The 56002-nt window shown below is 65.4% G+C and carries 55 protein-coding genes, 1 tRNA gene and 1 pseudogene (1 of these 57 only partly in view); 21 read left to right on the top strand and 36 right to left on the bottom strand.

Annotated elements, in window-relative coordinates; translation table 11 throughout:
- The 10 genes and pseudogenes from BM310_RS17305 to BM310_RS17350 form a co-directional block, all read right to left on the bottom strand.
- A pseudogene (locus BM310_RS17305) lies at positions 1–123 on the bottom strand (hypothetical protein); its annotated part reaches 255 nt to the left of the window's first position; the annotation flags it as partial.
- Entirely contained in the window at positions 120–560 is a 441-nt protein-coding gene (locus BM310_RS17310) for a phage tail protein (protein ID WP_089810110.1), read from the bottom strand. The pseudogene BM310_RS17305 and the gene BM310_RS17310, both read right to left, overlap by 4 nt.
- A gap of 12 nt (positions 561–572) precedes the next feature.
- A complete protein-coding gene (locus tag BM310_RS17315; protein WP_089810112.1) occupies positions 573–2108 on the bottom strand; it encodes a phage tail sheath family protein in 1536 nt (511 codons plus the stop codon).
- Positions 2109–2257: 149 nt separating this feature from the next.
- On the bottom strand, positions 2258–3091 hold the full coding sequence (locus BM310_RS17320; RefSeq protein WP_089810114.1) for a hypothetical protein: 834 nt from the start codon (positions 3089–3091) through the stop codon (positions 2258–2260).
- The gene (locus tag BM310_RS17325) at positions 3088–3708 is read right to left on the bottom strand and encodes a DUF4255 domain-containing protein (protein ID WP_089810117.1); all 621 of its coding nucleotides are present in this window, start codon (positions 3706–3708) and stop codon (positions 3088–3090) included. The genes BM310_RS17320 and BM310_RS17325 overlap by 4 nt, the downstream gene beginning before the upstream one ends.
- A gap of 893 nt (positions 3709–4601) precedes the next feature.
- A complete protein-coding gene (locus BM310_RS17330; protein WP_089810119.1) occupies positions 4602–5420 on the bottom strand; it encodes an IclR family transcriptional regulator in 819 nt (272 codons plus the stop codon).
- 360 nt (positions 5421–5780) lie between these two features.
- On the bottom strand, positions 5781–6944 hold the full coding sequence (locus tag BM310_RS17335; RefSeq protein WP_089810121.1) for an NAD(P)/FAD-dependent oxidoreductase: 1164 nt from the start codon (positions 6942–6944) through the stop codon (positions 5781–5783).
- A gap of 48 nt (positions 6945–6992) precedes the next feature.
- The gene (locus tag BM310_RS17340) at positions 6993–8177 is read right to left on the bottom strand and encodes an MFS transporter (RefSeq protein WP_089810123.1); all 1185 of its coding nucleotides are present in this window, start codon (positions 8175–8177) and stop codon (positions 6993–6995) included.
- A 69-nt stretch (positions 8178–8246) separates the two neighbouring features.
- The gene (locus tag BM310_RS17345) at positions 8247–9401 is read right to left on the bottom strand and encodes an NAD(P)/FAD-dependent oxidoreductase (RefSeq protein ID WP_089810125.1); all 1155 of its coding nucleotides are present in this window, start codon (positions 9399–9401) and stop codon (positions 8247–8249) included.
- Between the two features lie 144 nt (positions 9402–9545).
- A complete protein-coding gene (locus BM310_RS17350) occupies positions 9546–10715 on the bottom strand; it encodes an NAD(P)/FAD-dependent oxidoreductase (RefSeq protein ID WP_218156486.1) in 1170 nt (389 codons plus the stop codon).
- A gap of 392 nt (positions 10716–11107) precedes the next feature.
- On the opposite strand from BM310_RS17350, the gene BM310_RS17355 reads away from it, so the two are divergent.
- Positions 11108–12616: an ABC transporter substrate-binding protein gene (locus BM310_RS17355; protein WP_245778536.1), complete on the top strand. Its 1509-nt coding sequence runs from the start codon at positions 11108–11110 to the stop codon at positions 12614–12616.
- Between the two features lie 180 nt (positions 12617–12796).
- Here BM310_RS17355 and BM310_RS17360 read toward each other — a convergent pair whose 3' ends face one another.
- The 4 genes from BM310_RS17360 to solA form a co-directional block, all read right to left on the bottom strand.
- Positions 12797–14887: a dipeptide ABC transporter ATP-binding protein gene (locus BM310_RS17360; protein WP_089810440.1), complete on the bottom strand. Its 2091-nt coding sequence runs from the start codon at positions 14885–14887 to the stop codon at positions 12797–12799.
- 179 nt (positions 14888–15066) lie between these two features.
- Entirely contained in the window at positions 15067–15861 is a 795-nt protein-coding gene (locus tag BM310_RS17365; RefSeq protein WP_245778538.1) for an ABC transporter permease, read from the bottom strand.
- A 98-nt stretch (positions 15862–15959) separates the two neighbouring features.
- Positions 15960–16922 (bottom strand): ABC transporter permease, encoded by a 963-nt coding sequence (locus tag BM310_RS17370; protein ID WP_089810133.1) that lies wholly within the window; start codon positions 16920–16922, stop codon positions 15960–15962.
- Between the two features lie 136 nt (positions 16923–17058).
- Positions 17059–18192: an N-methyl-L-tryptophan oxidase gene (gene solA, locus BM310_RS17375; RefSeq protein ID WP_089810135.1), complete on the bottom strand. Its 1134-nt coding sequence runs from the start codon at positions 18190–18192 to the stop codon at positions 17059–17061.
- A 144-nt stretch (positions 18193–18336) separates the two neighbouring features.
- Here solA and BM310_RS17380 point away from each other — a divergent pair, with 144 nt between their 5' ends.
- The 5 genes from BM310_RS17380 (at position 18337) to BM310_RS17400 (ending at position 22885) form a co-directional block, all read left to right on the top strand.
- Positions 18337–19134, top strand: a complete 798-nt coding sequence (locus tag BM310_RS17380; RefSeq protein WP_089810138.1) for an SDR family NAD(P)-dependent oxidoreductase — start codon at positions 18337–18339, stop codon at positions 19132–19134.
- A gap of 541 nt (positions 19135–19675) precedes the next feature.
- The gene (locus BM310_RS17385) at positions 19676–20137 is read left to right on the top strand and encodes an ester cyclase (protein WP_089810140.1); all 462 of its coding nucleotides are present in this window, start codon (positions 19676–19678) and stop codon (positions 20135–20137) included.
- Between the two features lie 327 nt (positions 20138–20464).
- Positions 20465–20830: an aminoglycoside phosphotransferase gene (locus tag BM310_RS17390; RefSeq protein ID WP_089810142.1), complete on the top strand. Its 366-nt coding sequence runs from the start codon at positions 20465–20467 to the stop codon at positions 20828–20830.
- Between the two features lie 99 nt (positions 20831–20929).
- Positions 20930–22030, top strand: a complete 1101-nt coding sequence (locus BM310_RS17395) for a glycerol dehydrogenase (protein ID WP_089810144.1) — start codon at positions 20930–20932, stop codon at positions 22028–22030.
- A 342-nt stretch (positions 22031–22372) separates the two neighbouring features.
- A complete protein-coding gene (locus tag BM310_RS17400) occupies positions 22373–22885 on the top strand; it encodes a hypothetical protein (protein WP_245778539.1) in 513 nt (170 codons plus the stop codon).
- A gap of 109 nt (positions 22886–22994) precedes the next feature.
- On the opposite strand, the gene BM310_RS17405 is transcribed toward BM310_RS17400, so the two are convergent.
- Positions 22995–23309, bottom strand: coding sequence for a hypothetical protein (locus tag BM310_RS17405; protein ID WP_089810146.1), 315 nt, complete (start codon positions 23307–23309; stop codon positions 22995–22997).
- Positions 23310–23402: 93 nt separating this feature from the next.
- Entirely contained in the window at positions 23403–23645 is a 243-nt protein-coding gene (locus BM310_RS17410; RefSeq protein WP_143105186.1) for a hypothetical protein, read from the bottom strand.
- A 22-nt stretch (positions 23646–23667) separates the two neighbouring features.
- Between BM310_RS17410 and BM310_RS17415 the strand changes: the two genes are divergently transcribed.
- Entirely contained in the window at positions 23668–24678 is a 1011-nt protein-coding gene (locus BM310_RS17415; RefSeq protein ID WP_089810149.1) for a hypothetical protein, read from the top strand.
- Here the strand turns inward: BM310_RS17415 and BM310_RS17420 are convergent.
- Entirely contained in the window at positions 24648–25595 is a 948-nt protein-coding gene (locus BM310_RS17420; protein ID WP_089810151.1) for a hypothetical protein, read from the bottom strand. The two genes, BM310_RS17415 and BM310_RS17420, sit on opposite strands and share 31 nt — an antisense overlap.
- A gap of 347 nt (positions 25596–25942) precedes the next feature.
- Between BM310_RS17420 and BM310_RS17425 the strand changes: the two genes are divergently transcribed.
- The 3 genes from BM310_RS17425 (at position 25943) to BM310_RS17435 (ending at position 26764) form a co-directional block, all read left to right on the top strand.
- Positions 25943–26368, top strand: a complete 426-nt coding sequence (locus BM310_RS17425) for a DUF2267 domain-containing protein (RefSeq protein ID WP_089810153.1) — start codon at positions 25943–25945, stop codon at positions 26366–26368.
- Between the two features lie 52 nt (positions 26369–26420).
- A tRNA-Ser gene (locus BM310_RS17430) sits at positions 26421–26504 on the top strand.
- 53 nt (positions 26505–26557) lie between these two features.
- Positions 26558–26764 (top strand): HVO_2922 family protein, encoded by a 207-nt coding sequence (locus BM310_RS17435; RefSeq protein ID WP_089810155.1) that lies wholly within the window; start codon positions 26558–26560, stop codon positions 26762–26764.
- 110 nt (positions 26765–26874) lie between these two features.
- On the opposite strand, the gene BM310_RS21540 is transcribed toward BM310_RS17435, so the two are convergent.
- Positions 26875–27024, bottom strand: coding sequence for a DUF7557 family protein (locus tag BM310_RS21540; protein ID WP_177232688.1), 150 nt, complete (start codon positions 27022–27024; stop codon positions 26875–26877).
- A gap of 693 nt (positions 27025–27717) precedes the next feature.
- Between BM310_RS21540 and BM310_RS17440 the strand changes: the two genes are divergently transcribed.
- The 3 genes from BM310_RS17440 to BM310_RS17450 are packed head-to-tail and all read left to right on the top strand — an operon-like array spanning position 27718 to position 29776.
- Positions 27718–28281, top strand: coding sequence for a TlpA family protein disulfide reductase (locus tag BM310_RS17440; RefSeq protein WP_089810157.1), 564 nt, complete (start codon positions 27718–27720; stop codon positions 28279–28281).
- A 2-nt stretch (positions 28282–28283) separates the two neighbouring features.
- On the top strand, positions 28284–29048 hold the full coding sequence (locus BM310_RS17445; RefSeq protein ID WP_089810158.1) for a cytochrome c biogenesis CcdA family protein: 765 nt from the start codon (positions 28284–28286) through the stop codon (positions 29046–29048).
- Positions 29045–29776 (top strand): hypothetical protein, encoded by a 732-nt coding sequence (locus BM310_RS17450; protein WP_089810160.1) that lies wholly within the window; start codon positions 29045–29047, stop codon positions 29774–29776. The genes BM310_RS17445 and BM310_RS17450 overlap by 4 nt, the downstream gene beginning before the upstream one ends.
- A 123-nt stretch (positions 29777–29899) precedes the next feature.
- Here BM310_RS17450 and pdhA read toward each other — a convergent pair whose 3' ends face one another.
- On the bottom strand, positions 29900–31018 hold the full coding sequence (pdhA, locus tag BM310_RS17455; RefSeq protein WP_089810162.1) for a pyruvate dehydrogenase (acetyl-transferring) E1 component subunit alpha: 1119 nt from the start codon (positions 31016–31018) through the stop codon (positions 29900–29902).
- Positions 31019–31256: 238 nt separating this feature from the next.
- Positions 31257–32513: an MFS transporter gene (locus tag BM310_RS17460; RefSeq protein WP_177232689.1), complete on the bottom strand. Its 1257-nt coding sequence runs from the start codon at positions 32511–32513 to the stop codon at positions 31257–31259.
- A gap of 351 nt (positions 32514–32864) precedes the next feature.
- On the opposite strand from BM310_RS17460, the gene BM310_RS17465 reads away from it, so the two are divergent.
- On the top strand, positions 32865–34109 hold the full coding sequence (locus BM310_RS17465; protein WP_089810166.1) for an ABC transporter substrate-binding protein: 1245 nt from the start codon (positions 32865–32867) through the stop codon (positions 34107–34109).
- Positions 34106–36559, top strand: coding sequence for a methyl-accepting chemotaxis protein (locus BM310_RS17470; protein WP_089810168.1), 2454 nt, complete (start codon positions 34106–34108; stop codon positions 36557–36559). Before BM310_RS17465 ends, BM310_RS17470 begins: the two co-directional genes overlap by 4 nt.
- Before the next feature lie 113 nt (positions 36560–36672).
- Here the strand turns inward: BM310_RS17470 and BM310_RS17475 are convergent, their stop codons facing one another.
- The 11 genes from BM310_RS17475 to BM310_RS17525 all read right to left on the bottom strand — a co-directional run bounded on the left by BM310_RS17475 (position 36673) and on the right by BM310_RS17525 (position 48504).
- The gene (locus tag BM310_RS17475) at positions 36673–38091 is read right to left on the bottom strand and encodes a P-loop NTPase (RefSeq protein ID WP_089810170.1); all 1419 of its coding nucleotides are present in this window, start codon (positions 38089–38091) and stop codon (positions 36673–36675) included.
- Between the two features lie 2 nt (positions 38092–38093).
- The gene (locus tag BM310_RS17480; protein WP_089810172.1) at positions 38094–38927 is read right to left on the bottom strand and encodes a HEAT repeat domain-containing protein; all 834 of its coding nucleotides are present in this window, start codon (positions 38925–38927) and stop codon (positions 38094–38096) included.
- A complete protein-coding gene (locus BM310_RS17485; protein ID WP_089810174.1) occupies positions 38924–39826 on the bottom strand; it encodes a hypothetical protein in 903 nt (300 codons plus the stop codon). Before BM310_RS17485 ends, BM310_RS17480 begins: the two co-directional genes overlap by 4 nt.
- Positions 39823–40614, bottom strand: a complete 792-nt coding sequence (locus tag BM310_RS17490; RefSeq protein WP_089810176.1) for a molecular chaperone TorD family protein — start codon at positions 40612–40614, stop codon at positions 39823–39825. The genes BM310_RS17485 and BM310_RS17490 overlap by 4 nt, the downstream gene beginning before the upstream one ends.
- 1 nt (position 40615) lies before the next feature.
- Positions 40616–41461, bottom strand: a complete 846-nt coding sequence (locus BM310_RS17495) for an ethylbenzene dehydrogenase-related protein (RefSeq protein WP_089810178.1) — start codon at positions 41459–41461, stop codon at positions 40616–40618.
- Positions 41451–42527, bottom strand: a complete 1077-nt coding sequence (gene narH, locus BM310_RS17500) for a nitrate reductase subunit beta (protein WP_089810180.1) — start codon at positions 42525–42527, stop codon at positions 41451–41453. Before narH ends, BM310_RS17495 begins: the two co-directional genes overlap by 11 nt.
- Entirely contained in the window at positions 42524–45427 is a 2904-nt protein-coding gene (locus BM310_RS17505) for a nitrate reductase subunit alpha (RefSeq protein ID WP_177232696.1), read from the bottom strand. The genes narH and BM310_RS17505 overlap by 4 nt, the downstream gene beginning before the upstream one ends.
- Before the next feature lie 173 nt (positions 45428–45600).
- On the bottom strand, positions 45601–45810 hold the full coding sequence (locus tag BM310_RS17510) for a hypothetical protein (protein WP_089810184.1): 210 nt from the start codon (positions 45808–45810) through the stop codon (positions 45601–45603).
- A complete protein-coding gene (locus BM310_RS17515) occupies positions 45807–47273 on the bottom strand; it encodes a cytochrome b (RefSeq protein ID WP_089810186.1) in 1467 nt (488 codons plus the stop codon). The genes BM310_RS17510 and BM310_RS17515 overlap by 4 nt, the downstream gene beginning before the upstream one ends.
- Positions 47273–47929, bottom strand: a complete 657-nt coding sequence (locus BM310_RS17520; protein WP_089810188.1) for a QcrA and Rieske domain-containing protein — start codon at positions 47927–47929, stop codon at positions 47273–47275. The genes BM310_RS17515 and BM310_RS17520 overlap by 1 nt, the downstream gene beginning before the upstream one ends.
- Entirely contained in the window at positions 47926–48504 is a 579-nt protein-coding gene (locus BM310_RS17525) for a hypothetical protein (protein ID WP_089810190.1), read from the bottom strand. The genes BM310_RS17520 and BM310_RS17525 overlap by 4 nt, the downstream gene beginning before the upstream one ends.
- Positions 48505–48791: 287 nt before the next feature.
- On the opposite strand from BM310_RS17525, the gene BM310_RS17530 reads away from it, so the two are divergent.
- Together BM310_RS17530 and BM310_RS21545 are read left to right on the top strand one after the other, a co-directional pair.
- Positions 48792–49433 carry a helix-turn-helix domain-containing protein gene (locus BM310_RS17530; protein WP_089810192.1) on the top strand — a complete coding sequence of 214 codons (642 nt, stop codon included), beginning with the start codon at positions 48792–48794 and terminating at the stop codon, positions 49431–49433.
- Positions 49434–49547: 114 nt separating this feature from the next.
- Positions 49548–49703 carry a DUF7560 family zinc ribbon protein gene (locus BM310_RS21545; protein WP_177232690.1) on the top strand — a complete coding sequence of 52 codons (156 nt, stop codon included), beginning with the start codon at positions 49548–49550 and terminating at the stop codon, positions 49701–49703.
- Between the two features lie 24 nt (positions 49704–49727).
- On the opposite strand, the gene BM310_RS17535 is transcribed toward BM310_RS21545, so the two are convergent.
- From BM310_RS17535 to BM310_RS17545, 3 genes are all read right to left on the bottom strand, one after another.
- Positions 49728–50933 (bottom strand): TIGR04347 family pseudo-SAM/SPASM protein, encoded by a 1206-nt coding sequence (locus BM310_RS17535; protein ID WP_089810194.1) that lies wholly within the window; start codon positions 50931–50933, stop codon positions 49728–49730.
- Entirely contained in the window at positions 50930–51238 is a 309-nt protein-coding gene (locus BM310_RS17540) for an Htur_1727 family rSAM-partnered candidate RiPP (protein ID WP_089810197.1), read from the bottom strand. The genes BM310_RS17535 and BM310_RS17540 overlap by 4 nt, the downstream gene beginning before the upstream one ends.
- A 131-nt stretch (positions 51239–51369) precedes the next feature.
- Positions 51370–51675 (bottom strand): cupin domain-containing protein, encoded by a 306-nt coding sequence (locus tag BM310_RS17545; RefSeq protein ID WP_089810199.1) that lies wholly within the window; start codon positions 51673–51675, stop codon positions 51370–51372.
- Positions 51676–51789: 114 nt separating this feature from the next.
- Between BM310_RS17545 and BM310_RS17550 the strand changes: the two genes are divergently transcribed.
- Positions 51790–52266: a molybdopterin-dependent oxidoreductase gene (locus BM310_RS17550; protein ID WP_089810201.1), complete on the top strand. Its 477-nt coding sequence runs from the start codon at positions 51790–51792 to the stop codon at positions 52264–52266.
- A 177-nt stretch (positions 52267–52443) separates the two neighbouring features.
- Here the strand turns inward: BM310_RS17550 and BM310_RS17555 are convergent, their stop codons facing one another.
- Positions 52444–53058, bottom strand: coding sequence for a hypothetical protein (locus tag BM310_RS17555; RefSeq protein WP_089810203.1), 615 nt, complete (start codon positions 53056–53058; stop codon positions 52444–52446).
- Positions 53059–53371: 313 nt separating this feature from the next.
- Between BM310_RS17555 and BM310_RS17560 the strand changes: the two genes are divergently transcribed.
- From BM310_RS17560 to BM310_RS17570, 3 genes are all read left to right on the top strand, one after another.
- Entirely contained in the window at positions 53372–54253 is an 882-nt protein-coding gene (locus BM310_RS17560) for a GAF domain-containing protein (RefSeq protein WP_089810205.1), read from the top strand.
- Positions 54253–54909 carry a DUF7504 family protein gene (locus BM310_RS17565; RefSeq protein ID WP_089810207.1) on the top strand — a complete coding sequence of 219 codons (657 nt, stop codon included), beginning with the start codon at positions 54253–54255 and terminating at the stop codon, positions 54907–54909. The genes BM310_RS17560 and BM310_RS17565 overlap by 1 nt, the downstream gene beginning before the upstream one ends.
- An 82-nt stretch (positions 54910–54991) precedes the next feature.
- The gene (locus BM310_RS17570) at positions 54992–55504 is read left to right on the top strand and encodes a halocyanin domain-containing protein (protein ID WP_089810208.1); all 513 of its coding nucleotides are present in this window, start codon (positions 54992–54994) and stop codon (positions 55502–55504) included.
- Between the two features lie 127 nt (positions 55505–55631).
- Here BM310_RS17570 and BM310_RS17575 read toward each other — a convergent pair whose 3' ends face one another.
- Entirely contained in the window at positions 55632–55838 is a 207-nt protein-coding gene (locus BM310_RS17575; protein ID WP_089810210.1) for an HVO_2142 family zinc finger protein, read from the bottom strand.
- Between the last annotated feature and the right edge of the window lie 164 nt (positions 55839–56002).

Consider the following 56002-nt stretch of genomic DNA (forward strand, 5'->3'; position numbering starts at 1 on the left):
CAGAATCTCGTCGGCCGCCGTCGCCAACCGCATCACGCCGTCGCGGTGGAGCGTCCCCTCGTCGTCCACGTAGCCGTTCGGGAGCGTGAACTCGAACTCGGTCTGTAAGGCACCTCCGCTCATGACCGGCGGACCATCCCTTCGTGGACGATTTCGATGGACTCGATGGCCACCTGCGAGTCGGTGGCGTTCAGATCAGGCGCGTCGTAGTTGATGGGCCACGCCTTGACGAACTCCCAGCGCGGCCCCTGTTCGCCCTCCTCGTCCAAGACGATGACCGCGATGTCGCGGCGCGCCTTGTCCACCTTGCCCTGTTCGACCATCTGTCGCCACTCGAAGATGGCGATGGAGTCGTCGGTCGTCCCCCACTGGAGCGTGAGGTTCTCGAACTGGTTCAGACTCCACAGCTTTCGAACCGTGGGCGCTTCGTTGCCCTCTCTGTACTCCGTCGCTTCGGTCGTGTTGCTCGGAATCGTCGCTTCACTGAACCCCGCTTGGATGGTGTCGTCGATTTCGAGCAGGTATCGCGAATTTCGGTATGGACCGTATCTGTCTGGCATCTGTCTCTCTCCTCAGGCTCCTTCCGCACCGGCTGTCCACTGGGTGATTCTGAAGATGACGAACTCCGCCGGCTTGACCGGGGCGACGCCGACTTCGATGATGAGTCGTCCCTTGTCGATGTCGTCCTGCGTCATCGTCGTTCGGTCGCACTTGACGTAGAACGCCTCCTCGGGCGTCGTCCCTTGAAGCGCGCCGTCCCGCCAGACGCCGGTCAGGAAGTCCGTAACGGACTGTCGAACCCGCGCCCACAGCGGTTCGTCGTTCGGTTCGAACACCGCCCACTGCGTCCCCTCGTCCAACGACTCTTCGAGGAACAAGAACAGTCGGCGGACGTTGACGTATCGCCAAATCGTCTTCGGCGAGGTGGTTCGCGCCCCCCAGATACGGATGCCGCGGCCGCGGAACGCGCGGATGCAGTTGATTCCCTTCGGATTCAGTCCGTTCTGGTCGACCCTCCGAATCTCGTGTTCTAACCCCTGTACGCCCTGCAACTGTTCGTTCGCCGGCGCCTTGTGGACGCCTCGGTTGGTGTCCGTCCGGGCGTAAACCCCGGCGACGTGACCCCCCGGCGGTACCAGCGTCTCCACGTTCGTGAACGGGTCCAGCACCTTCACCCACGGGTAGTACAGGGCCGCGAGACCACGTTCGGAGACGGCGTCGTTCGGCAGGCCGTCGGTGCTGAGCGTGTCCGGATTCACCCCCTGGTCGGTCTGCAGGATGGCGAAGCGGTCCTCCGTCTCTCGGCAGTGGCCGCGGAGGAGTCCGCGGAGTCCCGAAAGTTTCGCCTCGTCGGGGATGCAGACGATGGCTATCTCGTCGACCTGAGTGAACCCCTTCAGCCCCGTTCGGCGTATTCGCTCGCCGCCGGAGGGTGTGGGAACCACGTCGTCCTCGACGCCCTCGAAGTCGTCGACGCCGAGCTCGCCGTCCGCGCCCGCTTCGAGAGCCGTGGTCCCGACGGGAAGCGCCCCCGGGGCGTTCTCGTCGATTTCGACCAGCGACGAGGCGTTGTTGACGCTCTTCGCGTAGTAGTCGGGCGTTCCTTCCGTCGCGTCCAGGTCGTCGTACCGTTCCTCGACGGTCGGCTCCACCGAATCGTCGTCGGGAATCCCGTCGCGCCAGTACCTGACGAACACCGTGAATCGGCCTTCGATGTCGGATTCGGCGACCTCAACTTGGACGTTGGTACCCCACGTGCCCGGGCCGTTCGCGCGGACCGTCACGTCGCCGATGGTCGCTGTCGCAGTCTCCGCCTCGCCCGCGGTCACGCGGCCGACGAAGACCCGCGACCCGCCGTTGCGGAAGAAGCCGTCCACGGCGTACGCGAGGTACGACTTTCGCGGGGTATCACTCCCTTGAAACGAAGCCGTCGTTACGCCGCCGAACGTGCGCTGGTAGTCAGCGAAACTCGTGACGAGTTGGGGTTCGACCGGCCCTCGTTCCGTCGGGCCGACGAACCCTGCTGTGCTGGTTCCGACGCCTTCTATCGGCATCGCCCCTGTCTCTATCTCCTCGATGTACACGCCTGGCGAAAGATATTCTGGCATCTCTGTCACTCACCTATGTCCTGGGGTGTACGTCACCTGACAAAAGTATATAGCTACCTATCGGAAACTGATAGCTATCGCCACCCGGACGTTCCGGTTTGCGGTCGGGTCCGCCGCTCACGTCCGAACGACGCCTCGCCGGTGACGCCTCAGGACGGCGGTTCCTGCCACACCGAGTCTCCGCACTGACGGAACCGAACCTCGTTCTCGCCGACGAACACGAGGTGGTAGCACGTCGCCTCGCCGGCGGAGAGAGCGACGGGGACCGTACCGGACCCCCAGTCGCCGTGCGTGACGACGACTTCGGGTGCCTCGCGGCCCGGGGTGACCGACCCGTCCGTCGTGATATCGGCGGCGGCGAGGTCGACCACCGGGACGACGAACTCACCGCCGCGCGTCGTCTGCGCCGACGGTTCGAGGCCGTCGACGCGGACGGCGACTCCGCTCTCGCCGTCCGTCGCCGGCGAGAGTTCCTCCGGGAGGTCACCGTCGGTGTGGACGAAGACGTGACCGCGGAGCAGGGTCGCACCGGGTGGGAACCGATAGGCCGGACGCGGCCGCAGGTCGACGGTCACGACGGGTGCTCGGGGGTCGAGCGTCTCCATATCGACCGGCACCTCGTCGTCGGCGTACCGCTCTCCACCGTGGACGACGAGGACCGCCTCACCCTCGCGGGGCAGGTCCTCCTCGAAGTAGAGCAGGTAACCGCTCGGGTTGACGACGGGTTCGGCGTCGCGTCCTCGAATCCGAACGACGGGTCCACCGCTCGAACGGTGACCGTTCGAGTCGTCCTCGGTCCACCGACCTCGGTTGGACCGCGAGGCGCGTCGTCGGAACGAGTCCGCGGCGAGTGGTTCGGCCGCGTCCGTCTGGAGGGTGCGCGCAGGGAGCGGGTTCCCGGTGAAGGCGTCGCGGAGGTGGACCGCGAGCGAGAGTCGTCTGCTGTGCGTCGCTATCGGGTCTCGGCCGCCGTCTGTGCTCACGAGTTCCTCCGTGGTGCCTCGCCGACTCCGCCGTGGTAGCGGTCCTCTTTCTCGACCACGCGGCTCACGGACCGGTCCGGAGTCTCGATTCGGACGGGGCTGACGAGGTAAGAGACGGACGGTTGAAACGGTTGGTCCGGGAACGTCCCCCACAGGCTCACCATCGTCTCCAGCGACGGCGGGTCGGTTGCCTCCACGGTGAGTCGGACCTCTTCGTCGTGGTCCGCCAGCGTCCCCGCCAAGTCCGTCCCCCGAACGACTCGGTTCTCGTGGAGCACTTGCATCGCCCGTCCGAGGACGGTGTGCTGTTCTTCGGAGCGTTCCGTCTCGTCGGCACCGCCGGCAGACGGGTGGGCCGTGAGGAGGTAGTAGAGGTCCAGTGCCAACGGCGGGGGCCGTACCGTCGTCTCGTCTACCACGCGCGGACGGACGTTCTTGAGGTCTGCCGTCTCGGTGAGTCGATACAGGTACAGCGTCAATCTGGCGTCGGTCCCGTTCTCGACTGTCGAGGGCGCGGCGAGAGCTATCTCGTCCCGTCCGACGAGGTCGCTCATCTCGGTTCGGAGCAACTCGACCAACGTCTGCCCCACGTCGGCGATTGCCGACCGTCCGGCCACGACTCATCCCCTCCCACTAGGTCGTCGGCGCTCAGACGACCGGAGTGTCGGGACGCTTACTTCCGACTCGCCGGGGCAGCAGCGCCGCCGTCCGACTCGAACTCTCTGTGCTGACATGTCACGTGATACTGCGCTCGGGGTCCTGAAAACCTTTTCTGCGACGGACACGGATGTCGCTCGAGCCCCGAGGGTTGGATTTGCACGCTCGAGGGAACTCCTCCACATTCTTCACGATTAATCTCGACTGTCACAATCATTATATAAGTAATATCACAATTACAATCGTACTTTTGTAAGGAAAAGCGAACAGTGACCCAACGAGAGAGTGTGCCCGGTGCAGACTGCGAGTATTGCTATCGTTGAGTGTTCGTGTATCTTGGGAATATGTTTACAAATACTACTTTTTCATAATCAAATTTCGGACTTGTATATTTTATTTGAGATATATGATGATTGAATGCTACTATCGTATCTATATAGTAGATTTATGTTTCTAACTGGCGAAGATGATACCCAAAACAGAATATGTGCTCTCAGGTATGATTAGCCTCGGAACGTCCGTCCGAACGAAGAGAATCGCGTCGGACCATCGGCAACCGAGCGCCAACCATCGCATAGGGGCCGAGTTAAACGAACAGTATTAGTTCTGTAATGCTTCCGGAGTATTCGGGAGTCGCTCGTAGACGGGCGACGGTGGCCTGACCGCTCTCCGACTACTCGATTCCCGTGCCGCCAGTCGAGGGTGAGACGGTGCTAGTAGGTGCGATATTCAGTCGGTTTGCTGTTTGTCTCTCGCAAACGCGGGTCGAGCGAACCGGGACACCATCGTCGGTCAAAGCCCCATCCGAAGGGAAAGTCGTGCGACCGGAATATCGGCGTACGGCCCGCGTATTTCAGGGAGTGAGATTCGTGTGAAAATCGCCAGCAGCATCGCCGTTGAGTGTCGTCTGGAGGTCGATCTCGATGAGGTTAGCCGTTCGTTGCACACGCTCCGGCAGTTCGTCTTCCATCGTCTCTCCCCGAATTCGAGTGAGCGGCCCACAGACGCTGATCGCGCCGTACACGTGTGACTGACGGTCGGTAATCGCCGTCCCCACCGCACGGATTCCCATCACTTCCTCCTCGTCGTAGATCGCGTATCCCCGCTCTCGCGTCCGCTGGAGTTCTTCGTACAACGCTTCTCGCGAGGTAATCGTATTCTCGGTTGCCTTCGGGAGGCCGTGTTCGTCGATAATCTCGTCGACTCGTTCTCTGGGTAGCTCCGCCAATATCGCTTTGCCGGGAGAGCCGTAGTGGAGATAGTCCGGATCTTCGCTCTTCTTCTCGTGGTACTCTTCGGCGATCGCGTTTTCGCCTTTCGACCGATACAGGTAGTATCCCAGTCCTCCCTGTTCGACCATCAAGTGGGCGTACTCACCGGTTTCTGCTGCCAACGCATCGAGGTGTTGCTTACCGACCGCGTAGAGGAGCGACCGGTTCTGGACGAACTTCCCGATGTTCATGAATCGGTAGCCGAGCATGTACTCGTCACCAGATTTCACCACGTATCCGGCGTTACGAAGTGTGGCGAGGTGGTTGTAGGTCGCTCCCTTGGACATCTCGAGGTGGTTGGCGAGTTCTGTCACCCCCGCTCTCTCGAGGTCCTTGAGGGCATCAATCACCTCGAACGTGGTTTCCACCGTTTTCAGCGTGCGGCTCTCGGATTCGTTCATACACTTCGTCTCAATCTACGGACCCATATTTGTTTGCATGTGACAAACATGCCCGGTGAGAGAACGGGTCGTCAGGGGTGTAAAACGACTGTGAGAGCGCAGCCGAAATATTGCCTGCCGGCGTTCGTCTTTATTCAAATCACCGACGGCGGAAAGGTTACGCTTCGGAGATTTTCGTGCCGAACCAGACACTATTTCGTGCGATTGCTACGTCTGGAGACGACACTGCGTTTGTCACTCACAAACGTGGTGTGGTAAAACATGACGAGGCAGGAAGTCGAATCAAAGCGGAATCCGAACACCGTACGGCACCTCCGAGTCGAACGCTCTATTCGCCCGTCGCGGCGGATGGTCCATCAACTACGATCGACTGCCGTCGCCGTAGCCACCGGAGAACGCGTCGCCCGTCTCGAACCGGGTCGGTCGATACCGATCGAGACTGATCGTCGGTTTACGTCCGAGTATCGTCTCGGCGATAGACTCTGCAAATCCGGGCGCTTCTTTGAACCCGTGACCGCTGCCGCCCGCAACGATGTAGAAGTTATCGACGGTTGGCGGAGTACCGATTATCTGATGCCAATCCGGCGGCGCAGTAATCACTTCACTCCAGGAGTCGACGACGTCCGCGTCGGCGTATCGGGGGAGACGATCGTCCAGCATCTGGCCGACCATCTCGAGGTCGTCGTTAGTGACCCCACCCAACGATCTGCGATCGTCGACGCTCCTGTGACCGCCCTCTCGTTCCATGCCGCCGGAGAGAAAGTCACCGTTCAATTCGGGCTTTGCATACAGACCCGAGTCGACATCGGAGACCGTGGGGTAGTCGGTGAGGTCGTTGCCGGACGATAGACAGACGACCTTCGCCTCGTACATCGTCAACGGAAGGTCGACGCCCGCCATCTCGGCTACGTCGTCAGCCCACGGACCTGCAGCGTTCACTACGACGTCGACGTCGTACCGATCCGAAGCCGTTTCGACCGTCTCGACGCTCCCGTCAGCGAGTTCGAGATCGGTAACCGGTTCGTTGGTTCGGATCTCGGCACCGAGCGTGCGAGCCTGATTTGCGAATCCGGTTGCGACTAAGTACGGGTCGGCAAATCCTGCTTCGTGCTCTAAGGCGGCCACAGCCACACCATCGGAGTCGAGGCCCGGGACGATCGAATCCAATTCGTCCGGGTCTACGAACTCGACGTCGAGTCCGACGTCTTTCTGCATCCGAACGTTCTTCCGGAACTGATCCTCGTTCGATTCACCTGCTAAGATGAGGTAGCCGTTCTGGTAGAACCCGCCGTCGGAGCCCACTAACTCGGGAAGCCGTTCGAGGAGTTCTCTGCCTCGCTTGGCGAATCGAATCTGAATTTCATCTGAGTAGTGATGACGAACGATTCCGGCCGATTTGCCGGTCGATACTCCGGAGATCGAGTCTTTCTCGAAGAGGAGGACCTCGTGTGAACTGTCCATCTGTTCGAGGAAGTAGGCGATTGCGGTACCGTAGATACCGCCCCCTATGATAGCAATTCGCATGGTTGTTCCAAGGATGGAGGTAGTATAATAGTTACCCACAGCGGAGAACTATCCGTGAGCCGCGAGCCACGTCAAGAGGAAGACGCCACCGAGGAGGCAACAGGCGAGCCCGACGTATGCGGCCGTGTAGGTGAAATAGCTGGCCACCAAGCCGACGTAGGCGGGGCCGAGGCTCCCCACACCACTATACACGGTTTTGAACGCTCCAAAGTCGCCGCCGACCGATTTCGACTCGAACGAGTCCGTTAGATACGCCTGCATGACCGGAGGATACGACATCATTCCAGCGGCGAAGAGGCCGAGCGCCGAGTAGATGAGCGTCTCGGAGTGCACCAACAGGAGAGAAGTGAACCCGAGACAGCAGACGAAGAGCGCCCCTGCGGCGACCCACAGCCGATTTAGTCGATCACTCACTGCGCCAGACAACGGCATGACAACGACGCCAACCGCAAAGACGCCGGCGTAAGCCAGACTCGCCTTTGCAGGGGTCAGCGACTTCGAGACCTGTAGATACGTCGGCAGAAACCCCGCCATTCCCTGCCACGCGAAGACGAATAGCGAGTAAACGAGGAGCAAAACCCGGGTTTCCTCAGCCTCGAATACGCGTCTGAACGTCGAGGTCAGCGCCAGTTCGGTCTCCAAGAGCGAATACGACTCGGTACTCCAGCGATGCACCGCGAAGAGTGCGACGCAACTCAAGAGAACGGCGGGGACGAGAGTCAGTTCCCAGACAGCGAGGGAGAGTATCACGGCGGCGAGCCCACCCGCCGAGACGCTTCCGAAGTTTCCCGCCGCGGACTGGACACCGAACGCCTGTCCCCGGTGGTCTGCAAAGAGGTCTGCGAGGTTTGCACGCATGGCGATGAAGTACAACCCGGAGCCGATGCCGACCAGGGAGAGCGCAGTGAGGAACGACAGGTATCCCCGAGCGACCGACAACAGCAGAAATCCGCCGACGAGGATTACGAGTCCGAGGATCAGAATGGGCTTTCTGGAATTGGTGTCGGACAATCGTCCTCCCGGGTAATGACAGAGCGCGTAGAACGCCCACATGAGTGTGAGCCCGACGCCGCCAGCGAACGGTGAGATGGAAAACTCGGCGAGCATCGCCGGGAGTAACGGTGGGAGTGCGTTCCGACCGATCTGAATCGCGAGCCATCCGAGGGAGAGCGCGATCAGTAGTCTCCCGGAATACCCCTCGAACACGGTCGTTCGATACTGCGTACTGTCCACCGTGGTTACCTCCGGCTATTCGCAAGTGTGGGAGGTCGACACACGGTCCACCGCACTGTCGAGCAGAGCTCAATCATTCTTCTTCCGGCGCATCTCCGTGTCTCCGAGCTGATCACCGTCTCTGAACCGTTCGAGTCGATACGGGGTCAAGTCGACCGCAGCCGTGCTATCGAGGATGTCGTGAGCGATCGATTCGGCGAACCCCGGCGCTTCCTTGAAGCCGTGGCCGCTTCCGCCGACGACGTTGTAGAAGTTCTTTAGCCCCTCTGGGACGCCGACAATCTGGTACCAGTCGGGTGATGCGGTTATGATCCCGGACCAGGTTTCGACGACGTCGGCGTCGGCGTACTGCGGAAGTCGCTTTTCGAGCGCGTTCTGAACCGTCTGCAGGTACTCTATCGTAACACCCTCCAGTCCAAGCGTGCGGTCGACTCTCGGTCGGTCGATGCCCCCGACGAGGAAATCACCACCAGGTTCGGGTTTGGCGTACAGACGTTGGGTCGCGTCTGAGAGCGTCGGAGTTTCGAGATCGTATCCCGAATCTGCACTGAGGACGACAACCTTCGATTCGTACCACGTGAGCGGAATCTCGACGTCGACCATCTCCCCGATTTCCGCACCCCAGGGGCCCGCTGCGTTCACCACGTAGTCGACGGATTCTCTTCCCGAGTCGGTCTCGATAGCAGTCACGGTTTCGCCCTCTCGCCGAATCCCGATAATCTCGGTGTTCGGTTCCATCTCGACTCCGTTCTCTTCGGCGGCCCTGGCGAACGCTTGCGCGACGAGGTACGGGTCTGCAAAGCCTGCGTCTCGCTCGAGCGCTGCCGCTGCGACACCCGAAGTATCGATCGTGTCGAAATATCGCGCGAGGTCGGCAGGAGCGACGAACTCCACGTCAAGTCCGATCTCCTGCTGTTTTCGAACGGTCTGTCGGAACGTCGACTCGTCGTCGGTCCCGGTAAGCGCCAGATATCCGTTCCGATGGAAGCCACCCGGGTGTCCCGTGAAGCGCTCCAACTGTTGGATGATCTCACGTCCGCGTTTGGCTAATCTGATGTGGTCACTTCGGCCGTAATGATGACGCACGATGCCCGCAGACCGACTCGTCGACACGCCGCCGATGGAGTCCTTCTCGAACAGTACGACGTCGTCGGCACCCAGTCTGTCGAGAAAGTACGCAACGGCGGTTCCGTAGATACCGCCCCCTATGATAGCGATTCGCATGTTGTCGACGACACCACGCCTCGGATTAACTGTTCCGCCGACGGTACGGACCCCGTCATGAAAGAGTCCGGCTCAGTTCGTCCAGTCGTCGTCAAAACGGAGTCTCTTCCGAGAGGTCCCGAAGACCGTTCTCGTTCGTCGAAGTCACTCGGGGCGCCGCAGTCGTTCGAGAGAGAACGGCGAGAGTCGACTGGGACGAGTGCCGTCAATCGCCCACCTCGAAAGCAGACGGTTGATAGCGAGGGAAATCGCGAACCCGTGTCCGCTCCAGCCAGTTCCGACGATCATGTTGTCGGCACCCGGTAACGTATCGATGATCGGAACGTGGTCGACCGTCACGCTCTCTCGACGACTCGCGTCCGAACGCTCGACTTCGATGCCGGTTAGGTCCGGAAACACGGCACGTGCATCGGCCGCGTTTCCGTCGACGCGTTCTTCGAGCGCGATTCCCTGTTGGGCGTCTTCGTCCCATTCTCCGCGCCAACCGCCGGAGATCATCACTCGACTCTCAGAGATCTCTTTGAGTGCCAACCGTCGGCTATCGTGTCCGATGAGGTGGTTCACCGGTACCTCGTCCATCGGCTCGGTCGCACTCACCTGCGGGTACATGTTCCACACGGGGAGTGAGATATCAAGCTCGTCTTCGACCAACTGCGGAACGTGTGTATTCGAGAGCAGAAACACCGTCTGGTCGACGGCGAAGCGTTCGTCTGCGGTGCGGACAGCAGTCACTCGTGACCCGTCGCGCTCTAGTCCCCGAACCGGCGCGTTTTCTCGAACAGTTGCGCCATGCGCCTCCGCCGCACGTGCGAGCGAACGAGTGATCGTCGCATGATCGGCGATGCCGTCGTTTGGACAGTGTAGTGCGCCGATGACGTCCTCACTGACGCCGGGCTCCATCTCACGGACTTCGTCTCCGTCCAGCACCTCCGTCTCGACTCCGAACTCGTTCTGGACGTTGGCTCGCGCCCGAGCACTCTCGAACCCACCTTGGAGCCCGCCGGTTTCGTTCTCGTACAGCAGCAGATGTCCAGTCCGTTCGTAGGCATCCTCTGCATCGATCTCGCGGGAAACCTGTGGCCAGAGGTCGTACGCAACCTCCATCAGCGGAAGCTCTCGAGGATCGCGACCGTTCGCTCTCACACCACGCTTTCCAAGACCACCAGAGGCACCCGCAGCGACCTCGGTTGCTTCGAGGAGCGTGACGTCTTCGCCTCGAGTCGCTAACTCCCAGGCGGTGCCAGCCCCGTACACTCCACCACCGACGACGAGATATTCACTCGACATCTCAGTTTGCGAGTCGATAGAGAGCACCTTATAGATTCGGCACGGTCGCTCGGTTCGGACGGCAGCAAAGCTGGCGGACCGACGGACGTTCTCTTCTCCGAGGCGAGAGAGAGGCGTGTGGAGATGCCGAGGTGGCTGCTCTCGCACTCTGTGCTCTTCGAGCGTTCATATCACTTCAAGTATATGAACAGCAAAATACATATGTTGCTGTCACAATCTAAGAGTGAGCCATGTCAACTAAAGACATACGGCGACGTCGATATCTCCAGCTCGTCGGCTCGGGTTCGGTAGTCGGCTTAGCAGGATGCTCGGGCGGGAGTGACCCGGGAGGGACGAGTGGAGATTCGGGAGCTACTGGTGGCGAAGGTGGCAGTGCGACCAGCGATACGGAGGGAGAGGGCGGGTCGGGAGCTGGGAGCATGGGTGGCCACCTCCGCGTTGGGCAAAACAGAACGGTATCCACCATCAGCCCGATAATGATGGGTTCGAAGTTCACCGAACGGTGGGCGGTGAAGCTGTTCTACTCGACGCTGACGAGACTCGACCATCAACTCCAACTGTACGGAGATCTCGCGACGGACTGGTCCGCGAACGAAAGTGCAGACGTCTGGACGTTCACGATCAGAGACGATGCAACCTTCCACCACAACGGTGAGACCGTGACTGCGTCCGACGTTGCTGCGACGTTCAACACGGTGTACGACAGCGAAGTCGGGAGTCCCGGTTCCGGGACGATGGGCGATATCGGAACTGTGGAGGCCAAAGACGAGACGACGGTCGAATTCCAACTCGACGGTGCAAACTCGGACTTCCCCAAACTGGTCGCAAAAGGGTGGGGAGCGGTCGTCCCAGAAGAGATTGCGACTGACTCGTCACGCCGTCAGGAACTGGGGTCGAAGGAGTTCGGAAGTGGGCCGTTCGAACTCGAGAGCTTCGAGGCCGGGAATCAGGTGACTGGCGTCGCGTACGACGATTACTACGGTACCGACGGCGAGGGGACCAGTCGTCCCTACGTCGACCGCGTCACCGCACGGACGATTCCGGAGGGAAGCTCGCTCGTGAACGCCCTGAAGAATGGAGACATAGACATCATCTGGGAGCCTCCAGTGGACCAGTGGGGTCCCTTGCAGGAGGCGAGCGGTGTCACAACTGGGCGCGTCCCCGCTGGCAACATCGTCAATTTCATCATGGACGTCTCCGTCGAGCCGTGGAGTGACGAACGCGTCCGAGAAGCTGTCAAGCTCGCAATCGATCGCCAAGCGATCATCGAGGGCGTCCTAAGTGGCCTCGGAGAAGAAGCCCAGGACGCCCCCCTCTCGCCCTCGTACGAGTACTTCGCCGAGGTCGAAGGCCGGCCCCCCGAGCGGGATTTGGAGAAAGCACGGCAACTGCTCGCGGATGCAGGATATCCGGACGGGTTCGATCTGGAAGACGACTTCGACATCACGTTCTTCAGTGCTGCGGACCCGCCCGAACGACTTCGTTCGGCGGTGTTGATAAAAGATCAGCTCAGTGAAATCGGAATCACGTTCGAGATCGAGCAGATCAGCTACGACCGCTACATCAACGACGTCTGGACCAAAGCCCCCTGTTACATGGGAATGTACGGGATGCGTATCAGTGGGGCGAACTTCATGAAACTGCTCCTCCACTCGGAGGGCGGTTGGAATGGAGAGTCTCACTTCTCCAACGAAGAGTTCGACGAGGCTATCACGACCGCCGTCCAGAGCACCTCGAGCGAAGAGACCTCACAGGCGATGGCGACCGCACAAGAGGTGGTCGCCAAACAGGGCCCATACGCGATCCCGTACTACGACGACCAGATAGGCGCGATGCGAGAGTACGTCCAGAGATACAACGTCTCGCCACTATCGTATCTCTTCTACGCGGACGAAATCGCGCTCGGCAGTGGAGCGCCGACTCGATAGACCGCATCTCTTTTCGGTATCGGGAGCCGGTCGCCTTCTTCTGGTGGGCTATGATCTACCCAACACCAGTCTCGTTCGGGTCACGGATTCGCCGGATTCGAACGAACTGTCGAAGTGAAAACGCAAGAGACCCACCAGAGACGAGAACGAAGTGAACCAGTCCGCTCCGGACTCCCGCGGCTAATTCCCCCGGTGGTCTACACCGCCAACCATGCTGCTTTCGTCCAAGTGGCAGGATATCCGATGCGTCTCCTCCCCGCCGGTCGATTCGAGACACGGGACCTCGTCTTCGCAGACGGCTCCGATCTTTTGCGGACATCTGGTGTGGAACGGACATCCGCTCGGAGGGTCTCGCGGACTGGGGACGTCCCCCTCCAGTCGGATCCGTTCGCCATCGTCGTTCGGGTCCGGAGATGGAATGCTGGAGAGTAACGCGCGCGTGTACGGGTGGTGAGGGGGGTCAAATATCGAAGCGGTGGGTCCCACTTCGACTATCTTTCCGAGATACATGACTGCGACGCGGTCGCTGATGTAGTTCACCACGCTGAGGTCGTGGCTGATGAACAGATACGATGAACCGTACTCTTCCTGCAGTTCCGCCAAGAGGTTCAGGATGCTCGCTTGGACGCTGACGTCTAAGGCCGAAACTGGTTCGTCGAGGACGACGAACGAGGGATCTGCCGCGAAGGCACGGGCAATCGCGACGCGTTGTTTCTCACCGCCGGAGAGTTCCTTGGGATACCTGCTGATGTACTGTTCGCTCAGACCGACCTGCTCCAGCAGTTCGACGATCCGCGCTTCTCGCTCGTTCTTCGAGCGATCGGTGAATTTCTTCAACGGCCGTTCGAGCGTTCTCCCGACCGTCTTTTTCGGGTTCAGGCTCGAGTGAGGGTTCTGGAAGACTATCTGGCACTCGGAACGGAATTCCCTCATCTCCCTGTCGCTCATCTGCCCGAGGTCCGTCCCTCGGTAACTGATCTTTCCGTCCGTGGTATCGAGCAACTTCAAGAGCGTGGACCCGAGCGTGCTCTTCCCACAGCCACTTTCGCCAACGATGCCGACCGATTCACCTTCTCGAATGTCGATGTCGACACCGTCGACCGCTTTGACCGGGGGTTCACTACCGAAGATACTGTCGAGGAACGACTCCTCGCCGAAATATTTCCGAACGTTCTCTGCGCTCAGGAGCGTCTCGCCAGCCGACGCCTCCCGAGAGCGACCCGAACGATGGTCGGCTTCGTCGTCGGCCTGTAGTGGGTTGGATCGAGCGTGCTCCCAGCGACGACACCGTGTGAGGTGGTCGGCGTCGTCGTCAACCGGTCGTTCAGAGATGCTACCGGTTCGACAGTCCTCCTCCGCGAATTCGCACCGATCAGCGAAGATACAGCCGTCCGGAATCTCCGTGAGCGAGGGAATCTGTCCGTCGACTGGCTTCAGCTTACGGTCTGCGTGTTCGTCCGGAAGCGCGGCCAAGAGACCCTGTGTGTACGGGTTGGAGGGCTCTCTGAAGACGGATGCGATGGGGCCGCGTTCCATGATCTCTCCAGCGTACATGATACAGACGCGGTCTGCAATCTCTGCGATGACGCCGAGGTTGTGGGTTATCAGCAGTACGCTCGTATCCAGAGACCGTTTGAGGTCTTCGATTAGGTCCAGAATCTTCGCTTGCGTCGTGACGTCGAGACCGGTCGTCGGTTCGTCTAAGATCAAGAGTTCGGGCTCACACACGAGGGCGATCGCGAGCAAGGCTCGCTGTTGCATTCCTCCGGAAAGCTCGTGAGGGTACTTCTGGGCGTTGAACTCGGGATCAGGGAGATTGACTCGACGAAGTACCTCGTACGTCTGTTCCCTCGCTTCACGTTTCGAGACGTCACGGTGGATGCGGACGGTTTCGGAGATCTGCTCTCCGACTGTGATGCTCGGGTTGAGCGAGGTTTTCGGGTCCTGTGGGACGTGCGCGATCCGATTCCCCCGTAGATGCCGAAGCTCTTCGGCCGATCGGTCCATCAGGGATTGACCGGCGAAGACGACTTCGCCGCTCGTGATCGTCCCATTCTTCCCGAGGTACTGCATGACGGCGAGAGCGAGAGTGCTCTTTCCGCTCCCGCTCTCCCCGGCCACGCCGACAGTCTCTCCCTCTCCGATACGGAGAGAGACGTCTCGAACCGCTTTTACTGGAGATTCTTCGGTCTCGTACTGCACGTTGAGACTGTCAACATCGAGTACAGGCGAATAGTTGCTGTTCCGGTCAGTAGTCTCCGTGGTTTGCATATGCATGGCACAATTAGCTACAGCTATTTATTCATATCCCTCGTTTCAACTCGCCAACGTAATACAGATTCGAGTAGGTAGCTCTTCGCCCCGCAGACGTAGATCCGGGAGGCCGCGAATGGACCTCACGGCGGACTACAGAAGATGGAGACGGTAGGGAGGACATAGAGCTCGAATCGTCAGTGGTCATCCCCCGTCACTTCGGGGTCTAGCGTGTCTCTGAGTGCGTCACCGAAGAGGTTGAAGCCCAGAATCGTCGCCCCAAGCGTGAGACTCGGCCAGAGCATGAACCAGATCGACTCGCCCAGCGTCGTCCGCGCTTGCGAAACCATGTATCCCCAGTCCGGGTTCGGCGGTTGCGTCCCCAATCCGAGAAACGAGAGCGACGTTCCGATGAGGATGCCGAATCCGATACGGATCGACGTCTCGACGATAATGGCGGGCGTCACGCTCGGCAGCAACTCCACGAATGCGATGTAGAGGCTGGATTCGCCCCGGGCTTCTGCGGCGGTAATGTACTCCTCGTTCTTCACCGAAAGGGTACTACTTCGAGTGATTCGTGCGAGGCGCGGCATGAACACGATTCCGATGGCTAAAATCGCATTTACCATCCCGGACCCGAGGGCAACGACGACGATCAACGCCAACAGAAGAGAAGGAATGCTGAGGAGGATGTCCATCAAACGCATGACGACCTCGTCGGTTCGGCCGCCGATATATCCGGACAAGATACCGACGGGGACGCCGAGCAAGAGGCCGAGTGCGGTCGCAGCGACACCGAGCAAGATGCTCGCCCGACCGCCGTACAGAACACGAGAGAGGAGGTCACGGCCGAAATTGTCGGTTCCCAGGACGTACTCGGCGCTGGGTTCCTCGAATCGGTCTGCGACGTTCGTCGCGGTTGGGTCGTGCGGAGCGATCATCGGAGCGAACAGACTGGAGAGCAAGATTGGGACTAACAGCAGCAGACTCACCTGTCCCTTCCGAGTTCCAATCAGTTTTCGGCCCGTTCGCGCGAGGCGTTCGATCGACGACTCTTGCAGGTTTCGTGAGTTGGTTTCGGTAGCCATCGTTAGGTGTCACCGTAGTTGATCCGCGGGTCGAGGTAGGTGTAGATGATGTCCGCTCCGAAGTTAGCGAAGGTGTAGATGATCGCGATGAGCATGACGGACGCCTGTATCACCGGGAGGTCCCGTGCGTGAATCGAACTCACGATGAGTCGGCCCAAGCCGGGGTAGGAGAACACCTCTTCGACGATGACGATACTCCCCATCAAGTAGCCGAGATCCAGCGCGAGAAGGGTGATAGTCGGCAAGAGGCCGTTTCTGAGTCCGTGTTTCAGAAGCACGGCGTGCTCCTTGGCGCCTTTCAGTCGGGCGGTTCGGATGTACTCTGACTGTAGAACCTCGACCATCTCCGACCGTGTTAGTCGGACGACGTGCGCGATAAGGACGAACGTCAACGTGACCGCAGGCAGAATCAGGTGTTTGAACCACGGGACGAATCCTTCGCTCAAGCTCTCGTACCCCCCGAACGGGAACACCTGAAAGACCGGCCCTGCGAACAGAGTGAGCAGGAGGATTCCAGTCACGAACTCGGGGAAACTGATTCCCAGATAAGAGAACCCACTGACGAGAACGTCGGAGGCGGAATCACGCTTGACCGCAGCGAGTACCCCCAGCGAGATTCCGACGACCGTCACTAACCCGAGAGTGATGATGGCGAGGGTCAATGACCGGACGAAGCGAGGGGCGATTACCTCCATCACGGCCTGATTGTTGTCGAAACTGTGCCCCCAATCGCCAGCGACGAAGCCGGACAACCAGTCGAAGTATTGGATGTACCAGGGGTGGTTCAGTCCCAGGCGCTGTTCGACGGCACGAACGCTTGCTTCTGTGGCGTACTTGCCGAGTATCATCGTCGCAGCGTTGCCCGGTAACAGCTGTGTGATGCTGAAGACGACGAACGAGATACCCAGCAACGTGGCAGCGATATACGCTATCCGCTTCACGAAGTACCGCTTGAACCCCGACATGTCAATTACGAGTCTTCAACAAGAGCATAAATAATTATGGGTAGTGTTGACTTGGCTCAAGAATGTTCCAGTCGGAGAATCGTTAGAGGCGGGGGTACCACGTCGGCGACCGCCGAACTGTTAGGCTCCTCGTCGGTCAGATGCGCTCCTCGAACCGGTGGACGTCGATCGGATTGTCCGTAGCTCCATCGGTCGCGAAATCGGCCAGTACCTCCCCGACGACGCTACAGAACTTATACCCGTGGCCGGTAAAGCCGGCAGCGATCGAGACGTGACCGTAGTCAGGGTGGGTATCGAGGTAGAAATGTCCGTCTTCCGAGGAGGTGATGATGCACGTCGTCAGTCGGAGTGTCTCTCCGGCTGCGTCGGGGAAATTGTCGTCGAGTAGCCGCCGCAGATCGCGTTCGTCGTCCACAGTCGGTTCGTCGTCCCACTCGTCAGGATCGATCGGGGCGGGAGATTCCGGCGTCATACCGATTTTGAATCCCGACCGCTCGAAGACGGGGAAGCCGTAGTAGTGTCCTGCAGGTACGTCGACGCTGAAGACGGGGAAATTCGACGGATCGAACCGGTCAGGCGCTTGGGGCTGGAACCACCCCATGATGCGACGCTCTGGCGTCAGGAAGTCCGACAGAAATTCGAGGTGCTTTCCTGCCCACGCTCCGGCCGCGACCACCAGCGAATCGGCAGTATACTCGTCGCGATCGGTCCGGACGGTCACGTCGTTTTCGCCGATATCGACCTCGCGGACGGCTTCTCGTGCGCGGACGGTGGCGCCGTGAGAGAACGCCTGCTCGACGTGCGTCGAGATAGCCCGTTCGCAGGCCAGATACCCACCATCAGGTTGAAACACTCCTCGGTGACCATCGGGAAGCTCGTATCCGGGAAACCGCTCGTTGAGTTCGGTCCCGCTCAGCACCTCGTACGGAACGTCGTGCGCCTCACACGAGTCGACCGCGCCGGCGACGACTTCGGAACCTTCGGGCCCGGCATGGATCGAGCCGGTAGTCGTCAACAGGTCCGCTCCCGACTCGGCTTCTAACCGCCTCCAGAGCGTACGTGCACGTTCCGCCAGCGGGACGTAGTCGGGATGTTCCGGTTGCGTCAGTCGAAAGATCCGCGTATCACCGTGAGACGAACCCCTCCGATGCGGAATGTCGTACCGTTCTATCCCGAGGACGTCTTGTCCCCGTTTAGCCAACTGATAGACGGCCGCGCTCCCCATACCTCCGACACCGATTACTATCGTGTCGTAAGACGTGTCTGGCATCGAACGTGTATCGGCAGATGGTTTGATAACAGTTAGCAAGCGTACAACATTTGCTGGAGCTACCTCCTGCGGAGAGGGATAGCCGGCGCAGTACGTACGACGACAGCAGCAAGAGCTATATCACGAACGACAGAAAGCCCGCCCATGCCAACGTTTAGCGAGGACGCACTCGGCGGAGAGTCAGTCGTCGTCACGGGCGCAACGGGAGGCATCGGGTGGAGCGTCGCCGAACGAGCAGCGAAGGCGGGCGCTGGTGTACTCGCAACCGGGCGCGATACGGACCGATTAGAAGAGATCGACGACAGACTCGCGGAAGTCGACGCTTCAGGGCGGACAACGACACACGAAGCCGACATCACGAACGAGGCCGAGCGGGTCGAGCTTGCTTCGAAAGCCGAGCAGATGGGCGTGACGATGCTGGTGAATGCAGCCGGGATCACCGGTTCTCGAACAGACTTCGAGGACCTCTCACAGCACGAGGTGGCGGAGATTCTCGACCTCAACTTCGTATCCACACTACGGTTCACACAAGAACTCTACAGGTCGATGAAAGACCGTAGTGGAGGTGCGATAGTGAATATCGCATCCCTCTCGGGGCTTCGCGGGACGTACAAGTCGATTCCGTACTGCTCCTCGAAGTTCGCGTTGGTCGGATTCACGCAGTCGCTGGCGCTCGAAGCGATCGAACACGATATCAGGGTCAACGCAGTCTGTCCCGGATGGGTCGATACCGAGATGGGGAGAGAGGGCATACGGTCGAAAGCGGAGGCTCACGGGCGGGCGTACGACGAGCAACTCGAACGTGAACTGGACGCGATTCCGTCGAAGAGAATGTCGACACCAGACGACGTCGCGAACGCTGTGGTGTACCTGCTAAGTGATGCATCCGAGAATATCGTGGGGGAATCGCTGAAGATTTCGGGCGGCTCGGTGCTTCGTTGACCAGCGATTGGAGAGAGTGAGGGCATCATCCTCGTCTCCCGGTGAAGGATTCTATCGATAGCGGTCGAAAACTGTGTTCGTATCGGCCACTATATCTGTAGTTCGACTATCCTATCTGTGAGCGATGACTCGTTTCTTCGACTACACGTGCACGAGTTCGATTCGGTGTTAGGGATGTAGCCTATTTGCCAATATAGCTCGCACATTCATACATGAGTGGTAAAGATATAGAGTCGTAATGCGGATTCCACACGCGTGTGGTGATTTTGACCGCCACACGTGTCGGTCGACGGCTCCGCGACGGAGGTACACCGTGAGCGCGACGAAGTGACTGAAGCGCTACGCCGTCACCCCGCGTGAACGAGAAGCGCGAATCGGCCGCGGCGGTGAAGCCGCGAGATAAACGGTCCAGCAACCGTATGCGGTGAGACGACCGGTCTCGACCACTGACCGATACGGACGGGCCTGCAGTAGCAGAAACTGTCGCGTAACGTCTGCGACCGGCGAGAGGTGTTATGTCCGATGCGCGACGAGGCGACGTATGACCAGGCCCAAACGCGACCGGATGGCCATCAGCCGTCAAGATTTCACTCGCGTGTGGGGGCAGCAGGACGTGGACGCGATCGACGACATCTACGCGTCCGACTTCCGCGGACACGGGTTCCCGGTCGGCCGGACGTTCACGCGGGCGCAGTATCGGCGGACCGTCGAGTTGTTCCAGCGCGCGTTCGCCGACTGTTGGATCGACCTCGAAGCGATGCACGCCGACAGCGAGTTCGTCTACGCGTCGTGGCGGTTCTACGGCACGCCCGCGGGACCCGCTGCCAGCGACCGAGGAGCCGAGTCGGTGCTCTCGTTCTCCGGGAGCGGCCGGCACAGACACCGCGGGGGGAAAGTCGTCGAGGTTTGGCTCGACGTGAACTGGTCCTCGATCGTACCCCAGTTAGGGCGGACGTACACCAGCCGGATTCGGCGAGTATTCGCCGACGGACTCCGAGGATGAGTCGGCCGTCCCGGACCGGAGCGCGCGTCCCTCGAGTGGAACGACGACACGCGTGTCGCTGACCCCCTCAACGAACAGGTCCCGACTCGGCTCTCGCCTCGCGACCCCGCCGGCGACTGCGACGCCGAACGCGACGGCGCGAGTCGGCGGCGGTTCTGGTGCTACCCGCTCGCGCCCCGAAACGTCGTGTTCGACGGACTGCGACTCGACCGAGATGTTGGGACCCGAGCCCACCGACACCAGTCGAGAGTGGCGTGCGAGACGCGCGGAACGCGTCCCATCGTTCGACAGTGAGATATTTCCGAACGGTCAGACGACTACGTCCGTATGAGTCAGAACGCGGAGAACGAGTCCGAAACGAGCGGTCTGACGAAGCTTCGACTCGGGTTTCAGGTCCTCTACTCGGCTGTTTTCGTGGTTCTGTTCGTCGGCGTGGGAGCGGCACCGGGAAACTGGAACCTCCCCTTCGGTGTCGCCTTCGCGGCCTTCACCGTCTACTGGGCGTTTCGCGACGACGTCGAACGACGCCTCAGCAGACCCCAAGAGTGGGCCGTCTTCGCGTTCGCCGTCTGCGGTGTACTTCTCGGCATCGCCGTCGAGAGGGGCGAACTCACCGACGGAGTGCTTCTGGGGTTCGGAGGCGCAGTCGGCGTGGCCGTGCTGTTCGGCTACCGAGCGGTCGAACGCCGGTAGTCACCGATTCAACCAGCCTTCTGGCCGGCGGACCGCCGGTTCGCCGGCAACCGTTCTGAGCAAAACCTATGCCAAGCGGCTCCGAACAGTCGACCGCTCATGACACGAGTCTTCGGTTCGCCCGAGTCGTACGTACAAGGTCGCGGCGCGACCGCAGAGATCGGTGATCACGCGGCGTCGCTCGGCGGTTCGGCGCTGCTTCTGGCCGACGGGGTCGTACTCGACCTCGTCGAAGCCGACGCGACCGAAAGCCTCGAATCGAACGACATCGACGTCGAAACGGAACTGTTCGAGGGGGAGTGTTCGGCGGCCGAAATCGAACGAGTCGGCGAACTCGCATCGGAGGTCGACGCCGATTTCGTGATCGGTGCCGGCGGTGGGAAGGCGCTCGATACGGCCAAAGCGGTCGGTGAGGACCTCGGTATCGGCGTCGTCTCCATGCCGACCATCGCTTCGACGGACGCACCGTGTAGTGCGCTCTCCGTGATCTACTCCGAGCACGGCGAGTTTCAGGAGTATCGGTTCCTCGACCGACACCCCGACCTCGTCCTCGTGGATACGGCGCTGGTCGCGTCGGCACCGACCCGCTTCTTCACGTCTGGAATCGGTGACGCACTGGCGACGTGGTTCGAGGCCGACGCGACGAAGCGCTCCGACAGCGACAACGTCCTCGGCGGACGCGACACGGACGCGGGTCATCAACTCGCGAAGTTCTGCTACGACCAACTCCGCGAAAGCGGCGTCTCGGCCGTCGACGCCGTCGAGAACGACGCCGTGACGCCGAGCGTCGAGTCGGTGACCGAGGCGAACACCCTGTTGTCCGGGCTGGGCTTCGAGAGCGGCGGGCTCGCGGCGGCCCACGCCATCCACAACGGCCTGACCCAACTCGAAGCCACCCACGAGGCGACGCACGGAGAGAAAGTCAACGTCGGGACGCTCTCGCAACTGGTCCTCGAAGGTCGGAGCGACGAGTTCGTCGAAGACGTCGTCCGGTTCTCTCTCGACGTCGACCTGCCCGTGACGCTCGCCGAAATCGGCCTCGACGACCCGACGGACGACCAACTGACGACCGTCGCGGAGGCGGCCTGCGCCCCCGACGAGACCATCCACAACGAACCGTTCGACGTCACGCCAGAAGCGGTTCGCGACGCGATTCGGACCGCGGACGCCATCGGCGAGCGCGTCAGTTCGCGGTACTGACCCTCGCTACCGGCCACGGTATTCGGCGGCGGACCTACTGACGGAGTGGCGTTCGACGCCTGCTCGCGTCGGAGTCGGCGTCGGTGGTCGTGGGTGCCGTCGAGACACCGCCGGTCGGGCCGTCCGAGCGTCACACTCGGGTCCAGACAGGCGAGAGGAGTCTCGACAGCAGAAGTTATTCTCCGAGTGATAGTTACAACGATACGGCTGTAATTCCGAGTGTGACGACGGCCGTCGAGGACGACTTCGAGACGAGGCATCTTCCGGTCTGACAGCCTGAGGCTTCGCACGGGGTGGAAACCGAGATACGTCTTTATCCGCGTCGTCGCCGTACAGTCTCCTATGACGCTCACCGTCGAACCCCCGGAGTCGCCAGACATCACGAATCGCGGCCTGCCGCGCGCGCTCGAACCGGCGGACTCGCTCGAAGGGACGAGCGACCTGCGGCGGGAGGAGTTGGAGGGAATCCTCCGGGACGGCGCCTGGAGCGAAGCGTTCAACGAGTGGGCCGAGTACACCGACCTGGACGAGGCGGAGTACGAACGCATCCGCGACGCCGGACTCTTCCACGAGTTGGACTTCTACTGGGACCCGCTCGAAGCGCGACTGCGCTTCGAGGTGCCGACGTTGCCGTCGGCGTTGGCCGAGCAGACGGACCTCGCCTCGAAGGCCAACGCGGAGTTGACAGACCTCGGCCACATCGTGGTCGAGCGACTCGAAGACGGCTACGTGGACTGGGGCGAGGAGGGGGACTCGGGCGACACCTGGAGCGAGGAGACGTTCGAGGAGGAAACGTTCGAGGAGGAGACGTTCGAGGAGGAAACGTTCGAGGAGGAGACGTTCGAGAGCGACTGACGGCGCACCAGAGACTGTTCGACGACCCGACGCCGCATCGACTGGCGGGGAACACAGCCGCTTCTGTCGCCGCGACCGTCTCGACGTCAGACCGACGCGGTGGGGACGCTCACGCGCTCTCCATCCGCCGGAGTTCGTACTGATAGCGCCGGCCCCCCTTCTTCACGACGATACGCTGGCCGTCGTCGTCCCGTTCGAGGCTCTCGAAGTTGTCGCCCAGATTTCCCGGGTTGAGAGAGGACGCCGAGCCGTCGAGCCCGAAGTGGAGCGTCACGGTCCGGCGGCGCACGTCGTCGGCCTGCGTCGCCTCAACCGCGAGCAGTTCGCCGTTCTGCCGGACGCCGACGTCGCCGGTCAGTTCCCACGCGTTACCCCGGTAGCGCAGTTCCTCGCCCCGAAGGCTATCCCAGTGCGTGTCCACCATGGTGGGTATTCTTCACGAACCATCATCGGTGTTTCGGCGACCAGCGAGCGAGACGGGACGAGACGAAGCGAAACGGTGTGAGACCGGAGGCGCTCAGTCGTCCAGTTCGAGCACCAAGTGCGACCCGTCGCGCTCGAACGACGTACCGAACGACGCCGACAGGTCGCGCATCCGCTCGCGACTCCACGCGGCCGCGTCGCCCCGCGCCTCGTGGACCGCGTAGTCGCGAATCTCCGTCGGTACCAGCCGAGGTTCGCTGAGCGTCCCCTCGCCGGTCACCGACAGTGCGACGACACCGCCGACAATCGGGGTGCCGCCCGGAGATACGCTTTTCACTCGACCCGCCGAATCTGTTCGCATGCCCATAGAATTCGAACGCGAGGTCCAGACGGCGACGTTCCACAGTCCGCTCGAAGACTTCGAGCAGGTGTCGGTCGACACCGAACTCAGAGTCGACCCGCTGACCGGACGGACCGCGCGGGTCGTCACGGAGAACTTCCCGATGCCGGAGCAGCCCGAAATCGACGACGCGATACTCGACAGCGAGGGCTGTTTCTTCTGTCCCGGTACGGTCGAGGAGGCGACGCCGACCTACCCCGAGTGGGTCGGGACCGACCGCGGGGAGAGCGGCGAGGCGACGTCGTTCCCGAACCTGAACCCCTACGGCGCGTACTCGAACGTGGTCGCCCTCACCGAGGACCACTTCGTCCCCCTCGACGAGTTCACCACCGAGCAGTTCGCCGACGGCCTCTGCGCGGCGCTGGAGTACGTCCAGCGGGTGTTCGACCACGACGAGGACGCCCGGTTCGCCTCGGTGAACATGAACTTCCTCCGGCCGGCGGGGTCGAGTCTCATCCATCCGCACATGCAGACGGTCGTCGACGACCGCGGGACGAACGAACAGCGCCGCGTCGCCGAGGCGGCCCGCGACTTCTACGACGAACACGACGAGGTCTACTGGTCGGAACTCGCCATCGAGGAACGCGGCGGCGACCGCTATCTGGCCGAAATCGGCAACGTCCACTGGCTGGCCCCGTTCGCCCCGAAACACCATCGTCACCTCGTCGGGGTCGCGACCCAGATCGTTCAGGGCGTCCCCCAACCGCGCGGCGACGTCACGCACGACTTCGCCGCGGGACTCGTGAACGTCCTCTCGTACTACGCCTCGCTCGGCCTGAACAGCTTCAACGTCGCCATGTTCCTCGAACGCGACGACCCCGCGCTCCCGCCGGTGCTGAACGTCACCGCACGGTCCGTGTTCGACGAGTACTACTGGAGCGACGCGACGTTCTTCACCACGCTCCACGACGAGGGCGTCGTCGACGCCGCGCCGGAGGACTACGGCCACGCGGCGCACACGTTCTTCTGAGCGCCGAGCGCGCGATGGAGTTCCCGGCCGCGAGTCCGCGGCCGTTCGCGGCTCGATTCGACCGACTCCCGTCGCGCGGTCACCCACTCGGGTTCGGCGACGGTGAGCCCATCGGCCGTCCGGAACGACCGCCGGTACCGGACGCTGACGTCGACGGTTCGTTCGCCGCCGTCGACGCTGGCGACTGCGGTTCCGGCGTAGCGGACGTCGACGCCGAGAATCAGGCCGCGTTCGTCGACGAGAATCGTCGCGCTCGCGTCGTCGACGACGTTGGGAAGGCTCCGGACGCCGGGGCGTCGCTCGCCGAGATACTCGCTGCTCGCGAACCGATAGACGGTCGCGTTCCCGCGTTCGGAGCGACCGTCGTAGGCGAACGCGAACTTCGAGAGACTCGCGTCGAGCGTGTGGTCGAGCGCCCACGCTCTGAACGTCTCGGCGGTCAGGTTCCGCGTCTTACCGCCCGTGTTCCACTCGCCGTCACTCGGACGCGCCCGCGTGTACCAGACCGAGGGGGTCGCGAACACCTCCACCTGGACTCGCGAGTCGGGACGGACGACGGTCCGCCGCTGGACGAACCGCGGCGTGGGGGACGCGACGTCGAACCGGTGTCTCGCGGTCTGGTTCCACTTCCACCGGTCCGGTCGCGGACTGCCCCGCGGCCGACTCGCGTTGATTCGTTGTTCGACGCGGTACGTCCCGGCCGTCGCCAAGGCCGTGCGGTGGGCGTCGACGAGGCGAGAGACGTTCTCGACGCCGTCGGCGGACGTACCGGGCGGGAACCCCGCGTCGGCGTTGGACGAGTCGGTACCGAACGGTTCCGTGAGAGTCACTGCGCCGCCGGTCACGACGACGGTCAGGGCGACGAACGACGCGAGCGCCCACCGTCGGGAACCGGGGGCGTCGCTCCCGCCGGTCATGCTCGTCCGGTGCGAGAGCGCCTTCCGAGTCGGAGAGCGGGGTTCGTCGCCGACCCGAGCCAGCCCGGCGGTTCAATCGTCATCAGTTCGAGTACCGTCCGGAAGATGATAAATCGTCACGTCGCGTGACTCTCCGTTTCTGCGAGCGGAGGGGGAGAGTACGGAGCGAGAGCGGCTAAAAGCCCCACATTCGGCCGAGAAGCGGGCTGCTGTCGGGTGCAGCGACGCTGGCGTCCGGAACGGCGGGACGTTCGCCCCCGCGGCCGCCGCGAGCGGCGGCCATCACTTCCCACGCGCTGGGAACGAACGTTCCGATTGATATTGTCAGAAGTAGAATACTTCTGTGCATGAATTTCGACGAGTTCACCGGCACGATTCAGCATCGACTCGAACTGCCCGGCACCGGCGAAGCCGTGCGTGCGATACGCGCGACCCTGATGACGCTGGGCGAGCGAATTCCGGCGGGCGCAGCCGAGGACCTCGCGGCTTCGCTCCCGATGGAGATACGGTGGTACCTGACCGGCGCCGTCGCCGAACACGGCCAGCGGTTCGACTGGCAGGAGTTCGTCTCGCGGGTCAGCGAAATCGAGAACGCGGACCCCGCGGACGCCGCCTATCACGCTCGCGTCGTCGTCGACCTGGTTCACTCGCAGGTCCCGCCGTCGGACTTCCAACAGCTTCGCGACCAACTTCCCGAGAGCGAAGACGACGAAAACTGGCGCAAACTGTTCGAGACCGTCGACGCCGGCGGGTGGAGCGAACACGAGGCGTGAGGCGCACCGGTCCGACCGTCGGCCGTCGGCGACCCGACCGAGCGCCGCGACTGGTGGGATGACGGAGTGGACGAACGTGCCTGCCTGGAACGCAGGTGGCCGAGAGGCCTCGTGGGTTCGAATCCCACTCCCACCGTGGCAGCGAGCCGAACGGGAGCAATTTTCACCCTCGGTATCGTAGACCGGAGCATGTCCAAAGCGACGTTCGAGGTGTACGAGGACCGGAGCGGAAAGTGGCGCTGGCGACTCGTCCACGACAACGGCAACATCATCGCCGACGGCGGCGAGGGATACGCCAGCCGTCAGAAGTGCGAGCAGGGTATCGAGAGCGTCAAACGGAACGCGTCGGACGCGGAAGTGGAGGAAGTAGCGAAGCCGACGGGCGACAGAGAGTAGCGACTCGTCGGCATCGCTCGCACGCGCCGGCCTGAACTCACCTCCACGAGGGGACGGACCTCCGTTCCGAGCGACCGTGCGTCGGCGTCTCGGTCACCACGAACCGCGAGTCACTCGGAGTAGCCCTCCTGAAGGAACGTCCCTCCGGTCTCGTACATCGAGAGTAACTCCTCGATGAACTCCTCGCACGTCTCGTCCTCCTCGAGGTGTCCCTCCAGTCGTTCCCTGAGTTCGTCGCTGATTTCGAGTGTGTACGTCATGCTACGCGTGCCTCCCCGTCCCTCCATTCGCGTGCGGTGTGCAAATACCCCGGTCCCCGTTCTCGGTCGGTAGTAATCCCCGAGAGGTACTCGTCAACGAACGTCACTTTCTCCGGGCGGAATGGAGTTCAGAACGCGGCCACGGACGGGTCGAATCACCGCGTTACGGCGACGGCTCGTCGGTAGTTGAAATATATACTCGTCCAAAACACCTCCCTGCCGACCTTCGTACACGATTTCTGTCTGCGAATTTATATCCGCTATATATTCGAGTTCCGGTAGGCCGCTGACCTTAGCAAGTCCTTTTCGGCCCAAAGTTTTCAGACCAGATACCGTAGAAAGCCCCGTTTTTGATCGAATAGCCTTCCATTCGTCTTCCCGGCTTCGGACGGGACAGCGATACAGCTCCCGCGCCATAACAGATTCTACATAGATTCGGACTTGTCGAGATATACGAGGCCGGACACGCCCAAGCGCGGAACTGGAAGCGGGGTTCAACGAATCGACCGACGGACGACGAGGCGACGACAGCGCCGAACCACTTCCGCACGTCGTCGCGGTCAGAGAGAGCGTCGGCAGTCGCGTCCGGTGCCCGGTCACCGCTCGGCTTCCGCGTGTGAGTCTGTCACTTAAGCCTGCCTTGTAGCTATCAGCGGCCTAATGGGATAGCGGTGAAAATCAGGGGGACGACGCATGCCCTCCAGCTATCGCCGTTCGTTCCTCGGAGCGTGCAGTACCGCTCTCGGTGTCGGTCTCGCGGGTTGCGCGGGCCGGTTCACGAGCAGCACACGAACAGACGCGGCGTCGGGCGCGGCCGCCAGCGCAGGCGACCAACTGGCGCTCCCCTCCGCCGTCTCCCGAAACGACCTCCCCGACGGCGACGTGGTTCTCAAACCGGACGGGAAGGTCGTGCTGTTGAACTTCTTCACGACGTGGTGCCGACCGTGCCAGGAGGAGATGCCGGCGTTCCGTCGACTGCGCGCGGAGTACGACACCGAGACGTTCCACATAGTATCGATCACGCCGGAGGTCGACGAGAAACTCATCCGGAAGTTCTGGACCGAGTACGAGGGAACCTGGCCGGTCGTCACGGACCCGAGCCTCGTCGCGACCGACCGGTGGGACGCCAACAGTTACCCGACGAACCTCGTGTTCGACGCGGATGGAACCCCCGCGTCCGGTGACGACCCGGAGGTCAGAGCGCGGTCGTTCGAGGAGTTCAAGTCGGTCGTCGACCCCCTGGTGGCGGAGGCGTGACGATGGCCGGACTCGCACTCCCCGCGCTGTTCGCACTCTCGTTTTCGGCCGGCGTCGCGACGTTCTTCGCCCCGTGCGCGTTTCCGCTCCTCCCCGGCTACCTCTCGTACTTCCTGAGCGACACGGTGACACGTGCCGACGGTCGAGGGGTCGCCGAAGCCGCCGCCTCGACGGGGGGTTCGACGGGGACGAGTGCGCTCGTCACGCGGGTTCGCCGTCCGCTGGCGCGGGCGGTGCTGATGAGCCTGCTCGCCGGCGTCGGGATGACGGCCGTGTACGTCGGCCTGGCGGGGTCCGCCGCGTTCCTCGGGGCGCAGGCCCTCGCCGACGTGGCGATACTCGAACTCGTCGTCGGGGCCGTGTTCGTCCTCGCGGGCGGTCTGATGGCGGCGGGATGGAAACCGTCTCGGTCGGTCGTCCGCCTCCCGGAACGGGAACGGTCGCTCGGGGGGTTCTTCCTGTTCGGCGTGCTGTACGCCGGGGCAGCGGCCGGCTGTACCGCGCCGCTGTTCATCGCCGTCGTACTGCAGGGGATGTCGCTGGGGCCGGTCCTCGGCGTCGGAGTGGCCGTCGCCTACGCGGTCGGGATGAGTTCGGTCCTGATGGTGGTGACGAGCGCGACGGCGCTCGGCGGGTCCTCGCTCACGACGGTGCTTAGCGCCCACACGCGGACGATTTACCGCGCGGCCGGCGTGTTGCTCGCGGTGTCCGGCGTCGCGGAGATGTACTACTACTTCTACGGGTTCCCGGAGGTGTTCCCGCAGTGAGCCGACGCGCCCTCGTCGCCGCGCTCTGTCTGTCGGTCGCGGTTGTCGCTGCCGGCTGTGCCGCACCGGGCGGCTCCGGTGACTCGGCCCCCACCCTGACCGCGACGGACGCGACTGACGCGAACGCGCTGATTCGGGCCCACACCGAGACGCTCCGTTCGAACTCGTTCACCGCCCGGTCGAAGACGACGGCTCGGGACGCGAACGGGACGTTCCGCGTCGTCACCACGCAGACGTGGCGGGTCGACCCCGGCCGACCGGTCCGAGCGAGTGCGACCCGGACGCACGCCGTCGTCGGCGACGCTCCGGACCGGTACGAACAGCGGCCGGACGAAGTGACGGCGTGGCGGCGCGGGAACGAGACGACCGTCCGCGTGGAGTCGGGGAACGACAGCCGAGTCCGCGCCGTCGCGTTGCTCAACTCCTCGGTGCGGCTCAATCAGGCGCTCCACCGGCAGCTACTCTACGGACTCAGCGCCAGTCGGAACGCGACGGTCGAGAACGTGACGCGAAACGGAACGCGACTCTACCGCGTCCGGGCCGAACTGAACGACACGCACGTCTCCTCGAACGCGTCGATGACGCTGCTCGTCGACCCCGAAGGGTACGTGCGGCAGGTCGAGACCACCCGGACGGTCGCCTACCGGTCCGGTCCGCGGGTCGTCACGAGGACGGTCCGGTTCTCGCGAATCGGCGAGACACGGGTCGAACGGCCGCCGTGGGCGTGACGGGGGCCCTCACGTTCCGCTGCCAGCGGCGCTAGCCGACACTGCCCGAACGGCCGTCGACGTCGAAGCGGTCGATTCGCGTCGTCGCGGGCAGTTCGAGAGCCGCCGTCGGTAACCGCGCCGCTACTCCCCCCGGTCGAAGGAGTCGTCGCCGTGCGCCTCGCGCAGTTCGCGGAACCGCTCCTGCTGGTCGCGAATGCGCGGCGTCTGCTCCGCGTAGGCGTACTCGAACATCGAGTCGGGGTCGGCCTCGAACGACTCCACCTCGTCGACGGCCGCCGCGAGCGTCTCGGTTATCTCCTCGTCTATCGCCGCGGCGCGTTCGTCGTCGAGGCGTCCCGTCTCGCGGAGGAACGACTCGAACCGGTCGAGCGGGTCCTTCCGTCGCCACGCCTCCACCTCGTCGTCGTCGCGGTAGACGCTCGGGTCGTCCGCCGTCGTGTGCGCGCCGAAGCGGTACTGCACCGCCTCGACCAGCGTCGGACGAGGAGCGTCGCTCTCGGCGTCGAGGGCCTTCTCACGGGCGGCCTTCGTCACGACGTACGTCGCCAGCGGATCCATCCCGTCCACCTGCACGCCCTCGAAACCGTAGGCCGTCGCCTTCTGCGCGAACGTCCGACTCGCCGTCTGGCGGTCCCGCGGCGTCGAGATTGCCCACTGGTTGTTGTTACAGACGAACAGGGCGGGCACGTCGTACACGCCGGCGAAGTTCATCGCCTCGTGGAAGTCGCCCTCGCTGGTCGCGCCGTCGCCGAAGTGCGCCACCGTCACCCGCTCGCCCCCCTGCAGTTTCGTCGCCATCGCCATCCCGACGGCGTGGGGGAGGTGGCCGCCGATGGTGATGTTCAGCGGGAAGACGTTCCGGTCCGCGAGCGCTTTGCTTCCCTCCTCGTGGCCCGCCCAGTAGAGGAGATACTCCCACGGGAACCCGCGGGCGACGACGGCGCCGTGTTCGCGGTACTGGTACGAGATCACGTCCTCCTCCGCGAGAGCGTACATCGACCCGATTTGGGAGCCTTCCTGCCCCGCGAGCGAGGAGTACGTTCCCGTGCGACCCTGTCGCTGGAGGCTTATCATCCGCTCGTCGAACCGCCGGCAGAAGCGCATGTCGCGGAACATCGAGACGAGCGTCTCGTCCCCCAGGTCGGGGAGCAGTTCGGGCGCGACGACGGCGCCGTCAGGGTCCAGCACTCGCAACCGGTCGTCCGGCTCGCGCGACAGCACGTCGTCGCTCTGTGACATCGATGCTGGCGGGTTCGCGGACGAGCGACAAGAAACGTCTGGTCGCGACGCCCCGGGGACGCCCGACCCGCGCGTGTGGGTCGGCGGCGGCGTCCTGTTGTCGCTCGTCGGGACCGCGCTGTATCTGAGTCCGATGGCCCACTACGTCGCCGGTCTCTGCTGATTCGGCGCGTCCGACAGCCGACAGACCCGGACGAGGCGACCCTCACCGAGTGAGCGAGGGACCGACTGCGGCGTCTCAGGCCGGTTCGGCCCCACCAGTGCGCTCGGAGAGCAGCAGTCCGCCGGCGACGACGGCGGCCCCCACCATCGACGCCGCGAGGAGGGCGAACGCGGCGCGCAAGTCGTACGCCTCCGCGAGGAAGCCGACCACGGCGGGCGACACCGCGCCAGCGCCCATCAGGATGGTTCGGACGATGCCGAGGCCGCCGGCCGCGATCCAGTCCGGGAGAATCTCGACGAGGTAGACGCCGCGGACCGGCCGGAAGCCGTGGCTCCCGACGGCGAGGCCGACGACGGCCGCACCGAGTGCGAGGAAGCCGCCGTCCGCGAGAACGACGGCGCCGACGAGGGAAACCCCCGCGATACCGAGCGTACCAGTGATGATGGGAAGCCGACCCGTTCGGTCGCTCACGTCGCCCGTCACCACCTGCACGACGCTCAGCGCGAACAGCAGCGAGTAGAGGAGGTTCGCCGTCGTCGTCCCGAACCCGACCGCGTCGGTGAGATACAAGGGAAGGAACGCCACCGCGCCGTTGTAGGAGAACGAGAAGAGGACGGTGACGAGGATGAACGCCGCGAACCGGCGGTCGGAGAACTGCCGCAGGTAGTCGGCCAGCGTCGGGTCGGCGCTCTCGGCCGTCGCGGCGGCGTCCGCGTCGTCGGACGACGACAGTTGGCGCGGAACGTACCACGCGAACGCGGCCGCGAATGCCACGCCGGCGAGACCCGCGAGGAGGAACACGCCGCGCCACGCCGCCCCCGGCAGTCGCGAGACGAACGGCGTCAGCACCGGCGGGGCGACCAGAAACAGCGTGACCACGGCGGAGGCGCCGACGCCGCCGTACGCGCCGACGGTGTCGAACACGCCGAGGACGCGACCGGTCCGATTGGGGTAGACGCGAGAGAGGACGCGGACCGCGACTGTCTTGTGAGCGCCGGTCCCCGCCCCGACGAGCATCGCGGCGGCGACGAACACCGGTGCGGGCGAGTCGGCGACGAGCGCGAACGACCCGACTGCGGCGACGAGAGCGCCGCCGGTGACGACGCGCACCGGTCCGAACCGGTCCGAGAGCATCCCCGACGGGAACTGCAGCAGCGCGTACACGGTCATGAGACCGGTGTAGACGAGGCCGACCGTCGCCGTCGAGAGCCCGTAGCTCGCCTGAAACGTCTCGAAGAGGGGCGGAAACGCGTACCGGACGAACTTGGCGAGAAACCAGAGTGCCGCGGCCACGACGAGCGTCGTGTACCGCGTGAGACGAAGCGCTGCCATCGAGCCACGGTGTTCGCTCCGACGCATAAGCGATGTGTTCGGCGTCGACGCCGTCGGCCGTCGTCACCGCTCGACGACGGAACGTGCTCGAGCCGAGTGGTGATATTTATCCAATACTTTCGTCCGCTCTTCGATAAACTGTCAATGCATCGTGTCTTGTTTTCTTCACGTTGGGGGAGATATACTGACTTATTTTTGAAGATTTGTCTGTTTGTTACATATCTTGTTCAAGCTCGTGCGACGATTCGATTCCTTGGGCCGAACGTGTTTCGCTCTGTACGCACATTAGTTGGATATTGAAGTTGATAATTTGCGGGCCACCGTTATATCCCCCAGCGAGGGTCAGGGCATATGCGGGATTCATACAGTAGACGAAGGGTACTCCGGGCCGCCGGGGGAACCGTCGCACTGGGAGCGCTCCCGGGGTGTACGGGGGCGTTCGGCGGCCGGGAGAGCGAACCGGTCCGGTTCGGGACGCTCCTGCCGACGTCGGGCGCACTCGAGGGAGTCGGCGTCCACGGGCAACGGGCCGCCGAGCAGGCGGTCGCCGACATCAACGACGCCGGCGGGGTTCTCGGCCGGCCGGTCGAACTGGTCGCGAAGGACAGCGAAGCCGACGTGGACGCCTCGCTCGAAGCGTACGAGAGCCTCGTCGACGAGGGCGTCGTCGGGTTCGTCGGAGCCCTCGTGAGCACTATCTCGCTCGCACTCGCGCCGAAGGCCGCCGAGGACGGCGTCGTGGAGATCAGTCCCGGGAGCACGAACCCGCGACTGACGGACGCCGGTCGGAGCGGCGACCGAAAGTACTTCGGTCGGACCGTCCCGAGCGACCTGCTCCAGTCGGTCGCGATGGCGAAGATAATCGACTCGCCGCAGTACGTCGGCGCGGACACCATCTCGATTCTCGCGCTCGACAACGACTTCGGGGCCGACCTGGCCGACGCCATCGCGTCGAACGTCGACGCGGAGGTAGTCGCGGACGCGCGGTACGACCCGTCCGCGTCCTCGTTCGACGCGAAGATAGCGGAGGTCTTCACGGACTCGCCCGACGCGGTGGCCTTCGTCAGCGTCCCCGGGCAGGAGAAGGATGTGCTCGACGCGTACGGCGCGTCCGACTACGAGGCACCGTGGGTGTTCTCGGCCGGACTGCTCGGCACGGACACCCCGTCGTACTACGACGGATTCTACAGCGCGTCGCTCTCCTCGACGCGGACCGACGGCCACTTCAACCTCTCGCGGCGGTTGTCCGACATCGCGCCGTTGGCACCGTTCTCGGTCAACGCCTACGACGCGCTCTTCCTGATGGCCGCCGCGGCCGAGATGGCGGGCGAGGCGACCGCGCCGGCGATAGCCGACACGGTTCGCTCGGTCTCCGAGGGAGACGGGCACACCGTCTCGGTCGGCGACTTCGACGCGGTCAAACTGCTGGTCGAGTCGGGACGGAGTCTGAACTACCGAGGGGCGTCCGGCGACGTCGACCTGACCCGGAACCTCGAACCGCTGAGTTCCTACCTCGTCGAACGCGTCACGGACGGGAACGTCGAACGGTTGGAACTGCTGCAGAAGCAGTTCTTCGAGTCGGGGGGTGACCGATGAGGAACCCGCTGGCGTGGGTGGCGAGCGGTCTGGAACGCCTCCTGCCGGACGTGATTCGCCGGCGATACGCGGCGAAGTTCGGCGTCGTCCTCCTCGTCATCATCCTCGTGATGAGCGGGGTGGGCGCGTTCATCCACTTCGACACGAAGGGCGTCGTCGAACAGCAGACGCGAGAGGAGATACGCGGCATCGCCGAGTCGGAGGCGGACGCAGTCGCCGACTGGACGGCCTCGAAGGAGTCCACCGTCGCGTTCCTCGCGTCGTCGCTGGCGGACAGGCCCGAGAGCACCTCGGCCAGCGCCCACGAACGCTGGCTCGAACAGAAACTCATCGAACTCCCGAACGACGTTCGCTCGTTGCACTACGTCGACGCCGAGTCCGGGTCGGTCGTCGCCAGCACGACCGACGGTGCGAGCGGTGCGTCCCTCGGCGGACTGGACGCGCCGTGGACGGGTCGGGCGTCGTCGCTCGCGCAGTCGAGCGGAGCCACCGTCTCGGCCCCGTACGACGCGGGGTCCGGCCCGGTCATCGCGTTCGTCGCCCCCGTCACCGGAAAGGACGGCTTCGTCGTCCTGACCGCGTCGCTGGAGGCGCGGTCCCAGCAGTTCAGTTCGCCCATCGCGACGGGCGACGCGAAGGTCGTCTCCGCCGACGGCACGATACTCCTCGACAATCGCCAGAACTCGCTTCTCGAACCGTACGCCGCGTCCGGCGACGAGACGGTCACGGCCATCGACGCCGCGTTGACTGGCCAGCGCGGATACACGCAGGTCGGCGCGCGGACCGGGATGGAACCCGGCCAGTACGCGATGGCCTACGCGCCCGTCACGGGGACCGACTGGGTCCTCACCTACCACGTCCCGACCGACCGGGCCTTCGCCCTCCAGTCGCAGGTGACGGAGAACATCGTGCTGTTGCTCGCCTTCGCCATCGGTGCGCTGTTCCTCGTCGGCCTGACCATCGGTCGCGGGACCGCCACCTCGCTGGCCGCAGTCGCGCAGAACGCCGACGAAATCGCGGCCGGAGAGGTCGACGGCGACGTCCCGTCCACGACCCGAATCGACGAGATGGGGCGGCTCTACGACTCGTTCGCGGAGATGCAGTCGTACCTGACGACCGTCGCGGGGCAGGCGGAGGCCGTCGCGTCGAAGGACTTCGACGACCCGGTTCTCGACGAGGACGTTCCCGGTTCGTTCGGCGAGGCGATGGGACAGACCCACGAGGACTTGGAGACCCTCATCGTCGAACTGGAGACGAAGGCCGAGGCGTTCGGCGAGACGATGGCCGCGGCCGCCGAGGGCGACCTCACGGGCCGCATGGACGAGGACGCCGACAACGAGGCGATGACCGCCATGGCGCAGTCGTTCAACGAGATGATGGCCGAACTCGAAGCCACCGTCGCCGAGGTGTCGGAGTTCGCCGAGACCGTCGCCGCCGCCAGCGAGGAGGTGACCGCGAGTGCGCAGGAGATAGAGCGCGCGAGCAGAGAGGTCAGCGACTCCACGCAGGTGATGGCCGAAGGTGCCCAAGAGCAGCAAGAGACCCTCGAACAGACCACCGGCGAGACGAGCAACCTCTCGGCGACCATCGAGGAGGTGGCGTCCTCCGCGAGCGAACTCGAACGCACGGCGGAGCACACCCTCGACGCGAGCGAGGTCGGCCACACCGCGACGGCGGACGCCATCGACACCATCGAAGACGTGGAGTCGAAGACCGAACGGACGGCGCGACAGATCGAAGCGCTCGAATCGCGCATGGAGGAGATCGGCGACATCGTCGAACTCATCACCGACATCGCCGACCAGACGAACATCCTCGCGCTGAACGCCAACATCGAGGCCGCCCGCGCCGGCGAGGCGGGCGAGGGCTTCGCCGTCGTCGCCGACGAGGTCAAGCAACTCGCGGGCGAGACCAAGGAGTCGGCCGAGGAGATAGAACAGACCATCGGCGAGGTCCAGTCGACCTCCGCGGCGACCGTCGAGGAGATGCGCGAGACGCAGGAGGCGGTCGACGACGGCGTCGCGGCCGTCGAGAACGCCCGCGACGCCCTCGACACCATCGTGGAGAACGCCCGCGCGACGAGCGAGGGCGTCGACGAGATAAGCCGGACGACCGACGATCAGGCCTCCTCGACCGAGGAGGTGGCCTCGATGATGGACCGCGTGACCGAGATCAGCGACGACACCGCTCGGCGGGCGGAGTCCGTCGCCGCGGCCGCCGAAGAGCAGACCGCCTCGCTGAGCGAAGTCTCCGACGGAACCGACGAACTCGCCTCGCAGGCCGAGCGACTGATGGCCGTGGTCTCGTCGTTCGAGGTGGACGCGGCGCAGTCCGGCGCGGACCTCGCTGTCGACCACGGGGGCACCGCGGAGGCGGAGAGTGCGGCCGCCGAGCAGTCGGGCACCGAACCCCCGGCGCCCGAGGGGGAGGAACCGTCACCCGAGCAGTGACGGTCGACTGACCGGTCGTCAAAACGGTCTTTGCTCGTTTTGTTCTCTTTTCCGTTCCGGTCGAATAGCGCCGAGTGGCGGGGTCGAACGGCCGGTATCTCCGCGGCGAGCGGTCACTCCCGCGGGGGGTCCGACGGGATGGTGACGGAAAGCACCCAGTCGTCCGGCGTCCGGCGTTCGACCGAGAGGTCCTCGAACGCGTCCGGTTCGCAGTCGAGGAGGGCCGCGAGGTACTCCCTGATGGGCGAGGGGTCCCGGTCGCTGACGAGGGAGAACGTCGCACCGGACCGGAGCGTCGCGAGGTGGTCGGCGACGCGTTCTCGCCGTCGCTCCGGCGGGTCGCCCCGGATGTCCAGCGCGTCGTCCGGCGCGTCGACGTCCCACGCCGTCGCCGCCGCCGTCCCGACTGCGTCGGCGAGTTCGCGCATGGACTCGTGCGGTGCGCCCGGAACCGGCGTCTCCTGCAGAGCGGGCGTGAACGGGATGTCGGCCAGAAGCGGCGCCGACAGCGTCTCCGTCGGCGACCCGTCGGGGAACAGGTCGTGGCTGTCGCCGCAGGAGGGGCAGGCGAACGTCCCCATGTTGACGACCACGCCGAGGACGGGGACGTCGTTGTCGCGGAACAGTTCGACGCTGCGGGCGGTGTCCTCCAGACTCGCCGGGAACGGCGTGGTGACGACGACGACGCCGTCCACCGGCACCTCCTGCAACGTCGTCAGCACCACGTCGCCGGTGCCCGGCGGGAGGTCGACCACCAGCGTGTCGTCTGCGTTCCACGCGGTGTCCTCGTACAGTTCCGTCAGCGCGTCGTGCGCCATCGCCCCGCGCCACGCGAGGGGCGCGCCGGACTCCATCAGGCCGACGCTCATCACGTCCAGGTCGACGTCGTCGCCCGACGCGACGACCGGGAGGGGACTGCCGTCGTCGGCGGAGCGGACGGGGCCGTCCACGTCCAACAGCGTCGGGACGTTCGGGCCGTGGATGTCGGCGTCGAACAGGCCCGTCGACCGGTCGGCCGCCAGTCCGCAGGCGAGTCCGGTCGCGACGGTCGACTTGCCGACGCCCCCCTTCGCACTCGCGACGGCGACGACGGTGTCGAAGCCGTGGACGCCTGTCGTCCGGTCGTCAGCGGACGGGGCGACGGGTTCGACGTGGACGCTCTCGACGCCCGGCACGTCGCGGACGGCCCGCATCATGGCGCGCATCACGCCCTTCGCGTTCGCGTCGTCGAACTCGGCCACCGCCGCGCCGACGGTCACGGCGTCGTCCTCGACTGCGATGGACTCGACCAGTCCGGCCTCGAACACGGTCACGTCCGCGTCGGGGTCTCTGACGGTCCGCAGGGCGGCTTCGACGCGGTCTTCGAGCGAGTCGTCTCCGCCGCCCGTCTCCGGCGTCTCGGGCGGCCGGCGGTCTTCGGTCGCCGCCTCGATGCCGTCGGGTGTCGTGCTGTCGGCTCTCGTGCTGTCGTCGGCGCTCGTGCTGTCGTCGGCGCTCGTGCTGTCGTCGGCGCTCGTGCTGTCGTCGGTCATTGTTAGAGGTCGGGCGTTCGGTTCAGGTCGTCTTCGCCCGGGAGCGTCCGGTCGCTCTCGTCCAGCGCGCCGCTGAACTGTCGGCGGAAGCTCCCGGCGTCCACGTCGCGAGCGCGGACCGCAGTCTCGCGGACGATGCTGCTCTCGTCTTCGGCGGCGAGTCGTTCGAGTTCGGCGTGTGCCCGGTCGGCGTCGATTCCACCGAGCAGGTGGGCGGCCCACTCGCGGACCCGTTCGCTGGGGTCGTCGGTCAGTTCCAGCAGGTCCGAGAGCGCGTCTTCGCCGCGGCGTTTGAACGTCGAGATGGCCGCGTTCCGGCGGACCGCGTGGTGGTCGTCTCCGAGTGCGTCGGCGATTCGGTCGGCGTGCGCGCACCGGTCCAGTCGGTCGAGTGCGACGACGGCCTCCGCGCGGACCCACGGGTTCTCGTCGTCCGCGGCTACCCGGGCCGTCTCCTCGGCCGCCGCCCCGCCGAGTTTGGCGAGCGATTCGACCGCGAACTGCCGCACGTCGGCGTCGGCGTCGGTGGCCGCCGCGCGACAGAGGCCGCGGACGACGGCGTCCGTCCGGTCGCGTTCCGAGAGCGCCAACGCGGCGCGACGACGCGCGACGGCGTCGTCGTCCGCGAGCGTCGACAGCAGGTCGGCCACCGCCTCGTCCTCGACCGGTTCCGTGTCGCTCGCGGCGAGTTCGGCCAGCGACGCCTCGCCGATGGTCACGTCGCGGTCCACCTCGATGTCCGCCAGCCCCTCGGGGTCCGCGTCGAACCCGGGGCTGTTCTCGGGGTGGAGTTGCGGGTCCGGCGGGCCGTCGGTCGCCTCCTCCTCGTCTCTCACGCCGCCTCACCTCCCGGCGCGAGGAGGACCAGCGCAATCAGGACCGAGAGCGCCTGCGGGGGCGTCGCCGGGACGCCCGCGGCGAGGAGCAGTCCGGCGCCGCACGCGCGGTCGTATCGGCCGCGACGGAGCGTCGCCGCCAGCGCCGCGGTACCGCCGGCGGCGGCGAGGACGACCAGCGCCACGGGTGCGTCGACGACGCCGCCGCCGACGAGTAGCACCGCGCCGGCGACGTACGGGAGCGACGTGACGACGGCGAACGACAGGCCGCCGGCGACGACGCCGACGGCCAGACTCGACCCGTCGGTGCCGATGACGAAGGGTGCGAGGCCGACGCCGAGGAGCGCCGCGCTGGACCCCAGCGGACGGAGCGTCGCGGGTGCGACGCCCGCCGTCGCCGCCAGCGACGCCAGAACGGCGGCGACGAGGACCCCGGCGACGGCCGCGTACCGCGCCAGCATCGGGTGTCCCGAGCGCGCCGACCGGTCGTCGCGCCGCGCGCCGACGGCGAGGGAACCGACGGCGGACGCGCCGCCGCAGACGACGCCGGCCGTCGCGGGATACCACGCGCCCGGGGCGAGGGCGACCAGTCCGAACCCCCCGGCGAAGGCGAGTCCGACCCGCTGGACCGGCCGGTCGACGACGGACGCGAGGAGCAGTCCGGCGAGGGCGGGACCGACGACGGCGAACGGGAGCAACGGCGCGGCGAGTTCGGTGAGCGGACCGGGGAGCGACCCCGGCGCGTTGTGAGCGACCCGGTAGGCCGTCGCGGCGGCCATCGGGACGAACGCGAGCGCTCCGGCGATGAGGCGGGCGGAGACGGGCGACCGACCGGAGAGCGACGCCGCCGTCGCGCCCGCGTCGGTCGCCAGCACCTCCGCGACGCGCCGACCGCTCATCCGCCGTCACCTCCCTCGAACCGCTCGGCGAGCGCCGTCTGGTCGGCGGCCACGAACCGGGCGAGGAACGCCGCGAGTTCGCCGTACAGGCCGGTTCCGGACTCCTCGGCCACCCGGTCGACGACGCCGTCGGCGACGACGCGGAGGTGCCTGTCGTGGAAGTCGAGACGGGCGCGCCCCGCGCCGGACGACCCGTCGGCCTCGCGCCGCGAGAGGTAACCCGCGAACTCCAGTTGGTAAGGCAGGTAGTCGTGGTTGTCGCGGGCGGATTGGTCGATTCCCAGCCCGAAGTACTCGTACGCCCGCGCCAGGTCGAGGTTCACGTCGTTCCACGAGGCGTCCGGGCGGTACGACGACCCGTACAGCGACACGGGCGGCCCCTCGCTGTCGAGGGAGCCGTCGGTCCGGTCCGTGTACTCCGCGTAGCCGACGGTGAACAGGTCGTTGAAGCGCGCGCACAGCGTCTCGTGGTCGTCCGCGACGGTGAGGTCCGGCGGGTCGACGGCCAGTCCGCTCGCCGCGACCAGTTCGCGGCAGGTCCGGTGGACCTCGCCGGCGTCGAGTCGCGCGTACAGCGCCTCGTCGGGTTCGTCGAACAGCGTCGCCAGGAGGGCGTAGACGCCGCTCCGGGCGGCCGCCTCGCCGTCGAGACGCTCCGGGTCCACCGCGTCCGCGGCGTCTGCGGCGACCCCGTTCGCGTCGTTCGCGCCAACCGCGTCGGCTGTGTCGTTCGCGGGGGCCGCGTCGTCGACTTCGGCGCTTCCGGCCGTGTCGGTGGGTTCGGTCATCTCAGGACCCCCGGACCGCCTGTATCGTCACGAGTGCGGTGCCGGCGATGGCGAGGCCCGCGATGGTCCAGAGGATGGACTCGTAGGGCGGCCCCTGCGGACCGGGGCCGAGCGGGAAGTGGTACCACTCGCTGACCGCCTTCGTGCCCGAGCGCTCCATGTTCGACCCGTTCCAGACGGCGAACGCCACGTCCACGTCGTGGTCGACGGCGAGCGTCGTCCGGTTGGTCGCGTCGGTGGCGACGCCGCGCGAGACGACCATCGTCCACCGGCCGTCGTCGTACGTCGCCGTGGTGTTCACCGACGACGACTCGAACCGCGTGGTCGTCCCCGGCCCCCCGGCGAGGAGTTCCTGCGTCTTCCCGCCGGCGTGCCAGTACCAGACGTTCACGAGGTTGCGCGTGCTGCCCATGGAGATGGGCGGTCTGGCCGTTGTGTTCACGGGAAGTTGCACCGCCGCGGCGTCCTGGAACTCGCGCGGGGTGGAGGCGTTCCGGTCGGCGGTGCCGTCGGCCCACGACAGCCGGAGGTAGAACCGGCTCTCGGTCCGCGCCGACTGGACGCGGAGCGACTCGACGGACGTGTCGCTGGCGTTGGGAAGGCCGCTGGGCGCACTCGTCAGCGGCACTTCGACCGGCGGCACCGTGTCCCACGCCTCGCCCGTCGGTCGCTGCGGGTTCTCGGCGGCCGACACCTCCTCGACCGGAATCTGGTTCGCGGGGCGCGCCGACACCGTCGCCGGGCCGAGGAGCGCCGTCGCCACGACCAGACAGGCGGCGGCGACTGCCCACGCCGCGACGCGTCGGTCCGGTGAGTCCGGCGGCCCGTCGCTCGGCTCACTCGTCATCGAAGACCTCCAGCCGGTACTTCCGCGCCGGATTCGTGTCGGTCAGCATGTCGAGCAGTTCGCTCTCCCCGCCGCGGTCCACCTTCTCGCGTTCCCGTTCGATGGTGTCGAGGGCGTCGTGGACCCCCTCGCCGAACAGTTCCTCGAGGTAGGTTCGGGGGATGCGGTCCACGTCCACCGTCTCGCCGTCCTCGGAGTGCTGCGGCGGCGCGAACGGCGGGATGTAGTAGACGTTCGGTTGCGTGCGGTACTCGGGGTGAAGCGGCAGGGCGACTTCGTACTCCTCGACGAGTTTGTGGATGGGTCCCTGCTCGTCGTCGAGGAACCCGACGAGTCGCAACTGCGGCGGACAGTCCTCCGCGCAGGCGGGCGCGAACGTCTCGCCCTCGGGGCCCTCGCCCTCGATGCGCGGGTAACAGAAGATGCACTTCTCGGACGTCTTCTTCGTCGCGTTGTAGTACACCTTCTTGTACGGACAGCCCTCGACGCAGTAGCGGTAGCCGCGACAGCGCTCCTGGTCGATGAGGACGATACCGTCCTCCTCGCGCTTGTAGATGGCCTTCCGCGGGCACGCCTCGACGCAGGAGGGGTGCGTGCAGTGGTTGCAGATTCGCGGGAGGTAGAAGTAGTAGGAGTTGGGGTACTCGCCCGCCCCCTGGTCCTCGTCCCAGTTCGGCCCCCACTCGGGGTCGCTCTGCGGTCGGAGTGGGCTGTCGCTGCCGTCGTACATCACCTCCTCGTGGTTGAACTCCCACGCGTCGCCGTAGTCCTCCTGCGACGGTATCTGTCCGGGTCGGCGTTCGCTGTGTTCGTCCGACTGCCATCCGCCGCCGGAGTTCTCCCAGTCGCGCGGGTAGCCCTCGCCGGGTTTCGTCTCGACGTTGTTCCAGTACATGTAGTCGCGGCCGCCGCCCTCCGTCCACAGCGACTTGCACGCGACCGTACACGTCTGGCAGCCGATACACTTGTTCAGGTCCATCACCATCGCCACCTGGTGGTCCACGCCGTCGGCGAGGGGAACCGTCTCGCCGTCGGTCTGCGCAGGCGGTCCGTCGTCGGTGCTCATCCGCCGTCACCTCCCGGCTTCCGCACGTCCACGCGGACGTCGCTGTTGACCCCCGTCGGTCCCCAGTAGTTGGGGAAGAAGTACAGGTGTTCGCCGGTGTCTTCGGGGTACTGCACCAACTGCGTCGGTTTCATGTACATCGGGACGAGCGAGTTGAAGTTCGTGTCGTCGGGGAACTGGAACCGCTCCCACGCGAAGAACATCCGGGCGGTGCCGCGCTGACTGCTCGGATAGAGTTTCGCCTGCAGTTCGACCGACGCGAGGTCGTTGAACACCTCGACGGTGTCGCCGTCCTCGATGCCCCGTTCCTCCGCGTCCTGCGGGTGGAGATAGACGACCGGTTCGCCGCGTTGCAGGCGGAGCATCTTCTCGCTGTCGCGCCACGTCGAGTGGATGGACCACCGGCCGTGCGGCGTGTTGTACTCCATCGGGTAGTCGCCGCCCGTGTTCGTCGGCCCCTCCTTGTGCGTGGGTAACTGCTCGCCGAGTTCGAGGAACCAGTCGTGGTCGATGTAGTACTGCTGGCGGCCCGTCACCGTCGGCCACGGGTTCTTGTCCTGCACGAAGTCCTTCCACGGCGCGTACGCCTCCCCCTCCTCGATGTCGGAGGTCCAGTGGTCGCCCGCTTCGAGCAGTCGTTTCGGCTGTTCGACGGTGTCGGCGAACGTTATCTGCTCGTCGGTGCCCTCGGGGTTCGACTCCGCGGAGTGTTCGAGGATATACTCGCAGGCCGCGCGGTCCTCGGCGAGTGCCCCCTCCTCGCCGGTGGCCCAGTCGCGGACGTAGTCGTCGTGAATCGACTGGAGGTCTATCTCGCGGTCGAACGTCCGGTCGGGGACGGGGTCGACGCCGCGTTCGGTGGCGACTTCCTGAATCTTCGCGGCGAGTTCGCGGAATATCTGCCAGTCCGTCTTCGACTCGCCCAGCGGTTCCACCGCGGGCGTGAACGGGTGGACGTACGTGTGCATGTCCGTCATCGACAGGTCGTGCTTCTCGTAGTGACTCGCCGTCGGCAGCACGATGTCGGAGTACATCGCCGTCGAGTCCATGCGGAAGTTCACGTCCACCACGAGGTCGAGTTTCGGCCACAACTCCTCCTCGACGGCGACGTTGCCCTTCGCCTGGTTGAAGTAGTTCCCCCGCCAGACGAACATCGTCGTCGGGTCGGGGCGGGACCCGTCCTCGCGTTCGGCGGGGTAGACGGGCATCCACCCCTCGTCGATGGCCTCGCGTATCTTCGCGGCGGTGTCGGGGTCGGTGTTGTCGAGGATGCCGGCGTGGTAGTACGTCCACAGCGTCGTCGGCACGCCGCGGACGCTTCCCGTCGGGAACGAGAGCGTCTTCCACCCGTGGAACGTCCATATCTTCTCCTGGCCGACGTAGTGGTCGAGGCCGGTCCCCTGCCGACCGAGGTTGCCCGTCAGCGTGACGAGCAGTTGGATGGCGCGGTTGCCGAGGTCGTTGTGATACCAGTCGTTGACCCCCTTGCCGTGGATTATCTTCGCGCGGTCGACGTCGGCGAACTCGCGGGCGACTCGCTGGTACGTCTCCCGGCCGACGCCCGTCGTCTCGTGGACCGTCTCGGGGTCGTACTCCGAGAGTTCCTCGCGGAGTTCGTTCCACACCGTCCGGACCTGCACCGGACCGTCCGTCGTCCGCACCGTCGTCTCCGCGTCGAGTCGCGGGTCGAAGTCGAGTTCGATGGACTTCGAGTAGTCCTTCTGGCCGTCGCGTTCGCCCAGCGACCCGGGCGCCTCGCGGAGGGTCCCCTCGGCGTCGAGCATCAGGAGCATCCACTCGGGACGGTCGGCGTCCGTGCTGACGGCGGGAACGTCGCTCGCGCGGAGGAACTTGCCCGTGTCCTCGCGGACGAGGAGGGGCACGTCCGTCTGCTCCTTCAGGTGCGCCTCGTCGTACAGTTCCTCGCGAACGATGGTCTGCGCCATCCCGAGAGCGAGGGCCGTGTCGGTGCCGGGGTCGGGACTCAGCCACTCGTCGGTGTGGATGGCCGTCTGCGAGTAGTCGGTGAACACGCCGACGCGTTTCGTCCCGTCGTAGCCCGCTTCGAGGAAGTACTTCGCGTCGGGGATGCGCGTGACGTTGATGTTCGACCCCCACGCGACGATGTAGTCGGCGTTGTACCAGTCGGCGCTCTCGGCGTTGTCCGTCTGCGTGCCCCACGTGATGGGTTGGCCCGGCGGCAGGTCGGAGTACCAGTCGTAGAAGGAGTGGCTGACTCCGCCGAGGAGGTTGACGAGGCGCGACCCGCCGGCGAACGAGACGGGACTCATCGCCGGAATCGGCGTGAAGCCGCTGATGGCGTCGTACCGGCCCGCCTGCACCTCCTCGACCACGTGTTCGGCTATCTCGGTGAGCGCGTCGTCCCACGAGATGCGCTGCCACTTCCCCTCGCCGCGTTCGCCGACGCGCTTGAGGGGGTGTTTGATTCGCTGTTCGGCGTTGACGTAGTCGGTGTAGCAGGCCCCCTTCTGGCACCCGCGCGGGTTCGGGTCCGGCACGGACTCGTCGAAGCGGGGGTAGTCGCCGGCCTGTTCCTCGCGCCACACCTGTCCGTTCTTCACGTAGACGTTCCACGAGCAACTGCCCGTGCAGTTGACGCTGTGCGTCGACCGGGCGACCGAGTCCCAGTCCCACTGCTCGCGGTAGAGGTCCTCCCAGTCGCGATAGGGGTAGTCGCCGATGGGGTCGTCCACCGGTTGCAGGCCGTCCATCGCGAACAGCGAGTCGTCCGACGCCGACGCGGACCCGACGCCGAGGACGGAGGCGAGTCCGACGCCCTTCAGGAACCCGCGGCGGGAGACGGGGACGTTGGTGCCCGCCGGGTCGCCGACGGCGGGGCCGTCCGCGGCCCCGTCTGTCGGTCGCCGGTCGTCGTCCATCCGCTGGCCGCCGTCCGTCCGGCGTTCCTCGTCGGACCGGCGTCTCTCGTCGGGTCGCCGGTCGGCGCAGGGTCGGTCACGGTCCGGTCCGCTCTCGTCCGGTCCGCGCTCGTCCGCTCGTTCGTCGCTCGATGCGTCGGTCGTCTGCTCGGTGTGTGAGGGGTCGTCTCGGTTCATTCGGCTCTCCGTACGAAGACCGTCGTCAGTGCCAGTACCGCGCCGACCGCGCCGAGTGCGACTCCCGCGACGGTGTCGCCCCCCGTCTGCAGACCGAGGGCGACGAGTCCGACGCCGAGGAGTTTGCTCGCGCGGTCGAGGTGCCGATACGTCCGCGCCGACAGTTCGAGGCCGCCGGGCGACGCCTCGTCTGCGACGTCCGTCATCGACCCCCCACCTCCGAGGAGTCGGCGGCGTCGTCCGCAGTCGCGTCGCTCGATTCCCCGCTCGCGTCGTCGTCTCGCAGGAGGCGGTACGTCAGCAGTCCCGACGCGGCCGGGACGACCAACAGCGCGACGGAGAGAATCGGGTTCACGACGCCGGTGCCGACGTTCAGCGCCCGCGCCAGCAGGTTGTTCATCCCCGCGATGGAGGCGATCATGATGAACTGAATCGCCGCGACGCCGACGGCCGTCTGCCACGGTCGGTCCAGCGGGTTCGCGGTGAAGTGGACCTGTCGCTCGTGGTAGTCCACGAACGGCCAGACGGCGACGGCGCCGAACACCAGCGTCGGGAGCAACACGCCGCCGACGAACTCCGTCGAGACGTGGACGCCGACGACGGGTATCGTGAAGCTCATCCACGACGGGAGGAGCTTCAGGAAGCCGTACACCCACATCAGGAACCAGTCCGGCATGATGAGTTCCGGCGTCCCCGCGGGGTCGTTCGGCCCGTACTCCGCGATGTTGTGGACCGGGAAGAACCCGCCCAGCGTCGCCAGCGTCGCCAGCGTCAGGAAGAACACGACCGCGCTGACGGCCGCCTGATTCGGGAACGCCGGGAGGCCGACGACGACGCTGTCGTCCTCGCGCGCGACGGTGGCGTCGGTACCGCCGTCGCTCGCGGCCGCGGCCTCTCGCGCGTCGTGCGGCGGCGACGGCCCGCGAACGTCGTCGTCTCGGGGGGCCTCGGTGTGCTTCTGTCTGACGAGAATCGCCATGTGTATCGCCAGCAGGACGGCGATGGCCGCCGGGATGACGAGCACGTGGAGGAAGTACAGTCGCGGGATGGTCGCGCTGGAGGGGAACTCCCCGCCGAACACCACTTTCCCCACGACGCCGCCGACGAACGGGACGGAGGTGGCGAGGTTGTAGCCGATGCCCGTCGCCGTCGCGGCGAACTCGTCGAACGGGAGCGCGTACCCCGTGTACGCCGCGCCCATCGCCAACCCGGCGAGGCCGGTGCCGACGACCCAGTTCGGTTCGCGCGGGTTGCGGTACGCCCCGGTGAAGAACACGCGGAGCATGTGCAAGCCGATGGAGGCGACGAACAGGTGGGCCGCCCAGTGGTGCATCCGCCGGATGAACATCCCGAACGGGATGTCGTAGGTGATGTGCAGGACGCTGGCGAACGCCTCGGGCACCTCCTCGCCCTGGAACGCCGCGACGCTGCCCTCGTACTCCACGTCGCTGGTCGAGGGCTCGAAGAACATCCCGAGGAACATCCCCGTCAGGACGAGGACGAGGAAGCAGAACAGCGCCACCTCGCCGAGCAGGAACGAGTCCTCGGCGGGGAACGCCTTCCCGAGGAACGTCCGTCCGGTGTCGAGATCGAATCGGCTGTCCAGCCAGTCGTACGTCCGCCTCCCGGCGTCGCCCGCCCGTTCGGCGAGTCGGTCCGTGCGGGACATCACTCACCACCCGCCCCGACGGGGCCCTCGAAGTCGCCCGTGGCGACGAGGTAGCCGTCGTTCGAGAGCGTGATGGGTAACTGCGGGAGGGCACGCGGCGGCGGGCCGCCGACGACTTTCGCCCCCGCGGTGGGGTCGAACTTCCCGAAGTGACACGGGCAGACGAGCGTCTCGCCCTCCTCGTTCGACACCATACAGCCCGCGTGCGTGCAGACTTTCGAGTACGCGGCGTAGCCGGCGACGGTGAACTCCAGTTTCGTGTCGCCGCCGTAGGCGTCCTCTGGGTGTCTGACGAGCAACGTCGGCGCTCGCTCGATGCCGGGGCGGGGTTCGGGGAACACCGTCGTTCGCTCGCCCTCGGCGAGTGCGGACTCGGTGACGCGTTCGCCCTCGCCGTCCACGAGGTAGATGCCGTCGGAGTAGACGGGACCCGTGTACGACCGCTCGAACACCCGCGTCAGGCCGGACAGCGGGGCGGCGAGACTCGCCACGGCCGTCAGGCCGCCGACGGTGGCGAGCACCTTCGCGTAGTCGCGGCGCGCCACCGCCCGGTCGTCCGTGAAGATGCTCGGGTGGTGTGGGTCGCCGCCGTCCGGGCAGTCCGAACAACAGTCATCGCACGCCCCCGCGTCGGCCCCGTCGTGACCGCCGGTCATCGGTGCCCCCTCCGTTCGGCGACTTCGACGTGCGGGAGGAACCACGCGTAGTACGCGACGGTCAACAGCGCCAGCGAGACGAACATGCCCGTCGCGTAGACGCCGAAGTACTGGGTCCGCGCGAGCGTGAGGTACTCGCCGGTGAACAGTGCGGCGAAGACGATGGCGAGGATGGTCAGACCGCCCATCGCCAAGATACCCTCCGCGGCGTCCGAGGCGTCGTGGTACTGGACGACCCACCGGTCGTCGGTCCGGAACCAGGGCAAGCCGACCCGTCCGCCGTCCGCGACGGCGGCGTCGCTCGGGTCGTCCGGTCGCACCGCGGAGTCCATGAACCGATGGACTGCGGCGAGGACGGCGAGCAAACCGAACAGGGCGACCCAGACGATGACTCCGACCTGACTGGGCGCGAGTTTGTTCGGCGTGTCGACGAGTTCCTGAAGCGGCCGCATCTCGGTCACGCTCTGGTCTATCTCCACCTCCTCGCTCGGCGGTTCGCCGTGAAGCGCGACGAACCACATCGGCAGGAGGACGGCCACGACGAGGAGGACGACGACGGCCGTCTCACGCCGCACGGCGTCTCACCTCGCCACGGACACCGCCCGACTCACCGCCGTTCGTCCGACGCGGCGAACTCCGTCGGTCCGGAAACAGGCTGTTGTGAGAGTTCACTACTCTACGTAGAACACGCTGTCCGACGGGTGTAACCGGCTAACCATAGGATGGGGGGGGTTTATCGGTGGTCGGCCGAAGCCGTGCAGTCCGCAGAACGGTACGAGGGTGGACACGTTCGCGAACGTCGGACGGTCAGGCGAACATGTACGGGAAAATGCAAAGCCAGTTCGGAATACTAGCCCGTAGTATGACGGCCCGAGGGGTACACGCGGAGGTGGAAATCGTCAGCTGCTCCGCCTGTCGAATCGGGAACATGGCGGACAGGGAGACGGATATATCGGAGATATCGCGCTCGACGATACCCGCGGACGACACCGTCACGGTGGACTTCCGCGCGGACGCCGACGCCGAGTTCGAGGACGCAGACGAGGTGTTCCGGTACGGTGACACCGCCGTCTACCGGTTCGAGTGCGAAGCGGGCACGACGCCGGCCTGTCCGTGCGAGTTCGTCGAGTGCAGGGGCTGTCCGGTCCAGTCCTTCCGGACCACCGACGGCGCCGTCGTCCTCCTGTTCGTCGCTCGGGACGTCGACCACCTCCGGGGGATAGTACTCGACCTCAGAGAGCAGTTCCCGGACGTGTCGCTGCGTCGTCTCACCCGTTCGCGTGACCCCGACGCGGGCGACGACCTGGTCCTCCTCGACCGAGAGTCGCTCACCGCCCGACAGCGCGAAGTGCTCACGACGGCCCACCGGATGGGCTACTTCTCCCACCCGAAAGACGCCAACGCGACCGAAGTCGCGGGCGCCCTCGACATCAACCGCTCGACGTTCGCCGAACACCTCTCGGCCGCGCAGTCGAAACTGCTGGACAGCATCCTCGAAGCCTGAGGCCGCGCCCCGGACGCGAGCGGTCCGGTCGCGGCGGGCACTTGAGTTCCCACACCATGCGGGGTCGAGAGCCTTGGACGACGACGCAAAACCTCTCGATATCGGTGAGGGAACGTGGCGCAACAGTTCGTCTTCGACTGTCCGGAGTGCGACAGCGTCGTCGCCGTCGGCGGCGAGATTCGAGCCGAGATACTGGAACACGGCTGCGTTCTCTGCGAGGCGCCCGCGAGCGTCGGCGACTTCTGCCGGCCGTCGGAGACGGACGCGTAAGAGACTGACCGCGCGACAGACGGGTCAGTCTGCGCCGACGCCGGCCGGCGCACTCGTCCGTTCCTCCTCGCGGAGGTAACACTGCGGGTCGGGCGCGAAGACGTCGTCGTGGGCGGCGAGAGCGCGGAGGCGCGACGCCCCGCGGCAGACGTCTCGATAGCGACACTCGGCGCACCGACCGGTCAGCCGGTCGGGTCGCTCTCGCAACGCCCGGAGCAGCGGGTTCGTCTCGTCGTCCCAGATGGCACCGAACGACCGGTCGCGGACGTTGCCGAGGCTGTACCCCTGCCAGAACTGCGTGAGGTGGACGTTGCCCTGATAGTCCACGTCGGCCACGCGTTCGCCCGTCGGGTCGCCGCCGTTGCGCCGGAGGTAGTCGTACACCCGTTCGGCCGTCGCCTCCCCGAGGTTGCGACGCGCGTACTCGACGAGGTAGGCGGCGTCGGCGTAGTTCCCGACGAGCAACGTCTCGATTTCCGCGCCGCGTTCGTGGTACTCGCGCGTGAGGTCGCACACTCGCGTCACCGCCTCGCGTTTCGCGGCGGGTGAGAGGTCCGCGTCGGCGATACCCGCGCCGCGGCCGCCGTAGTCGAGGTGGTAGAAGCAGAAGCGGTCGACGCCCTCGTCGTGCAGTAACTCGACCACGCCGGGCAGGTCCTCCGCGTTCGACTCGGTGATGGTGTAGCGGAGCCCGGTCTTGAGGCCCGCGTCGAGGCAGGCCCTGATTCCGCGCACCGCGGCGTCGAACGCCCCTTCGGCGCCGCGGAACGCGTCGTTTCGCTCGGGGAGGCCGTCGACGGAGACGCCGGCGTACCGGAGACCCGCCTCGCGCAACCGCCGCGCCTTCTCGGGCGTGATGAGCGTTCCGTTCGTCGAGAGGACGGGCCGAATCCCCAGGCCGTCGGCGTGGGAGACGAGTTCCAGCAGGTCGTCGCGGACCAGCGGTTCCCCGCCGGAGAAGAGGACGACCGGCACGCCGTAGTCGGCGAGGTCATCTAGCAGTCGTTTGCCCTCCGCGGTGCTGAGTTCGCCGGGGGCGTTCTCCGTGTCGGCCCCGGCGTAACAGTGCGAGCAGTAGAGGTTGCACCGCTTCGTCACGTTCCACACGACGACCGGACGGCGCTGTTTCTCGTCGGTTATCTGCGGCTTCGAGGACTCCGACGCCGCGTCGTACCGGAGGCCGTCGCCCTCGGCGTCGAGTTCGCACAGGAGTTTGCTGACCGATATCATAGCTCGTGGGTTCGTTCCTCGTCTCCGGTGCCGAGCGTCACCGCCTCGGCGTCGTCGTCGAGGTCGTGCGTCGAGTAGCGGCGGACGGCGTCGGCGGGACAGAGCCAGAGGTCGTCGGCGTACCACGCGAACAGTTTCGTCGCCTGTTCGTGAGCGACGTCCGCCGACGGCGCGGACACGCTCCCCACGTGACGGAGTGGGTCGTCGTCGTCCCCGCGGACGAACACTTCCCACTCTCGTCCGCCGGTGTCGTCGGCACCCCGAGGCGTGTCACCGACTCGGTGACGGTCCGGTTTCTCGACCATGTGGGTGAACGGAAGCGCCGCCCTACCACGATTCCCCCGATGATGTTCGGCGGATTGCACTCGGCCCCAGCTTTCAAGAGCACACGGGCCCAAGTCTCCGGGCTCTGTCCCCGCCGACGGAGTCGGAGCAGTCAGTCGGCCGCGGTCGGCGCGAGGACGACGAGCGCGGTACTGGGCTCGGTCGCCCGGGGGGAAATCGCTCGGTCGCCGTCGAACCGCGCCACGTCGCCGGATTCGAGCGCGTGCGTCTCGTCGTCGAGGTCCAGTTCGAGCGCGCCGTCGAGGACGGCGAGGACGACGCTCCGGCCGGGGTGTCGGTGCGAATCGACGCGTTCGCCCGCGGCGAGCGAGAGGCGGACCGTCTTCGGTTCCGACCCGGGGAAGACGTTCGCGTGCGGCGTCGCGTCGAGGTCCGAAAGGCGGGTTATCTCGGTCATGGCAGTTCGTACTCGGAGCGTTCCGCCGAGACGGGCTGAACGTTCCCCCGAACGTCTTCGGGCGGTCGTCGTCGACCGTCGCCGTGATAGGACTGGAGCGCCAACGTGCCGAACATGGCTCAGGCACCGACGGCCGACTGGGGAATCACCGTCGTCGGCGAGCGTCAGCACACGGTGCGCGCCGACGACGTGACCGAAGCGACGCTGACGACCGGTCGGGTGCGCGTGTCGTGCGCCTCGGGCGACCGATACGACGCGACGTGGCGCGGCGTCGGCGTGGGTGACCTCCTCGACGGCGCGTCGCCCCCGGCGGAGACCACGCATCTCGTCTTCGAGAGTGACTCGGGCTACGCGGCCTGCGTCCCCGTCGGCGACGCCATCGGCGGACTGGTCGCCGTCGAACGCGACGGCGAAGCGCTCGCGGAGGACGAGTCGTACGCGACGCGGTTCGTCGCGCCGGGCGTCGACGGCGCGCGGTTCGTGAAGGGCGTCGAGCGGATTCGGGCGCTCTCGCTCCCGCCCGAGGCCGACCCGACGGAGTACGAGAATCTCGACCTCGACAGTCCGGAGTACGAGAAGACCGACGCGTGACGCGGCGGTGTCGGCTGCCCGCTCTCGCGAACGAGATTCGGACGCCACGTGAACCCGTGAGCGCTTGCTTCGGTCGACCCTCGGAGCGGAGAGCGGTTCGGGTCGACCGGGGGTTTGGGGTCGTCCGGGTCGAATCGAGGCGCGAAGGGGCCGGGGAGAGGACGCTGCGTCCCCGGCTCAGCGGCCGTCCCCGGCCGCCTCGCGTTCGGCGTCGGGACGTGACCGAACCGCGCGGCGTTCGGACGCCGCGAACGACTCGCCGCACGACGTGCAGACGAACTCGTCCGGCGGTCGGCGCGGCGCGGTCGGTCCGTCGCCCATCCGGTCGTCGAGAAGGTTCGATTCGTCAGGCGGACGTATCTCCTCGCACACGAGGAACGAGTCGCCGAGTTCGAGTAGTTCGGCCGTCCGAGCCACCGCCTCGTACTCGTCCACCAGCCCGCGCTCTCTGAGTTCGGACCCGCACCCCGGACAGGGCGTCTCGACCCGCGACAGGTCGGCCGGCGACCGAACGACTCGGCCGACGACAGCGTACTTCGCCCCCGTCCGCAGGTCGTACAACTCGTCCGAGTGCGCGTCGGGCAACACCACCCGTCGAAGCGTCCCGTCGTCGGTTCCGACCGAGATGCGACTGACCAGACTGCCGTCGGACCGGAGCGGAAACTGCGTGACGAACACCCCCGTGAACGCCTCCAGCCCACCCTCCGCGCTACGACCGCCGTCGGTCGTCTCGCGCGCTTCGGAATCGCCGACCGGCGCGGACCCGTGCGACGAATGGCACCGATGGTTCATTTCGTATATCTAGAACGAATCGGTGAGTGATAAGTGTGCGCTTCCTAACATCTCGTTGTCACTATCTCCCAGCGTTCCGCGGCGGGCCGCAAACCGGCTGACCGACTCCTATGCGCACGGGAGAGCGGTCCCGGGCCGAACCGCCCGTCGAGCGGCAAGTTCGTGTCGCCAGCGGTGTGCAGGAGGCAACCGGGCGTTGCGACGGCGACCGGGGCTTCGTCGACTCGTGTTATCGATTTCGGTAATCGGAGGCGTGGACTATTACGTAGCGAGTCCTCTGTTCGAAACGCATGAAATTGGGGTCTCATCTCGAATGAACGGTGCAACCGTCGTGTGCGCCGATTCGGATACCGAAGCGCGAACAGAGACGGCGACCGCGTTATCAGACGCGGGACTGGACACCGTCGAGTCGGCGTCCGTCGCAGACGTGAAAGACGAACTCGGAGACGGCGTGGACTGCGTCGTGACGGAGTACGACCTGTCGGACGGCACCGGGATGGACGTGGTCCGCGCGGTCCGCGACTCGACGCCGGACGTGCCGTGCGTGCTCTACACCGACGAGCGTCCGTCGTCGTTCGACACCTCGCAGGTCGAGGGGATGATCGTCGAGTACTTCCGCAAGAGCGCACCGGACGCCCAGGAGCGACTGGGTGACCTCGTCAGCGACATGATAACCCAGCGTGCGCAGGTCAGCTACATCCTCCCCGACGACGAAGAGGAACGATTGGCCGCCCTCGAACAGTACGAAATCGAGGAGTTCGAACTCCGGGCGTCGTTCGAGCGCATCTCCGAACTCGTCGCCTCCCACTTCGGGTGGGAAGCCGCGTTCGTCGGTACCATCGACCAGAACGAGGAGAACTTCCTCGCCTGCCACGGTATCGAACTCGGCGAGTCCGCGGACCGGCAGGACACCATCTGCACGCACGCGATTCTCGAAGAACAGGTCACGGTCATCGAGGACATCCTCGCGGACCACCGGTTCGTGGAGAACGAGATGCTCGACAGCGTCGGCATCCGCGCGTACGCGGGCGCGAACATCGATACGCCCGACGGCCACACCATCGGGTCGCTGTGCCTCATCGACTACGAGCCGAACACGATGAGCGAACAGGAACGGCGCGAGTTCGCCCTGTTCGCCGACGAGGTGGCGGAACAACTCGAACTTCGCCGCGAGATTCTGGACGGTGACAACTGATGTCGGCGGAACCGATCGCTTTCGGCGACGACGTGCCGTTGAACCCCGTCGCACCGGGGACGAACCTCCTCGTCTCCGGGCCCGAGAGCGCCGGACTGCAATCGCTCGTCCACCGACTCATCGCTCCGCGAGGCGACGACGAGGGACTGGTGAGCATCGCCACGGACAGCGGCGACGAGTTCCTCCGCGAGCAACGCCGCCACGGCGGCGCGTACGACGACGAGACCACCGGCGTCGTCGGCTGTGAGTCGAGTCGCGGGTCGAAGGAACTCGTCCGGTCCGTCGGCGGCGCCACCGACCTCTCCACCATCTCGATGGAGTTCTCCGCCCTCGCGGACGACGTGGGGTACCGCACGGACCGCCTCCGGTCCGGGCTGTACGCCGTGTCGCCGCTCTGCGCCTCTGCGTCCGACATGCGTGACGTCTACCGGTTCCTGAACAACATCGTCTCGCGGAACCGCCGCGCGGACGGCGTGTTCGTCTGCGGCATCGACCCGGACGCCGACGTGGGCGAGTTCGGCTCCGGAAACAACATCACGAAAGGCATCTCGATGGTGTTCCAGGGGCACGTCGAACTCCGGGACGGCCCGACGGGTCCGGAGGTGTGCGTCACCGGGTTGGACGACCAACCCGACGGCTGGCAGTCGCTCGACTGAGACGCCGCCCGGCGCGTCTCGGCAGCACCGCGAGTGGAAAAGCAACGCAAATATACTGATAGGTCGTAGGGCGGGAACGACTGTGAACGACGCACCCACCCGCAGACGTCGATTTCTCGGCGGCATCGCGGCCACCGTCGTCGGTGGACCACTGCTCGCCGGTTGTACGGGCGACGGCGGCGCACAGACGGCCGAACCGGCCACCGACTCGCCGACGACGACGGCCGCCGGTCGGACCGAACCGAACGACCGGACGTTCGACGGCTGGCTGAACGGCGTGGCCGGCGCGGACACGCTGACGGACCTGACCGGCGAGTCCGCGGTGCGCGTCCGCGTCGGCGCGGAGGGTAACGGCGGCTACCTAGCGTTCGCTCCCGCCGTCCTCCGCGTCTCGCCCGGGACGACGGTGACGTGGGAGTGGACTGGTCGGGGCGGGGCGCACAACGTCGTGGCCGAAGACGGCTCGTTCCAGAGCCAACTGACGGGTTCGGAGGGGACGACGTTCTCTCACGCGTTCGAGAGCGAGGGGACGTACAAGTACGTCTGCACCCCGCACCGGTCGATGGGGATGAAGGGCGTCGTCGTCGTCAAGTGACTCGGGCGGGCGGCGGGAACCGGAGCGCTGTCGCTCGTGTCGACTCCGTTCTGATTCGACTGACGCCGCCGACCGGTCGGACGACTGGTCGGCCGTCGGACCGTCCGGGGAGGAGAGTCGATACCGATTACGACCGGTCGGCCGTCGCAGTTACCTGCTCGTCGGGAGCCGATGCTTCGACGGCCGGTTCACCGACGTAGACGTCGTGTCGGTATCGGCAGTTTTGACAGAAGTACTGTGCGTAGCCGGCGGACTGAGTGCCGCTGAACAGCATCTCGTCGCCGCAGTCGGGGCACCACTCGCGGTGCACACCTTGCGGGCGTTCGATGGCCATGTGCGACCGTTCCCCACACGCGAAGTTTAATCTATCGGCTACGTTCTGACAGATATTTACGATGATTGCGGACGTATTTAATTGCTATAGTGGAATTCGGTCGGATATTATCTCATACCGCACGGCCCACTCGCCGCCCGAGGACGGGGCACGTCGACGAACCG

Origin of the sequence: Halogeometricum rufum, from assembly GCF_900112175.1 — an archaeon.
Classification (GTDB): Archaea; Halobacteriota; Halobacteria; order Halobacteriales; family Haloferacaceae; genus Halogeometricum; species Halogeometricum rufum.

Excerpts from the sequence above, each read along its gene's own strand:
- BM310_RS17310 (WP_089810110.1), bottom strand. The coding sequence starts at position 560 with ATGCCAGACAGATACGGTCCATACCGAAATTCGCGATACCTGCTCGAA.
- BM310_RS17315 (WP_089810112.1), bottom strand. The coding sequence starts at position 2,108 with ATGCCAGAATATCTTTCGCCAGGCGTGTACATCGAGGAGATAGAGACA.
- BM310_RS17330 (WP_089810119.1), bottom strand. The coding sequence starts at position 5,420 with ATGAACGAATCCGAGAGCCGCACGCTGAAAACGGTGGAAACCACGTTC.
- BM310_RS17335 (WP_089810121.1), bottom strand. The coding sequence starts at position 6,944 with ATGCGAATTGCTATCATAGGGGGCGGTATCTACGGTACCGCAATCGCC.
- BM310_RS17345 (WP_089810125.1), bottom strand. The coding sequence starts at position 9,401 with ATGCGAATCGCTATCATAGGGGGCGGTATCTACGGAACCGCCGTTGCG.
- BM310_RS17355 (WP_245778536.1), top strand. The coding sequence starts at position 11,108 with ATGGGTGGCCACCTCCGCGTTGGGCAAAACAGAACGGTATCCACCATC.
- BM310_RS17360 (WP_089810440.1), bottom strand. The coding sequence starts at position 14,887 with ATGCAAACCACGGAGACTACTGACCGGAACAGCAACTATTCGCCTGTA.
- BM310_RS17370 (WP_089810133.1), bottom strand. The coding sequence starts at position 16,922 with ATGTCGGGGTTCAAGCGGTACTTCGTGAAGCGGATAGCGTATATCGCT.
- solA (WP_089810135.1), bottom strand. The coding sequence starts at position 18,192 with ATGCCAGACACGTCTTACGACACGATAGTAATCGGTGTCGGAGGTATG.
- BM310_RS17380 (WP_089810138.1), top strand. The coding sequence starts at position 18,337 with ATGCCAACGTTTAGCGAGGACGCACTCGGCGGAGAGTCAGTCGTCGTC.
- BM310_RS17385 (WP_089810140.1), top strand. The coding sequence starts at position 19,676 with ATGACCAGGCCCAAACGCGACCGGATGGCCATCAGCCGTCAAGATTTC.
- BM310_RS17390 (WP_089810142.1), top strand. The coding sequence starts at position 20,465 with ATGAGTCAGAACGCGGAGAACGAGTCCGAAACGAGCGGTCTGACGAAG.
- BM310_RS17395 (WP_089810144.1), top strand. The coding sequence starts at position 20,930 with ATGACACGAGTCTTCGGTTCGCCCGAGTCGTACGTACAAGGTCGCGGC.
- BM310_RS17400 (WP_245778539.1), top strand. The coding sequence starts at position 22,373 with ATGACGCTCACCGTCGAACCCCCGGAGTCGCCAGACATCACGAATCGC.
- BM310_RS17405 (WP_089810146.1), bottom strand. The coding sequence starts at position 23,309 with ATGGTGGACACGCACTGGGATAGCCTTCGGGGCGAGGAACTGCGCTAC.
- BM310_RS17415 (WP_089810149.1), top strand. The coding sequence starts at position 23,668 with ATGCCCATAGAATTCGAACGCGAGGTCCAGACGGCGACGTTCCACAGT.
- BM310_RS17420 (WP_089810151.1), bottom strand. The coding sequence starts at position 25,595 with ATGACCGGCGGGAGCGACGCCCCCGGTTCCCGACGGTGGGCGCTCGCG.
- BM310_RS17425 (WP_089810153.1), top strand. The coding sequence starts at position 25,943 with ATGAATTTCGACGAGTTCACCGGCACGATTCAGCATCGACTCGAACTG.
- BM310_RS17435 (WP_089810155.1), top strand. The coding sequence starts at position 26,558 with ATGTCCAAAGCGACGTTCGAGGTGTACGAGGACCGGAGCGGAAAGTGG.
- BM310_RS21540 (WP_177232688.1), bottom strand. The coding sequence starts at position 27,024 with ATGACGTACACACTCGAAATCAGCGACGAACTCAGGGAACGACTGGAG.
- BM310_RS17440 (WP_089810157.1), top strand. The coding sequence starts at position 27,718 with ATGCCCTCCAGCTATCGCCGTTCGTTCCTCGGAGCGTGCAGTACCGCT.
- BM310_RS17445 (WP_089810158.1), top strand. The coding sequence starts at position 28,284 with ATGGCCGGACTCGCACTCCCCGCGCTGTTCGCACTCTCGTTTTCGGCC.
- pdhA (WP_089810162.1), bottom strand. The coding sequence starts at position 31,018 with ATGTCACAGAGCGACGACGTGCTGTCGCGCGAGCCGGACGACCGGTTG.
- BM310_RS17460 (WP_177232689.1), bottom strand. The coding sequence starts at position 32,513 with ATGGCAGCGCTTCGTCTCACGCGGTACACGACGCTCGTCGTGGCCGCG.
- BM310_RS17465 (WP_089810166.1), top strand. The coding sequence starts at position 32,865 with ATGCGGGATTCATACAGTAGACGAAGGGTACTCCGGGCCGCCGGGGGA.
- BM310_RS17470 (WP_089810168.1), top strand. The coding sequence starts at position 34,106 with ATGAGGAACCCGCTGGCGTGGGTGGCGAGCGGTCTGGAACGCCTCCTG.
- BM310_RS17475 (WP_089810170.1), bottom strand. The coding sequence starts at position 38,091 with ATGACCGACGACAGCACGAGCGCCGACGACAGCACGAGCGCCGACGAC.
- BM310_RS17485 (WP_089810174.1), bottom strand. The coding sequence starts at position 39,826 with ATGAGCGGTCGGCGCGTCGCGGAGGTGCTGGCGACCGACGCGGGCGCG.
- BM310_RS17490 (WP_089810176.1), bottom strand. The coding sequence starts at position 40,614 with ATGACCGAACCCACCGACACGGCCGGAAGCGCCGAAGTCGACGACGCG.
- BM310_RS17495 (WP_089810178.1), bottom strand. The coding sequence starts at position 41,461 with ATGACGAGTGAGCCGAGCGACGGGCCGCCGGACTCACCGGACCGACGC.
- narH (WP_089810180.1), bottom strand. The coding sequence starts at position 42,527 with ATGAGCACCGACGACGGACCGCCTGCGCAGACCGACGGCGAGACGGTT.
- BM310_RS17505 (WP_177232696.1), bottom strand. The coding sequence starts at position 45,427 with ATGGACGACGACCGGCGACCGACAGACGGGGCCGCGGACGGCCCCGCC.
- BM310_RS17510 (WP_089810184.1), bottom strand. The coding sequence starts at position 45,810 with ATGACGGACGTCGCAGACGAGGCGTCGCCCGGCGGCCTCGAACTGTCG.
- BM310_RS17515 (WP_089810186.1), bottom strand. The coding sequence starts at position 47,273 with ATGTCCCGCACGGACCGACTCGCCGAACGGGCGGGCGACGCCGGGAGG.
- BM310_RS17520 (WP_089810188.1), bottom strand. The coding sequence starts at position 47,929 with ATGACCGGCGGTCACGACGGGGCCGACGCGGGGGCGTGCGATGACTGT.
- BM310_RS17530 (WP_089810192.1), top strand. The coding sequence starts at position 48,792 with ATGACGGCCCGAGGGGTACACGCGGAGGTGGAAATCGTCAGCTGCTCC.
- BM310_RS17535 (WP_089810194.1), bottom strand. The coding sequence starts at position 50,933 with ATGATATCGGTCAGCAAACTCCTGTGCGAACTCGACGCCGAGGGCGAC.
- BM310_RS17540 (WP_089810197.1), bottom strand. The coding sequence starts at position 51,238 with ATGGTCGAGAAACCGGACCGTCACCGAGTCGGTGACACGCCTCGGGGT.
- BM310_RS17545 (WP_089810199.1), bottom strand. The coding sequence starts at position 51,675 with ATGACCGAGATAACCCGCCTTTCGGACCTCGACGCGACGCCGCACGCG.
- BM310_RS17550 (WP_089810201.1), top strand. The coding sequence starts at position 51,790 with ATGGCTCAGGCACCGACGGCCGACTGGGGAATCACCGTCGTCGGCGAG.
- BM310_RS17555 (WP_089810203.1), bottom strand. The coding sequence starts at position 53,058 with ATGAACCATCGGTGCCATTCGTCGCACGGGTCCGCGCCGGTCGGCGAT.
- BM310_RS17560 (WP_089810205.1), top strand. The coding sequence starts at position 53,372 with ATGAACGGTGCAACCGTCGTGTGCGCCGATTCGGATACCGAAGCGCGA.
- BM310_RS17565 (WP_089810207.1), top strand. The coding sequence starts at position 54,253 with ATGTCGGCGGAACCGATCGCTTTCGGCGACGACGTGCCGTTGAACCCC.
- BM310_RS17575 (WP_089810210.1), bottom strand. The coding sequence starts at position 55,838 with ATGGCCATCGAACGCCCGCAAGGTGTGCACCGCGAGTGGTGCCCCGAC.